The sequence below is a fragment of the Streptomyces sp. NPDC001787 genome, from assembly GCF_040297465.1.
In the GTDB taxonomy this organism is placed as follows: Bacteria; Actinomycetota; Actinomycetes; order Streptomycetales; family Streptomycetaceae; genus Streptomyces.
Window position 1 is genome coordinate 1 of sequence record NZ_JBEOZE010000015.1, and the last position, 56927, is coordinate 56927.

The following is a 56927-nucleotide window of genomic DNA, read 5'->3' on the forward strand; positions in this document are numbered from 1 at the left end:
TCCGCGCCGTCCTCAGCAAGGTCGAGCTGGGCGAGGCCGACGCGGGGCTCGTCTACAGGACGGACGCCGCCACGGCCACCGGCAAGGTCGACGCGTGTTCTCTGTCGGCCGGCGGTGGGTCTCGGTTTCGGGGTCCGGGGTGCCGGCCGGTTTGGCCTGTGTACCTCTGGAGTACGTTTTCGCTGGTCAGTGGCTTGTGTTGTTGTTCTCGGTGGGCCCCGCGTCGCCCTCCGGGCTCCTTGGTCCCGCTCTGTTGTGGTTACAGTATGGCAGCAACAAGAGGGGGTCCGCAACTTGCCGGGCGCCGATGCTTTCTGACGGTCCATCATAAACACACAAAGCAGCGGATCGCAAGTGGTCTACACCAAATTACTTATCGATGGGTTCGGATGGCACCTGAAAATACATTTCCAGGCCCACGGCGAAGGAATCTGACGGGCATTCACGAAAAGCCAGCAATAAGGCGCCGTACGGCATCACTTATTCACCGTCATAACCCGTAACAGAAAGCGTAACGGATCGGGCCCGAAATGTGTTACGTAACGTCCCTCGAATTCGACACGTAACACCGGGCCAAAGCTGCGGAATTCACCTCCGCGCGCACCGCGGCCGAATTCCGGCCCGACGAACCACACCCGGCCCAGGACACGCACCGGACACCGAACGGACCCGAACACCCCACCACCCCCGCACGGCGCAACCGCCCCGGGCTCCGGCGGCAGCTCCAGCACGAGCGGACCACGCGGCGCGCACGACGGCCAGGACCGACAGCCGAGCGCAGGCCGCGCAGCAGCACACCAGCCCGGACAGCGCGCAGCAGCACGAGCGGGCACGGGCCAGGCGGCCGCCGGCCCGGCAGAGCGCGGCCGGGCCGACGGGAAGCGACCTCGGGCGCGCAGCACCGCACGACCAGCAGCCACCAACGGCCCAGCACCGAACCGGCCAACCGGCCGACGGCGTCCCGGCCCTCACGCTCCAGGAGACCCGGCCGCCACCGGCACCACAGCCCGCAGGCAGCCCCCAACGCGACCCCAGCACCACCAGCACCACACCCTCGACAAGCCCCAGACCCCAGCGGACGCCGGGCGTCCGGAACCGGCGGCCGTCGGCGGCGGTCGTCGGCGGCGGTCGTCGTCGAGCCCACCAATGTTCGGCGATGTTCAGTGAACGCGCGGTGGAGGGGCGCGGCGCGGTGGAGGGGCGCGGCAGAGCGGGCGCCGGCAGGCACCGGGAGCGAAACGGGCATGGCGGAGCGGGCGGCGGAGGGGCGGAGCGGCGGGCACCGGGAGCAGGCGGAGCAGCCAGCGGCACGCACCAGGGGCGAGCCCCCGGGGGGGGCGAGACGGGCGCACGGCGGAGGGGCGGAAGCGGAGCAGCGGGGCGGGCAGGGAGTGGGGGGAGCAGCGCGCACGGGCGGGGGCCGATGGGACGGCGGCGGAGCCGCGCGGAGGGGCGGAGGCGGAGCACGCGAGGGGGCCGTGTCCTGGGGACGCCCCCGGCGTTGTACAAGCGTGGACGTGAGGTCGGCGCCCATTATGTCCGCGCCGCCCTGCGCCTTGAGGAGATGGAGTTGCCGATGGTCCTCATGAAGGTGGGCAAACCGCGCAGGCCGCGCCCGGAGTCACGCACGGAGCCGCCGTACATCGCGCTCAGCCTCGACGGGCCGGCTCTGGCACTGGCGTGGGACGAAAACGCTGACCAGGCCCTTGCTAAGCACGGTGACAATCTGGTCATCGTGGCACCCGTCCAGGAGCAGGCGGCAACCCGGACGAGGACATCGTCCGCTACCGGGCCTTCATCCGCTCCATGGGACTGGAGCCGGTCATCTGAGTGGGGCCTTCCTACATCGTCCGGAAGTAAGTAGTCGCAACAGCAGGCAAGTTGATGGTCCGCGGCCTACGATCGCGTCATGACGATCGCTCTGGAGGCCGCCCCCACCACGCTGCGGTTCCTGTCCCTGGAGATCACCGGCCGCTGCCAGCTCACCTGTCCGACCCTCTGCTACGCCAAGTCCGGGCCGACGCAGAACCACGGCAGCATGACCGAGGACGACTGGAACCGGACCATCGACGAAGCCGCCAGCCTCGGCACCGAGGAGATCCAACTGATCGGCGGGGAGCCCACCCTGCACCCGGCCTTTGCCCGGATGCTGCAGCGGGCGGTCAACGCCGGTCTCCGCGTGCGGGTCTACAGCAACCTGCTGCGGATCCGCGACGAGCACTGGCAACTGCTCGAGCACCCCAACGTGCGGCTGGCGACGACGTACCACAGCACTGTCCCGGCCGAGCACGACGCAGTCACCGGCCGGGACGGCTCGCACAAGGCGACGCGCGGCAACATCGTCGAGGCCGTACGGCGCGGCATCCGGCTGAAGGTCGCCGTCCTCGACGGAGGCGATCACGAGCGCGCCGAGCGGGCCCGCGCCGAGATGCAGACCCTCGGCGTCCACGAAGTGCACGTCAGCGAGGTGCGGGCCGTCGGCAACGCCGCAGGCGCCGCGCTGCCCTCGACCTCGTCGCTGTGCGGGCGGTGCGGGGACCAGAAGGCGGCCGTCCTCCCGAACGGGAGCGTGTCGGTGTGCGAGATGGGGAGGTTCCTGACCGCGGGCAGCGTCAAGGACACGAGTCTGGCGTCGGTGCTGGCGAGTGACCGGTGGGCCGAGGTGACCGCGAGCATTCCGCGCCGTGCCGGCGCGGCGCTCTGCCCTCCCGATTGCGCGCCGAACGACGACAGCTCGTGCGGACCGGACAACTCCGGTCCCTGCGGGCCGGCCGACGACGACGGCTGACACGGACAGGCGAGCGGACGCCGAAGGGACTGTAGGGACGTGGATCTGGAATGGGAGCCTCACGCGCACCGTCTTGCCGACGGGCATCTGCGGCCGGAGTCGCCGTGGTGGGGGCCGATCGCCTCCACCCCCCGGCACCTGTTCGTGCCGAACTGGTGGGAGCGGGACACCCACGGGCGGGCGGCCCGCAACGGCCCCGACGACCCCGAAGCCTGGCTCAAGGCCGCCTACCGCAATCAGACCCTCGTGACCCGGATCGGCACCGACCATGCCGATCACGTCGAGCCAGGCACCGTGGTGCCGTACGGCAGGTGGCCGACCTCGTCCTCGACTCTGCCCACCCTGATCGCCACCATGTACCGGCACGCGATGCTCGGTGACCGCTCCCGCACCCTGGTGACCACCGGCACCGGGTACGGCACAGCTCTGGCCTGCCGGCGCCTGGGCGACGACTTCGTGATGAGCGTGGACATCGACCCCTACCTGGTGGAAGCCGCGGCCGACCGGCTGGCCGGCATCGGCCTGCACCCGCGCACCGCCGTCTGCGACATCACCCAAACGCTGCCCGGCGACGTCGACCGCATCGTGTCCACCGTCTCCGTCCGACCCGTCCCCCCATCGTGGCTGACCGCGCTGCGCCCCGGCGGCCGGCTGGTCACCACCATCACCAATACTGCGATGATCCTCGTCGCGGACAAGACGCAGGATGGCGGCGCTCGCGGCTTCATCGCCTCCGACCAGGCCACGTTCATGCGCACCCGCCACGGCAACGACTACGACGACGCCTCACCGGCCGCCGAGGTGTGGCAGGCCGCGGACGAGGTCGGGGGGACGTCCGTCAGCCGCTACCCGCTCACCTACGTCCCGGACTCCTGGGCCGTGCACGCCACCCTGGAGCTGGAGGCGCCCGGCATCGAGCACCGCACTGAGCAGCACGAGAGCGGCGGGCGCACCGTGTGGATGGCCCACCCGGACGGCTCTTGGGCCCGCGCCAGCACTCAGAAGTTCCGTGATCTGCCGACCATCCACCAAGGCGGCCCCCGCCGTCTGTGGGATCTGCTGACCGATGTCCTCGACCGCCTCATCATCGGCGGGGAGCTGCCTGTGAACGGAGCTCGCGTCACCATCACACCGGACGGAGAGACCACGCTCTCCCGCGGCCGGTGGGCAGTCACGCTGTAGGTACTTGGCTGGCCAGGCATCCTCACGCCCGCGGCCTTGCTGTCCCCTTCTTGACCGACAGGAGTCCCCCGGCGATGACCCAGCAGGCACCCACGTCCCGGACCGGGCTGGCCGCCACCGCGTTCGGGGTTCCCCCCAACCAGGAGAAGCTGGTCGGCGCGGTGTGCGTGTTCCGCGGCCGCCCAGCACCCGGTCCCGGCCTCGCGGCGCAGCTAGTGGCCCGGGCGTTCACCGCACTGGACCAGGTCCCGCTCGATGTCCGCCTCTACGTCCATGACCTCCAGGACACGGCCGAGAAGTGGCCGGCCCTGCCGATCACGCTGCCGCCGACACCGTGGCAGGCCGCCACCCTCGTCGACGACCTGGCCGCATTGGTCACGGCCCTGTCGGCGGCCGAACTGCGCGAGGCCGCCGAAGGCTTGGCCCTCACCCGCGGCGAAGTCGCCCTGGCCTACGACAAACCCGTCCTCGCCCGGGACTGGGCGGACGACGATGAGCCACTACCCGATGCCGCGACACCGCCACGAGGCCGCCGCGCCCGGGAAGCCGAACTGCTCCAGGTGTTCGACCACGTGGACCCGCACGACTGGACCCCCGAGCAGACCGGCGCCGTCCGCAAGGCCCTCCTGATCCGCCTGGCCGGCCTCGGAGACGCCCTGCTGCGCGTCTCCGCGCTCCCGCCCGCCCCCCTGGACTGGCAGACCGACGGCGAACGGCTCACCGCACGGGTGCCCGTACCCGGCGCACCCCTGCCCCTGGAAGCCCAGGTAGCCGCTGAATCCGTCGAGCCACACCCCTTCACCTCGTGGGACGACCCGATGTGGGGCTCCACCGGTGCGGCCGCGTCCCGCGAGTGCTGGCGGTGGAGCGTGGGCTGGCGTTCCGCCGGCGGCGCGTTCCACACCGACGCCCGAAGCAGCGAGGCGAGCCCGGCCGCGGCGCGGTTCGGCGCGGAGCAGACCCTCGCCGCCTACGCGGCGCAGGCACCGACCGTGCGCCAACAACTGCGCTACCGCCTGCTGGTGCCGCGGCAACCCGACACGCTCACCATGAGCGACCCCGCCGTCCTGGTGCTGGGACTGCGCTCGCTGCTGGAGGCGGTATGCGACGAGTACCGGTCCGAGGCGAACCATCCGGAACCCGGAGCCGGGTGGCGGGTCCTGCCGCACCAGGACGAGAACCAGGAACACGGCCTCGTCGCAATCCTCCTCGACGACTGCTCCCTTCCCTGCCCCGAGCTCGGCGATCCGGCCAACGACGCTGACCCGGCCAGCACCGCGTTCGAGGACTTCCTGCGCTCCCACGCCGTCCTCCTCACCCCGCCCGCCCGCGCCTACCTGGCCGGGCTCTCCTCGGCCGGGCCCGGCGAGCTTTCGCTACGTCGGCGACACGAGGCGGCGATACGCGCGGTGTTCGCCGTGGGCCGTGAAGCGGCCGACCTGCTGGCCGCCGACACCGGTCCCCTGCCCGACGGCATGGCCTGGATCGACCTCCTGGACGCCGCGGCGCTGGAGGAGTTCCTCGCCGCCACGGAGCCCGATCAGCCCCGGTGACTGCCCGGGCCGGGCGAGACCGGCGCGGCCGCCATAGCGATGACCGTGGCGTCGTCGCGGTAGCCCTCTTCGTCGGCTTGTGCGGCGGCGGCCAGTGCGTCGGCCAGAGCCTGTGGATACGCCACGTGCGCGCGGCACAGCGCCTCCATCCGTTCATGGCCCACCTGGTCCGAGACGCCGTCGGTCACGAGCAGGACCAGGCGGACGGACTGCGGGATCTGCGCCTCGCGGCATATGGCCGCTCCCGCCTGGGCGAGACCGGTCCGCGACCAGTTGTCGTGGGTAGCCGCGAGCTCCACGGCCACGCCGTTGCGGCGCAAGTACTGGCCCATGGTCTGGTCGGTGCTCCACTGGGTGAGCACCTTGCCGTCCCAGCCGTAGGCGCGGCAGTCGCCGATCCAGTGGATCGTGGTGGGCTGGCCCGGCTCCATGCGGGCGTAGACGGCAGAGGCGTGCGGCGGGACGTCGTAGGCGTGGGCCATCTGTCCGGCGGTGGTCAGCGCGGCCAGACCGCCCATGGTCATGCCGATGTGGGTGATCACCGGCGGCGTGACCTGGGCGTAGCGGACGACGGTTTCGTCGTGGCCCGCGCCGTCGACGACGGCGGCGCACACCCGGCGTCCGCGCCGCTGGACGTCGTACCCGTCAGCACACGGGGGCTCGGTGCCCGGCCGCCGTGCTATCCCCACCGTGATCGTCTGCGCGTCCGTCGCGCGGTTGGATCGTCACCTGGTTCGACACGGGCAGTGCGGACACGACGGGGGCCGGTCACTCGCTCTGGGACCGCGCACCAGGTCCGCGAATTCAGCCGCTGGTCGATGGTCACCGGGCCCGATGGCCTGAAGGAGGAGCGGCCGGCCGACCCGGCCGCCACGCCGGTTCTCCCGCTGCCGCCCGAGATCGAGGCCAAGCGCAAGGCTGCCGCAGAGGCCCGCCGCTGACGGGCGCCCCCCGGGGGTGTAGGCCGTCACCGCACGCGGTGCGATCATTGCCCTGTATCGTCGTGGCGGCGTACTTCGCGGGTGCGCGCCGCGGCCGGGCCCACCTCTGGTCGAGGGTGAATCGAGCGGCCGCTCGGATGCGAATGTGACTGGTCGTACCGGTTTGTCCTTGACGCCTCGTACGCTCCCTGGCGGCTGCTGTGGTGGGACGGCATCGCAAGGGATGTGCAGGAGTTCGTCATGGCACCGAAGAAGAAGACCAACCTCAGCCACCAGCAGCAGATCGCCCGGGCCTTGAACCGGGCCTGCGGGTGCGGCTACCAGGAGGCGTTGCGCCGGGTCGCCGAGGCCGCCCGCAAGGGCTTGCTTCCCGCAGGCTTGGACAAGGCCGGCCGGGAGCAGGCCGTGGAGATCCTCCTCGCTGCCAGCGCATCCCAGTTGGAGACACCCGCCGCGCCCGTGCCCTTGTCGGAACTCGCCCCCTGGGCCGAGCGTGCCCGGGCCGTGCTCAGCCAGTTCACCGCCCTGTTCGTCGCCGACCTGGTCGCCCAGAACGAGGACGCCGACGAGCGCGCCGAGTTCGCGGCGTACTGCGAAGCGGCGGAGAGCGAGGACCTCGCGGCGGCATGGCTCTACCTGGGCGCCGGATGCATCGCGTCCTTCAACCAGGGCCGTGGTCTTCAGACACACGGGGAGTGGCGGACCTCGCTGGACCAGCTTGAGCAGCAGATCCAGGAGAACTGGCGGGGCTTGGCGGGAGCGGTCGACTTCACCGACGGGTTCACCACCGCCGAGGAGGTCTTCCAGCGGGATGTATGGGACCTGCCCACCATGACGATTCTGGCCGGGTTGCCGGAGTCGTCGTTGCCCGCGACACTGCGAGCGTGGGCCAGGGCCTGTGGCAGCGTGGCCGTGGGGGACGCGGGACGTGCGCTGGTCGCCTTCGACCGGGCCCGTGAGCACCGGTTCGCGTCCGACCTCGCGCAGATCCAGGTCTCCATGATGCTGCGGGCCCTCACGTCGAGCTACACGCTGCCGGAGCTGGTCGAGTTCTCCGCCCAGTTCGCTGACGCCCTGGCCTGCCACCACATCGCCGCCGCCGGCGGTGGTGGCCCGGATGCTGACGCTTCGGGCACGGCTTCCTCCCCCTCCGCTGCCGGACAGGAGGGCTGAGACGTGGCACAGTCCCTTCCTGCCATCTCCGCTAAGGGCCTTGAGGTCCTGGGCGTGGAGTTGCCCGCGCTCGCCGCTATCCGAGTCGCCCTGACCGGCGGTGGCGGCGGGAAGTATCACGTCCCCCACTCCGACCTGCGGCGCTACTCCTACGGCGGCTGCCGCTACGCCCGGCCCGCGGCGGACGCGGCCACCTACCCGCTGTTCGAGGTGTTCGGCGAGATCTGCAAGAAGTGCGCTGTCTCCCTTCCGGACGCGCCGGAGGCCTTGTGGCGGGCCGCCGCGTTCACCTCCGAGCAGGCGGTGGCTCTCCAGCGCGCCCGCGCGGACCGGACGGTGCGCACCTGGCTCGGCTACGCCCGCTACGCGGCCCAGCCCCAGCCCGGGCAGGAGGAGCAGTTCGAAGCCTGGCTCAAGCGGGCCCGCAGGGACCGCAAGCTGTCCAAGGACGCCCGGACGGTGGCGCAGGCCCGCCAGGAGTTGGAGGCCGGCTTCGTCGAGTTCCTGGCCGGGTACGCCGCGGACTGTCCGGAGGTCGACGCCTACAACGGTGCCCGTGATGCGGTGCGCCGCACGGCCGGCAGCCCGGAGCGGCGCGTCCTGGCCGAGGTGACCGCTGCGGTCGCCGGGAGGTCCGTCCGGCGTCCGCAGCGGTACGAGTCGCAGCCGGAAGTCGATGTGTGGCCGCTGGTGTCCGGGGTGTGGCTGGCGGCCCGCTCGCGCGGGATCGGCGCCGCCCGCACGGCCGGGCTGGTCCATGACGCGGTGTCCAAGGAGTTGGCCGGGGCTCGCGTCGTGGACGTCACCCGCCTCCCTCAGCCGCAGACCCGGGGCGAGGGCTACGCCAGCCCGTCGGCCTGGGCGGATCACGAGCTCGCGGTGTGGTGGCCGCGCGCGATCGTCGAGGCCTGCGCGCGGCTGGAGGCCGAGTTCGAGGCGGAGTCGGCGCACATGGCGGCGCGGCTGCTGCTCGTCCACGACTGGCCGCTCACGAACGGCGGGGACGCCCCCATCGCCTACCTCGCTGCTTCCCCGGTGCTCGGCCTGGTCCCCTTCGGGTTCCGGCGCCGCGACTACTTCAGCGACATCGGAGACACCACCGGGCCCTCCTACTCGGCGGTCATCGCCGCGCCCGGGCACATCGTCGCCAAGCTGGAGAAGGAGCAGGCCGCCCAGGGCAGGCACCACCCGCCCCGGTTCGTGGCCGGCGGGCCCGTCACCGGCCACCGCCGCACCGACCAGAGCGCCGCGCTGAAGCTGCTGCGCACCGCCTTCCCCCTGTTGCCCACGGACGCCGACAGTGGCCCGGCAGAGGTGCCGGCTGCAGTCGAGGAGCAGCGCCGCGCCCGGGCTGCGGCGGGCCACCGGCTCGAGCGCGGCGACGCCGACGAGCGGGCCTACCGGACCGCGTCCGCGCTGAGCGAGGGCTACGGCTGCTGGATCCCGGGCGGGAGCGAGGAGACCACGTTCCTCAAAGAGCTGAAGTCCTGGCTGGGCTGGCATGTGCTGCGCGTCGACACGTGGTGCGGGCCCGAGGGTGGCGAAGGCGTCTGGGCGAGTCTGTACGGAACCCTCGACGACATCGGCGAGGGTGAGCTGACATTGAAACCCGGCGGCCAGCACCGCCCGGTCCGGGTGCCTCTCAACAGGGTGGTGGCGCTGGTCGGCGCACCCCGCTGGGACCGGGACCAACACCGGGAAGCTCCACTGTGGAAGCCGTACGAGCCGGTGCGCGCTGTTGGCCCCGCTTCCGCAGGCGCGGCGGAGCGCCGTATGCGCGTCCTGCCCGGCGTCGACGAAGAGGGGTGACAGGACGCGCTGGTATCAGGTGAAGCCGTGAGCCTGCCCCACGTCGTCCGGGTGGGCAGTGCCTCATCACCGAGACACCGGCGGACTTTCGGGCCAGGCCGCCCCGGCATGCGCGGAGCGGCCACCTCCTGAGGACGACCGGGCCGGGGAGGACCGGCCGCTACGGAAGGAGAACTCGCTGGACGGGGATACCGGCAGCACTCGCCTGGTTCTCCAGCGGCAGCACTTCGCTGGTGTGGCGGAAGATCGCCACGCACAGATCAGGGTGGCGTGCTGTGTCCGCAGCCATCGGAGCGGAGATCAGGCCTGCATCGTCCGGCAGTCCCAGGTGTGCAACCCATTCACTCACGAAGCGGTCGACCGCCGTTTCACAGCCGTGCTCCAGGATCAGGGTGTGCTCGGTCCCCACAACCTGAACCGTGTCATGCCAGATCTGCAGCAGCACGTCCTCGACGGCCTGCCGGTCGGTGACCTCGGGGGAGCCGGTGACGAGCACCACGACCGGCAGCAGCGAGCTCGGCGACCAGCGGGTGATGGTGCAGCCCTCCCCGATCAGTTCACGAATCCGGGCCAGGATCTCGGGGGCGCGCCGACCGGCCTCGTCGCGGGCCTCCGCCGATACCGCCAGTGTGCACAGTTCCTGCCCCTGGGCGCCGAGCATGGTCGGCTCGACCTGGTCGGCGAGGTCCTCGCCCACGATGTCCGGCCATCGATCCCGGATGATCTGAGGCAGGGCACTGGAGGCTGCCTGTACTACGATGCCCGTGATCTTCGCCTTCGGGGCGAGCAGCTCGTTGACGCGGCCGGTCAGCGAGGTGCCGAGCAGTCGGGTCTGGGTGCGCCAGGCCGGGCTTGAACATCGCACGTGCAGGCGGATGTGGTCGTCGATGCCGACCGGCTCTACATGCCGGGCCACATCCTCGCCGACCGCAGGAGACCACCAGGCATCAAGATCACTGAACCACTCCGGTTGCGTCACAGGCATGCGTCGCACTCTCCTCTCACCATTGCCCCCATGATGCCGGGCCGGATGTGCGCGCCCTCCACCCCCTATGCCGCGCCGTAGGGCAGCCCTGCCCAGCGGCCCCGACAGGTGAGGAAAGGACGGTGGCGCAGTGAAAGCAGGAGCCAGTAGGGCCGGTGCAGCGGCGGTGCCGCGCCGCAGATCATGGCCCGGCTGTCGCACTCTGGGCAGATCTCGTCCGGCGGGCACAGCACAGCACCCACACGCCGGGACAGCCCGCGATCCCGCTCCACGGCAGCCCGGCGCGCGCAAACGCTGCCCTTCGGATACGGATGGACGGCCCGCGGAGGCCCAGCGGCAACCGCACGGAGGACTACATAGATAAGTTGCTTAATTGGAAATATTTAGGTAGACTCCTCTACGTGCCCCGCCGGGGTAACGAGAGTCCACCCCAGCCGCTCAGCGGCTCGCACTTGGAGCCAATCTATGCGCTATGTCGCTCGCGACACCGTCCGCATCTTGCACCACCCGCAACATCACGGGGATGTCCGCACCGTGTCGCACGTGCAGGGCGGCCTCCTGTTCTTCGCCGGAGTCGGCGAAGGCCTCCGGCCCGACCAGGTGGAACGTTTCCGGTACAGGGCTGGTGACACTGTCCGCATCTTGCACCCGGCACATCAGGGGGAAGTCCGCGGCGTGTCATGCAAGTTGGACGGTCTCCTGTTCTTCCCCGGTGTCGACGGAGGCATCTGGCCCGACCAGGTGGAACTCGTCCGCGAACGCACCGGCAACCCATGCGGCAAGCAGTGCAACCACCTCCCCAACGAGGGCTGCACCCACTGCCGAGGCCTCTGCCAACAGCCCTACGGTATGTGCCCCCCGCGCACGGGCGAGGCCCCCAGTGTCGTCTTCACAGGCCCCCGCTGAACCAGTACGGAGAGAACCACGCATGGCATCCAGACCCTACTTCAAGAAGTTCCGTGAGGCCCTTACAAGAAGAGAAACCGTCAAGGTCACCGTCTCCGATACGAGTCACGGCCTCACGGTCGAAAACGGGAAACTATACGTCAACGGCTGCGACTGCTCCGAGGAAGCAAGTTTGGAGGAAGCCCGCGAAATGAGGGACCTCTTGGATGCTTACATCGCTTCCAGAAGGAAGTGAGCTTTTCGGAGCGGACACAATCGGCAAGGCCGCCAGCCTCGCCCGCCCACGAGCCACCGTCCACGCAGGCCGACAAGACCGACGAGGAACACCATACGGTGACACCCACAACGAATTGTCCGAGGGCCCCATCCCACCCAACACGTACCTCGGGAATAGGAATGAACGAAATATCTCTGACCGGAAAAGGCCCCCAGGTGATCTTCGAAGAGTCCTGGGTAATGGCGCGTACATACGCAGCAAACGCCGCCCGGCGATACATCCTGGAGAACCCGGAGGCGAACTCGGCGGACCTCCTCGCACACTTCGAGGTCGAGCAGCGCGAGGCCGAGAAAGCTTTCGGCAGATACGTCAACGCCAACGGCGTCGTGGTGCCCCTGGAACAGCGCAGCGCCGGAGCCAGCGTCTGAAGGCTTCTTCAAGCAACTGACCCCATCATCGGGGTTCAGCCGCTCGGCTGAGCCCTCGCTCGCCTTGCACTCAGCCCGTTACAACTTGAACCCCCGACCCCGTAAAAAGAATCGATCATGCGCATCCTGACCCTTCCGGACAGCTCTGGCGGACTCTCCCTCACCGACCGGCCGACCGACGATGACTTCCCGCCCCTCCCTCATGGGCTCACTCTGGACGACGCCGTGGCCATCCGGGCCAGCGGTGTGCGCGCCGGTGATCTCGTGGTCGCCGAGTTCTCGGACGGGCCCGGCGTCCGACCGACCGAGCACATCCCCGCCCCATACTTGGCCAATCCGCACGCAGTCGGCGTCGACTGCCCATGTGGGGGATGTGCGGAGTGCCAAGACCTTGAGACCTGGACGCTCGCCGAGCCCGACCGCGTCGCCGGCGTCGCAATGCGCTTCATCTGCCTGGCCCCCGCTGAGAACAGCGAGCCGTGCACGATCGTCTTGCGCAACCGGCCCTTGGCCGTTATCTCTTCTGACGTCGTGAAACGCGCCCAGTCAGCCGTCGAGAAGCCTCGGGAGCCCGTCTACTCCGTCACCTGGCACTGCGACTTCGATGCGTCCACCCCGCAGGAGGCGGTACGGCTCGCGTACGAACAGCTACTGAGCTACGCCACGGACGCATGGCCGCCCGTGCTGGATGTCGAGGACGAACAGGGCGAGCGCCTCACGATCGACATGAACACCGGGAGCGAAGTGGGCAGGTGACCCTCGAAACTCCTTCACTCCCTCTCGAACCGTCCGGGAAGGACTCCATGCCCAGCACTACCGCAGCGCCCGCCTCAGCCCCGGCTGACACCGTCCTGAGCAGATGGGCACGCCCTCACCCGTGCGCAGGCGGCGAGCACGTCGGGCTTCGGTCCTGACGGGTCAGCGGGGGCGCGCAGCCGAAGAGCGCTGCCAGCCGTCGCGGAACACAGGGGTAGGGACGACCAACCGGACGCAAATAATTGCTTAATTGTCTTTACTGTCGTAGGATTATGGTCGTTGGGAGGAGCCGCCCAACACAGCCGTCCAACACCCCACCACACCCCTTGGAGGGCCCACCGTGACCGCCCGCCCGTCGTACATCGACTATTCGCCTCTCCCGCTCGTCACCAGGCGTCATTGGCCCGCGCAGGGAGATCATCAGCGATTCGATCTGTACCGCGCTGGTTGGCGTACAGGCACCTACAAGACCCGCGCAGGCATCGATCGCGCCGTCGAGCGCATCCGCTCCGAGCGACTGCGCGGTCTCGACGAAACTGCCGCCGCGCACCCAGATCCCACCGAGGTCATTCGCCACGAAGACGGCCGCCTCTTCGACGTCTTCGCCCGGCGCGTCCGGAATCAGACCGAGTCCCTCATCCTGATACGCCTACAGGGGGAGACCGACACCGATCCGTGGTGGACAGTCGCCGACGACTTCACCAAGGCCACCCCGTAACCGGGCCTTGCAGCCGCCGAGGGGAACCAATCATGCTCGCCAAGTACATCAAGCTCACGCGCAAGAACCCGATCACCGGCCGCAGCCGCCGAGGGCAGCGCGACATCCAATACGCAGTCGTAGACGAAGTTGTCTTCCGCGTCACCCACTTCCACAGCGGCCCTCAGCCGATCCGCATCGAGTTCGCCGACGAGCATCTGACGGCTGCGGGACTGCAGGCCTGGAGTCACAGTTGGTACCGGCACTCCCACAGCACCGACAGCTTCGACGCGGCGCGTACGTGGATGGCAGAGATCTTCCGCTCTCAGGAGTCGGCCGAGCTGCTGGCTCACTACGAACAAGCAGTCGAGACCTGGCAGATGCTCGACGTGGACTCTGCCAGGCTGTCCGCGCCATACCGCATTGTGGAACTGCATCACGACCACTACCTCGCCGTCGCCAACGATCCGCGCCCTCTGCTCTGGCTGCACTCCAATCTGGCCTGGGAGGATGCCACTCCGAGGGTGGGTGGAAGTCCGATTCTTGCGGAGGCTAACCGTCACTCGCCCAGCCTCGACGGGGCTGTGTACACCGGGTGGATCGTTTCCAGTGACGGCGGTCGAAGCTATTCCGACGCCATTCCGCGCAAGGCCGATGCTCTTGCGTACCTCCGCGTCATCGCCGACCAGAACGTCCCGTCCGCCTCAGACAACCGGTAGCCGCGACGGCTGGGGTGTTGACCGACGAATACCTGATTCGCGCGCAGATTCGATCGCCTCCATTGCGGACGTCTTTCCTGCTCGACGCCCAAACCCGCTGCCGGATGCGGCATCCTGACCCCATGGACGACGAGCCGCTTAGGAAATGGGGGCTCGGGCGCGCCGAACGGCGCGCCCGAGCCACGGACCGACTGCGGGCTGTGCCGCTGACCGAGAGGCCGCACAGCGGGTCCCATGCCGATCCGGCCGCGCCGCGCGCCATCCCGGAATTCGACGGCACGCAGTGGGTGACCTTGAGCATCGCCGTCGACTTGGACGCCAAGGCAGTGCTGTATCCGCCGCAGCCCAAGGCGGAACGTCCGGCCGAATGGGACCGCCTGGCAATGGGAAAGAGGCAAGGACGGGCCGGCATCCGCCCCGGTGGTGGGCCGTGGCTAAGACGCAGGAGGCGAACAGAGGGCTGGTCGCGGCCATGTGTCGCAGGCGCTCACAGCACCGTCCGTTCCGCCAGAGTCCCGCCAGTGAGCGCCGACCGATGAATGACTCCGGGTTCGAGCAGCCCTTCATCGATCCGGAGTGCGACCACCGCTGCTGCGGGATCTGCCCGGCGCTGCGGCTGCCGCGCCACCGGTTCGCGGTGGCTGACCGTCCCAGTAGCGCGGCGTGGCCGTTCGACAGGCGGGACGGACATCGCTACACCCGTGACGAGGTACCGGTCTGCGTTCACCCGGACCGGGTGGGCCTGCCTCCGGACCTGGTGGCCCCGCCCCGCGCACCAGGGCCTCCAGCGTTGCCCCCGCCGTCCCGACGCCGGTGGTGGCGACTGAACTCGTGAGGTGAGAGGGCAAGCCTCTGGACACTCAGCCGAAGGCAGAGAAGGTGCGCTCTTCCCGTTCCGTGCTCTGCCGGTGGGTTGGCCGCAGGCCACTCCAGTCCAGTGCCTTCCGCGCTTGCTGCTCTGTCTGCTCGGCGACGTCTCGCGTCTCGGCCAGTACGTCGCCGCGTTCTTTGACCATACGGTCGTAGATCGGCGGATGCTCAGATATCTCTCCAGCGTTCATAGCGCCCGATCTTGCCTGTTCACCGATGATCTGTCAGGCCCATTCCGTGGTGGGCCCTCGCGGCCAAGAGGTGATCGAGGCTCTTCTCGGGGCTGCAACGCCCTCCTGTAGCGACGGCCGGGCTCCCGCATCCGCGCCGCTACGTCCTCGCCTGATCCGCCAGTATCAGCCTGTGCCGGCCGAGGCTGATGCTGGCGGATCAGGCGGTGCGAGAGCGGAGCTGGATGACTGTCCGCTGACCGGTAGCGCGCTCGCCGAGGCGGTAAATGGGGGAGTTGGAGAGCTTGTCGACGAACTCCAGCCAGCCGTCTTCGACGAGCTGGCCGCGGACGCGGGAGAACAGGCTCGGTGTCCAGCCCAGCCATTCCTCCGCCAGCTCGCGGGCCGTCTTGCGTACCGCGCCGCCCGGCTCTTTCGGCATGATGGCGTACAGCTGGAGCAGGAGGCGCTGGTTGGGGGTGAGGTCCTCGGAGCGGCGCAGCACTTCTCGCGCCAGGACCTGCGGGTCATCGGCGGTCATCACGACTTGTCCCCCTTACAGGCCCGTTCTTCTCAAGGCCTGGGATTTCGGGCGGGTTGTACGCCCGGATGGCGTCTCGCTGCTCGGCGGAGGACCCCTGGCTGGCGAGGTAGGGGGTCACTTTGTAGAACTTTTGGCGGCCGAACTCCTCTACGAAGAAGAGGAGTCGGCGCTTGACGAGGGTACGGATGATCCTGCCCAGCGCGTCGCCCGTCATCCCGTTGCGGTCGGCGATGTACGCCGTCGTTTTCATGACGGGCTCGTCGTATCCCGGTGTGGCCCCCACGAACCACTGCAAGATCCGAAACTCCCTGTCCGTCAGGCCGCCGTCCTTCTTGGGTACCGCAGCCAGGGCTTCGAGCCGCTCGTTGTCGATGGTGCTGTAGGCGCCGATGTAGCCGAAGCGGGTCTGCGGCTCGCCGCGAGCGTCGTGCCGTTGGTGCGCGGAGCGCGGCATCGGGAATCTCCGGTCCCTCGACATGTCCCATGAGTACAGGCGTTACGTTACCTGGCGCAGGATCCGTGAACTAGCAGGACATGTACTTCTAGGACATCTATGCCGGTCCCCAGGTCTGGATATACGGACTCTCGGAGCGGAATGAGGCGGTCCGTGAGCCGGTATAAGACGGTCCACCAACCGGCATATCCGATCTTGGAACCGGTATCCTGACTACCAAAACCCCAGGTCAGAGAGGGTTTCCGCGTGGCCCCCTCTGTATATACACAGGACTGGTCCCACCAGCGGGCCGTACAACCACAACATTCCCGCGCCATCCGGCGCGTCGCGGAGCATCCGACCAACGATCCGCCCCGACGAACCCGGTGGCGACCCTGACCACAACCCGTGCAGGACCGCGGCGCAGCACGTACGCCGCCACCTGCGGAAGGCCACGTAGCTGTGCGGCCGGCCACGGCCTCACGGCGGCACGGTCGCCGGCCTCAGCCACGCTTCCCGGTTTTATCCGTCACGGTCCGAGCCACCCGGGACTCAGCAACGCTGATGCCGTCCACGAGCCGCGCCTGCGTACGGTGCCGCACGCGAAGCCAGGTCAGCCCCCCACCCCTTACCGAACCGGCCCCAGCCCACCCAGACGCGCGGGATGATGGGCCCAGAACGAGCCGAGGCGGACGCGGCCGACGGGCGAGACGCGCACGGCGGCCGAACCACGGCAGAGGGCGGCGGGCGGGGGATCCGCTTCACCATGCCGGATGACGTCCCTCTTCCGGCCGCCGAACAACACCGAATAGCCCCCGCACCAGCCGGGAACACAACAGCGAACGCGACAGGCACGGGGCGGCGGCGAACAAGGAGGAGCTACTGGGCGACGCGCGGGCGGCGCGTGACGGACGAGGTCGCCGGGGTCAAGACCGACTCGGCCGCGAGGCCGGACACGGCAACGCGGGGCCGCACGGCGGAAGCAACGTAGCTCACGCCGGGCGCTCCTTATCCGTCACCAGCGCCCGAAGCGCTGCATCAGGGCTGTGGCACGTGGCCATCCATGCGCGCTGCTCGTCGTGCACGAACGCTGCCCAGAACAACGCGTCGTCGTCATACGGCTTCCGCTCAAGTCGACCCGCCCTTGGCCCGCGCGACGGCTCTCCGTGAGAGCTTGAGTCGGCGGACTGACTGCCGCCGTAGCTCCGGACATGGGGCCCGAGCCTGATGAAGCCGAGAGATGCGCGTGTAGCTGCGCTGGAAACGTGGAACATCAGCGGCCCGGTCGGAGCCCCAGGTCCACGAGTCACCAGAACTTCATCACTCTCAACCGGCATCCGCCGAGCGACTCCTCGGATGCGCGGAAAGGCAGGCGCAGCCACCAACTCCCTACTGATTCGGCGCCTGGCCTGCCCGTGCATCCACGTCCGGTCGCCCATCCAGCAAAGGACAAAGAACTCCGCAGTCAGCACCCACCTTGGCCAACCTCTTCGACGCCGGATCCACGCTTCGGCCGCCACATCAGGGTGCAGCCCGTTCTCGTTCATGACTCCCGCTCCTCACCGAGGAGCGAGTCCGTCCCGCCCCTCACATTCCTAGAGCCTTGGGGAGCGGATTCTCTTGACACGACCCATCAAGATCTTTTGAAGAGTGCTTGAGAGACACTCCCGTGGGACAGCGGCACGCACGGGCTGGGCGCGCCGACGACCGCGACCGCGGACGGGGCGGCGGGCGGGGCCGGCGGGCCGACGTCGAGGCGGGCGCTGCCGGAAGCCAGGAACAGTGCGGCAACCGCTGGTGCGAACAACACCGAACAACCCCCTCACCCCTGCCGCTCTCCCGTCGTTCGGCTCTCACGGTGTCGTGGTCAGGAACTGACGGGCGCCACGCAAGATGGTCCGGAGCTTGAGCTGGGTGGCGCGGCTGTCGAGGCGGACGTCGAGTGCCCCGGGAAGGGTGCTCTGGGCCCGCAGGCCCGCAGGCAGGCGGGAGGCGTCGAGCCCGTCACGCTGGGCGATAAGGACGCCGAGTTCGTGCCGGCTGACGGCATGGGCACCCGCGAGATGATGCATGCCGTGCGCGTCGGAGAACGCGAGTTCCAGCAGCGCTGCGGCCAGATCCTCGACGTGCACCGGGCAGCGAAAGTCGTCGATGAACAGGACGCCGTCGCGCGTGCCGGCCGCGAGGTCGTGCACAGCACGTACGTGCTCGGATCGGGTGTCGCCGATGATCAGCGAGGTGCGGACGATGACGGCATCCGGGGCCAGGAGGCGAATGCCGGTCTCTGCTGCGGCTTTTGCCGCACCGTAGGGGGTCACGGGGTCGGGGAGAGAGGTCTCGTCGTAGTGGACGCGGCTGAGGCCGGAGAAGACAGCGTCACTGGACACATGGACCAGACGGCAGCCGTACCTCGCCGCGACCATCGCCAGACGGATGGGGCCCTCGGCCGTGACGGACCAATCGGCGAAGCCGCTGGTCGCGTTGACGATGAGACTCGGAGCAGCGGCCGCGACGACCGCTTCGACGCGGTCGGCGTCCCGCAGATCCAGGGCGTGCCACGTGATCTCTGGGCTACTGCGGGGCCTGGAGGCGAAGGTCGCGGCCGTCGAGTGACCCGCCGCTACCGCCTGGCGCACCAGCTCCGTGCCGAGGAACCCGCTGCCGCCGATGATGAGGACCGTCATGGCATAACACGGTAGACGAGGTCACGCGCACTGACACCGGCCTGCGCCGTCCGTCAGACACCCCTGGGTGTCGGCGAGTTCGCCTTCAGCGCAGTGAAGAGCGCGAACCACGCCCACGACGCCCTGCACTGCTACTCGCCTCGCAGAGCCGGAGGTCCACGAACAGCACTCTTGATAGTTGCTTAAATGATTTTACTGTCGTACAGTTGAAGCATGCGTAGCGCCAACGACTTCGTCACCCCGCTCACCGCTTCCGACTGGCTGGGAAGCACGGCCACAGACCCGTACGGCCGCACCGGAACGGTGCGGCGCGTGTTCCAAGTCGGCCCCGTCCAGGTCGCCGTCCTCACCGACTCCACCCCGGAGGCATGCCCGATCTGGGACACACCCGTCGATCTGCTGGCGCGCGATGGCAGCGCCGCAGCGTTCCCCGAATATCGGGAGCAGTCCCGGACCATGGACGGACTACGGCTCCACATGCTGTCCAACGGGACCTCCGGAGCCGTCAAGGACCGCTATCACGTCCTGCTGGAACGCCTCGCCCCGTACTCAAAAGCCCAACACAGCCTCCATCGCTTCCTGACAGGGCGACTCGTGGTGGGCGACAGAGTGATCGACACATACAAGGGCAGGCAGGGCACGCTCCTCGACCCCAACCCGGAGCCGCTTCCGCACATCACGGACCCGATGATCGTCCACTTCGAAAAACCGCCCAGCTGCGATGACCAGCGGTGGCCGGACGGAATCGCCTTCCTCTCCATCCAAGGGCTCTATCCATCCCTCGGGCTCCTCTGAGCCACTCCGGCCGCCCAGACGACTTCACCCCTCCCAACCCTGGAGTTCTCATGAGCGCTTCTTGGCGCACCGTCCCCATGCCACCCCGCGTCGCCGAATTGCCCCGCAACAGCGCGGGGCGGCCCGTACCTGGCAACATCGCATGGCACGGGGTGGACGACGACGGCTCGATCCTCCTCACCCGGAGCCCCGAACTGGGCGGCCACATCACCTGCCGGTGCACGCCAGGACTCGGAACGCCGGCCTTTGGGGAGCAATGCCCGGTCCGACAGCGTGAGTTCATGACCCGACGACGGTGCGGCCTCTGCACCAAGTACATCGCGACCACGGAGCAGCTCGCCTTCATCGGCGAGACCAACGCCGCGTACTACCTGGAGCCCCCGCTCCACCTGTCGTGCGCGGCCTACGCTCTGCAGGTATGCCCGCGGCTGCACGCGGCCGGCGACCGCATCGAAGTCTGCCTCACGCATACGTACACGCTGGCGGAGGACCGGATCACGGGGCTGACACCCGAAGGTGATCCCGCACGCGCCACGTTCCGCTTCGGCGACCCGCTAGCTCGGGATCTGGCAGTCCTGGAGTTCTACCTCGCATTCCCCGACGCTCCCGAGCGGCGGTCCGGACCCGCTTGGCTGCTGGCGCAGCAGCCGCGCCGTGACGGCGAACACCCCACCTCTGAGCAATAACACCCGTTGCTTATGTTGCCTAATTGTATTTAAGAATGTAGACTTAGGGCAGATCGGGGCGGTCGGCGCCCTTTCTCGCCGATCCCGCCTACGCTCCGCTCCTCTCGCGCCCGAGCCTCTGCCGCAGCTCTTCACGGTGGATCAGCGCTTCCCGAACGGAACCCATGCAGCACATCCATGCCGCCGAGCGCGGCCCCGCTCCCTCCGTGCGCATCGCACGCGCCCGATACCGGGATCTGGAGGCCGTCACCAGCCTCCTGTCCCTGGTCAACCCAGGGCAGCCAGTTCCCGACCTGGTTGGCGTAGCCCTGTTGTTTCCGCCGGGCCGACTGACGCACGGAGACTGCCTGTGCCTGATCGCCCGCGTCGACGGACAGATCGTCGGGGCACTCATGGCCAGCCCGCCGAACTGGACCGAGACACACCCGCTGCGCGGAGAACTGGTGCGCAGCGTCCTGTACATCGGCGGCGTCGCCGTCGCACCCGACCACCGCGGGAAGGGAATCGCCAGCGCACTGCTGCGCGCGGCGGAGCAGCACAGCCGCAGCGCAGGGCTGCGGCTACTGACCTTGGAGCACCCGTCCACGCTGACCCGCTTCTACACCCGTCACGGCTACACCGCGGGCCAGGACTGCCTGCTCGTCGCGCTGCCCAACGGGGTGCAGGTACGGAGGATGCCCGGCCACCAGACTGCCGTGAAACCGCTCACCCTCGCGGTCCGGATCGCCCAGGTCCCGGGAGCCCCGGCGGGCATCGTCAGCGGCCTCATCGAGGGGTGTGATGTGCCACCCTCGGCCCGCTTCGGCAGGAACGGCCTGATCACCTGACCCCGGACACTCAGCGCACGCCTGACGCAGCCCTGCCGACGACCGCGTCGCCCCTCTCACCACGTCGCCCCGCATTCCGTAAGGACAATCCGTGAACAGCGCACCCGCACAACACGCAGCCGAGATCGCCGGCGCTCTTGCCGCCGTCATCGAAAAGCGTTCTGTGCCCCATCCCGCCCGTGGTCACCTCTGGTACATCGCGGAACTGCTCAACTCAGTGGTCACCGCGCTGGTCGAAGCCGAGCCGCCCGCCGTGGCCGGGACGGGCTCCGTACCGCAGGAAGCCGCTCTCGCCCTCCGCGACGCGGAGATCCTTGCCAGCCGGTACCCCGAGACTGGTCTGCCCATCGGATTCACCACGATCGTCCTCACGCCTGTCACGGGCAGAGCCCCTGAGCCACCCGCTCCCGTCAACCTGGTCTCTCCTGATCTCGCCAGAGAGGAAGCGAAGTTGCGCGCTCGTCTGGCCTTGGTGGAGGACTGGTTGCTCGACGCCCAGCACCCCGACATGGTGCCCGGTTACGTCACTCTGTCCCTCACGCTCCGCGTCAAGCTCGCCCACATCGCCGACACCATCCCCGACAACGACCCCCTCCCCGACAGCCAACGCTGACCCGATGCGCTCCACCACTCCGGTCTCCCGCGGTCCGCCGTCTGGGAGCCCCCTCCGACCGCGGTACACACCCAGCACCGCCACTCTCTTGCCAGACACACACGAACGGATTCACTCCATGACCACGCTCACCCCTGAGCAGGCACTGTCCACCCGCGACGAGTACCAGCAGGCCGTACGACGGGCCGTCGCAGCCGCCAAGGACTACTACGGCGACGGCGAAGGCAAGAGCCTCCTCGACAACGTGACCTACGACCGGCTTGTCCGCGCCATCGCGGACTGGGAGAAGGACCACCCGCAGGACGTCGCCGCGGACTCGCCGACCGACAAGGTCGGCGCAGGCGCGGCCCCGGCCGGCGACGTTGCCCACACGACGCAGCTGCTCTCGCTCGACAACGTCTTCAGCCCGGCGGAACTCCTCTCCTGGGGTGCCTCAGTCGATCGGCGACTGGGCCGCCCGGCAGTGGGCGGCTGGGCCGTTGAGGTCAAGCTCGATGGCAACGCCATCGCCGCCCGCTACCGCGAAGGCCGCCTGACCCAGATCATCCAGCGTGGCAACGGCAGGTACGGCGAAGACATCAGCCACCTCATCAGCTCCGACGACATCATCGCCGGACTGCCCGTCCAGCTGCCGGAGCCGGTGACCCTCGAAGTGCGCGGTGAGATGGTGTTCACCCGCGAGCAGTTTCAGCACGCCAATGTGGTCCGCCTCGCACACGGCGCGAAGGCCTTCGCCAATGCACGCAACGGACTCTCCGGCACACTGCGAGCCAAGGGCCGCGCGTACTCACTGCCCCTGACCTTCGTCGCATTCGGTGCGGTCGACCTTCCGGGCGCGCCGTTCCTGCCCCACGGTGCCAGCCACACCGAGATCCTGAAGGCAGTCGCCGAGGCGGGAGTGCAGACGGTCGCGGACACACCGACCGGAGTCCACGTGGTGACGACGCTGGCCGAGGCGCAGCAGCGGGTCAACGAGATCGCCGAGCAGCGTGCGTTGCTGCCGTTCGAGATCGACGGTGTGGTCATCAAGGTCGACGACGCGGCCGAGCAGGCCGCTGCCGGTGTGGGAAGCCGGTTTCCCCATTGGGCTACCGCCTACAAGCTCGCGGCCGTGGAACGCATGACGGTCCTCAAGAGCGTCACATGGGAGGTCGGGCGGACCGGCGTCCTCGCGCCGACCGCCGAGCTGGAGCCCGTCGAAGTGGATGGGAGCACCGTGTCCCGGGCCACCTTGCACAACCCCGCCGACATCCGTCGGCGTGACCTCCGCCTGGGCGACACCGTCACCGTTCACAAGGCCGGCGACGTGATCCCGAGGATCGAGGCTCCCGTAGTGGCCCTAAGGCCGGTTGACGCCGAGCCGATCCCCCTGCCGGAAAAGTGCCCGAACTGCGGCGATGAGATCGACAAGAGCAAGCAGCGGTGGCGCTGCGTCAAGGGCAGCGCGTGCCGCCTCCCGGCCCTGATCGAGTACGCCGCCGGACGCGACCAGCTCGATATCGATGGCCTGGGCAGGAAGTACGTCGAGGCGCTCGTCGCCTCCGGCGCAGTTGCCGACATCGGGGACCTGTTCGGCCTCACGGTCGAGCAGCTCAGCCAGGCCTCCGGCAGCACCAAGCGGGGCGTCAAGCTGGTCCAGCAGATCGAGGAGGCCAAGCAGCTGCCGCTCAACCGGATCTTCTGCGCGCTCGGCGTCACGGAAACCGGACGCACCATGTCCCGTCGGATCGCGGCACATTTCCGCACCATGCAGAAAATCCGTGAGGCCGATGCGTCGGCGCTGCGCGAAGTGGAAGGCATCGGCGCGGAGAAGGCACCTTTGATCGCGGAACAGATCGCCGAGCAGGCTCCACTCATCGACAAGCTCATCGCCGCGGGCGTCAACATGACGGAGCCGGAGGAAAGCTCCGGCACCTCCGGTCCGCTGCCGCTCGCCGGGAAGACCGTGGTCGTCACCGGCAAGATGACCGGTCCACTCGATGGCCTGGGCCGCAGTGACATGACTACGCTGATCGGAAAGGCGGGTGGCCGCGCCGGAAGCAGTGTGAGCGCCAAAACCGACTACCTCGTCGCTGCGGCCGCGGGGGACGGCAAGCTGAGTTCGAAGGCCGTCAAGGCACTGGAGCTCGGCGTGGAGGTCCTCACTCCGAACGCGTTCGCCGAGCTGCTGGGTGATCACCTCAGCTGACCACTGCGGGCGGGGCCGCGCGTATGAGCGACGCAGCCCCGCCTGGATGTTGCTTAATTGTATTTATGTGTGTAGATTCTCAGTCATTGGCCGCCTGACGGCCCCGCAGACAAGGACGCGTGGGGGGAACTTGAGTCCCGCTCCGTCCGATGATTCGTGAAGGACGCATCATGAACCCCAGGACGACGAATGCCGTCGTGGCCGTTGACGGCCGCATCGCAGGGCCGCGCGCCCTCGCCACCCGGCAGCGCCTGGTCGACGCTCTCGACACCCTCCTCGACTCGCGGTCGTTCCGCGAGATCAAGGTCGTCGACATCGCCCGCGCCGCCGGCACTTCGCCGGCCGCCTTCTACCAGTACTTCACCTCTCTCGAGGACACCCTTGAGGTGCTGGCCATTCACGTCGTCCAGCAGGGCCGCGCACTCGACGACGTCTTCACTGCCGCCGTAGAGGACGGCACGCTGGCCGGTGCGCGTGAGGCGGTGGACCATCTATTCGACTTCTGGAGGACGCACAAGGCGGCTCTTGGCGCGATCGATGCGATGGCAGCGGAGGGCGACGAGCGGTTCGTCCACGCCCGCAACCTCCTACTGAGTGCCGTCGCGCAGCCCATGGTCGATGCCGTACCACGTCGGACCGACGCGGCCCCGGCCACGCACCCGAGGGCTCTGGCGGGCTCCCTGGCGGGCTCCCTGGCGACCCTTCTGGCATCAGCAGCAACCCACGAGAGGGGACTCTCGGCCTGGGGATCGCGGGATGAGCTGCGCGAAAGTCTCGCCTATCTCATGATCAGCGCGTTCAGGGCGTCACGATGACCGGGCCGGAACGGTTCCCCGCGCCGTCCGACCGCCTCCCCGCCCGCGCCCCGGGCGGAGCGGGCCCGAACGCCCCCACGGACGCAGAGCGCCTCTACCTCGCTCTGCTCGACCCAGCTCCCGCGTTCGTCGCCCCGCGCCGCCCCCGCGGTGCCCGCAGATGTCCCGTCTCAATGAATCAAGTCGACGGCCAGCGCCTGACCTGGGTCGACTGACTTCGTTGAGACGGCCTGGCCGGGCGCACCCACCGAGGCCCCGGTGCCGGCCTGCGTCGACTGGCTTCGGTGAGACGAAACGGCGCGGACTGGGTTAGTTGAGACGGGACAGCAGACAGCGCCGACAACCCCAGGCTCAAGACAGAACCCCGAACATAATTGCTTAATTCATATAATTCATGTAGAGTATGAGTATTGATGCTGGGGAGGAACCCTCCCCGCACTCGGCTCAACAAGCGGAAACGAGAAGTCACTTGAACAAGCAGCAGCTGATCGACGAGATCGCCGCCAACGGCAGCATTCCCAAGGCCCAGGCAGCGGAGGCCCTCGACCTGGTGCTGGACACGATGGTCCGGCGAGTCCTCAACGGAGACGACATCTCCGTGACGGGGTTCGGCCGGCTCCACGCGGTCCACACTCCGGCCCGCCGCGCACGCAACCCGCAGACCGGTGCATCTGTCCTGATCCCCAGGCGTAAGCACATCAAGTTCAGCCCGGGTGCCGCGTTCACCGCGATGGTCCGCGGCGAGCGCCCCGTCCCGCCGACCGGGCACAGCGCTGCGAGCAAGCGCCCCAAGGGCAGCGGGCTGCGCGTGAAGACCGGCACCCCCCGCTGAGAGGAGCCCCGCGCGGGCTCCCCCCGCAGTGTCTCCTACGGCGGTCAGCAAGCTTCCCCGCCACGGTTCGGGGCCAGGTTCCCCCTGGCCCCACCGGGCCCTCCTCCAGACCAGTGACCCGTGATTCGCCCCGGTCTCCAGGTACAGGGCGAGCGTCCCGCTACGGCCGGAGACGACATTCGAAGGTGGCCGGGCCCGACCGTCCGGAGCCACCCCGTTCTTCCCGCATCACCGATCAACGTCGGTGACCGGAACACTCAGAGAAGAAGCAATGCTCCCCCCTGCCACGGCACCGGCCATCGGCCTGGACCTCGTTGCTCCCGTGACAGCAGCCCGCCTCGCCCCGCCCCCCGAACCCGCCTCCGCACGGGCGCCCGACAGCAGTTCCGACCGCGGAGCCCCCGACACCCTGGACAGCGAAAGCGCCAGCCCAGCACTTACGCCGTGTCCGCTCGTTGCGGCAGAACGACAGCTCGCACTTGCCTCCGCCCGGCGCACGTCCGCGTTGACGGCGGCCGAGGCGCATGCGGAGCAGATCCGTGACGCGTACGAGGCCATCGGCCTTGCACACCGGTGGCATCTGCCCCGGCCGGTCGAGGACGAGGGCTGGGTGCGCCGGTGGGAACTGGAGGAGGCGAGCCATGCGATCTGGGCGCAGGCACACATGGCGTACTGGACCGTGGAAGAGGCCCGGGTCACCGTGGCGAAGGTGAGGGCGGCTCTCGGACTGCACGTGGCCGACATCGATCTGCTGGACGACGCCGAGCGCGACGCCTACATCGCCGGCCTGACCGATGAAGAGCGCGCCGACCTGGCCGGACCGTGGCCCGTCGAGTGGCTCTACAGCCCCGAGCCGGACGCCCCCATCCGGATCGTGAATTTGTTTGCTGGTTCTGGCGGTTGGTGCGAGGGCATCGAGCACGTGCTGGGCGAGCCGGTCGACATGGTGGGCGTGGACAACTCGCCCGCCGCGTGCGCCACGGCGCGGGCGGCCGGGTTCCGGCGGATCTGTGCCTCGGTCACGGACCTGGCTCCCGAGCATCCCGCGCTGCGGTACGTGGTCGCGGTGATCCTCTCACCGCCGTGTCAGACGCTCTCTCCCGGCGGCAAACTCGCGGGCCTGGCCAAGGAGGCCATGCAGATCGTCGAGGACGTCATCGGCTACGCCGCCGTCGCGGCCGGGTTCATCACGGTCGACGATGCCGGGGACGGCATGGAGGGGTATGCGCCGCCCACCGGCGAGACGTGGGAAGAGGTCCGTGCGCCGCTCGCGGCGCTGGAGGACGAGCGCACCGGGCTCATGGCGGAAGCGGTCATCTGGCCGCTGGCACTTCAGGCGCGGCACGGCCGAATCTGCTGGGTAGCCATGGAGCAGTCCTCCAACCTGCTCAAGGCCCCGGCCGCCGAGTACGTGGTCGAGGCCATCCGGTCCGAGTTCTACGCGGCCGGGTGGGAGTACGCGGATTTCTCCCTCGTCGAGGCCGCCGACTACGGTGCCGCCTCGAAGAAAAACCGCACGTTCATGGTGGCCATGCGCTACTCGCGCCCCTTCATCGACTACCGGCCCAGCGAACCGTTCCCGGTCACCACGTGGGCCGCGTGCATGGGCTGGGACAAGGGCCACAAGGTCGCCACCCGGGGCGTACGCGGCATCAACCCCCTGACCGGGAGGCCGAAGGGGGGCGGCACCTTCCGCGCCGACGAGCCGGGCACGACCGTAACCGGCACCGCCTACGGCTGGGCGCGGGAGGAAGACGGGCTCAAGGTCAACCACTCCGACCTGGGCCGTGCAGTGGGCTTCCGGGCCGGCTTTCCGTGGACCCACGTCGGCCGCGGCGAGGGCATCCGCAACAAGACACAGCTGATCGCCGACACCGTGAGCCCGGTCGTCTCAGCTGCCTGGATCGCCCACATCCTCGGCCGCGTCTGGGAGCCGCAGACCCGCGCCTACGTCCACAGCCTCTACCAGCTGCAGAGTCCCCGGCCCGCTGGACGGCACGGCCGCAGCCCCGCACGGCTGCGGAACGACGCCATCGCCCGGGAAGGCCGGGTCCTCACGCGGGCAACACACACCCCGGCCGCAGGGCCCGGCAAGTCCCTTCCCCGCCCTCGGCGCCGGCCTCGAAGTCCCGCCCAGTGAGCCCCTGCCGCCCGGCACCTGCGTCAGACCTCATCCACCAGGAGAACACCTTGAACGCAACCGACCCCACCAGTGGCTTTAATCACGAGTCGTGGCTCTGGCTCATGTTCTGTGGTCCGTGGCTGTGGGTCACCGATTAGATCTCGAACAGGGCTTCCTCTTGTGGCGGGATCGGAGGGGCAAGGACGTCGCGGAGGCGGGTGATGCCCTGGCGCCACTTCGACCAGTTCGCGGCTTCGGCCCACAGCTCGGCAAGTTCAGACCGGTTGGAGACCACTTGATCCAGGGCGTCGACGGCGAGCATCCGAAGGTCTGCAGGCAACTCCGGTAGCGACGCTGATGGGCCATAGTTCGAACACGCCCGATCGCTGTCAGAATGCTGGGCGGCGACCAGAGCCGCCGCGCCCACGGCTCGCTCGCCGTCGTAGATACCCAGGAAGTCCGCGGGCCCGGCGGCACGCTTGAGCACGCCCCGGATCATGGCTTCGCGCTCTTCCAGTGCTGCCTCGTCCAGGTCACCGGCGAAGTCGGCTGCGGTGTCGTTGTCGAAGGGGCCGATGTCCCAGGTGCCCATGTCTCTCCTCGCGCGGTCGTCTGGGGATCGTCGCACTGGCCACTGACAGTGCGCTCAGGAGGCAAGCAGCACCCGCTTGCGCAGGAGGTTGAAGCCAGCGCGTCCATACATTTGCCGCTTGAGCATCTTGATCCGGTTGACATGACCTTCGACCGCGCCGGAGCTCCAGGGCAGGGTGAGTCCGGCGATGACGGCATCGCGGTCGCGGTCGATGCCGGCGGCAAGAGTGTGGAGACTGGGCAGATCGTCCTGCCGGACGGCGGCGAGCCAGTCCGGGAGGCGCTCGCCCTGGCGCTCGGTCAGCATGACCGCGAAGGCGCGGACGTGCCGGGTGAGCGCGTCGATCTCGGGGCAGTGGGTGCGCACCGTCTTGAGCAGCAGTTGTTCGGTCTCGGGAAGGGTTTCCGGTCGCCGGAGAATCCATCCGGCGACCGTTCGGGGCGAGGGCGGCCGGGCGACCACCGGTCGCGGTGAGGTGCGCTTCTTGTGCAGGTAGGCGCGGACGCGCTGGTAGCTGCCCTTGTAGCCGAGCGGCACGATCTCTTCCCACAGCTTCCAGGCGTTCGTGCAACCCTCGTTCCACCGGTCGTCCAGGTAGGGCTTGTAGTCATCGAGGACCGACGGCCGGTTCTGCCACTGCCCGGTGAAGAGCTCCTCCGGCCTCGCGGCGTCGGCGAACTGCTTGACGGTCCGCCAGGTCATACCGAGCTGCCGCTGGACCGAACGACGGCTGTGCCCGGCCTTCAGCAGTGCGTGGACGTCGGCATGCCGGGCCCTGGTGCGGTCGGCGAAACGATGGCCGGTCGGCCATGGCGAACCAGAGGAGTCTTCCTGCGCCGGACGCTCGGGCTCGGGATCTGGGGCAGCCGCGACAAGGGCGCGGAGGCAGCGGCGGTGCTGAGCAACGGACCGTTCGGCAGCCTCGCTCACGTTGTGCCAGAGATGCCACCGGTGCGCGACCTGGACCGCTTGTGGAGCGCCGGCGGTGGCACCCTCGGCGAAGAACGGTGCTCGGTCCCGGCAGATCACCTCGACGCCCGGCCGTGCGGCGAGCCAGGCCGCCAAGCTGGATGCCTCCCGGTCGGGCAGCAGGTCGATGGGGCGGCGGGTCTCGATGTCGATGAGGACGGTGCCGTAGTGGCGGCCCTTCCGGGTCGCGTACTCGTCGACACCGACCACCCGCGGGGCGACCACTTCGGGCTCGGGAAGCGCGTCCACCAGGCGAAGCACCGTGCTGCGGCTGACGGAAACGCCGAGAACGTCGGCGATGCGGGCCCCGGCGCGGCCCGCGAGAGCCAGGCAGACCGACGCCAGGGTCGAGCGCAACCGTTCGGTCCGCTGACTGTGCCGGCGCGTCAGGCCCGAAACCTGCTCGACGAAGGTACGGCGTGCGCAGCCCACGTTTCCGCAGGTGAACCGCCGGACCCGCAACTGAAGGACGACCCGTCTGCCTCCGCTGGGAACATCAGCGGGAAACCGCAGATAGGAACCGTGAACCCGGTTCGACCGGGTGCCACAGACCGGACACACGGCGCCGTCGGCTGTCCGTTGACATCGAACTCAGTCGTTTTGCCATCGAACCGAGTCGCGTCGTATCCCGGCGCGCCCGGAACCGGAGCTGCAACAGGGGTGTTAGGCCTGAGCCTGGGGGACAGCTGCCTCGGCTTCGATAACTAGCTCAGGGCAGCCACGAGCGGCGCCCACAGAGGATGCGATTGCTCCGGGACGACGAGGCGGGCATGCTTCCGGGCCCGTGTCATGACGACGTACAACAGTTTCGATCCGTTAGGGAAGGGCTCCCCCTCGTAGCCGTAGAACTCTTCCGAGCCGAGGAGCAGGATGGTGGTGTCGGCCTCGCGTCCCTTGGTCTGGTGAAGGTTCATGACTTGGATGGGGAAGCGGCGGGTGGTGTGTGACCCCACGAGGATCTCGTCGCGCGCACGTAGCAACCGGTCAGTGGCGGCTTCGATATCGAGCTCGTCTCCTAGCGAGCGCAGCGTGGTTCGGGTCAATTGCGCGGCTTGAATCCAGGTCTCCTGGCCGCGGTGGGTACCGATCCTGCGGTAAGCGTTCGTGACAACGTCGGCAAGTTGGTCGGGATGGCCGGCGGCGGCTCGCAGGTCTTTGGCCAACCGTTCAAATGCCCTGCCCAGAACGGGATTGTCGGAGGGGTTGAGCATCTGCCGGGCAAGCGGAGGCATCTTGTTTCCGCCTTGTGCGGCCGAAACGTACACGGCGAGACTGCGCAAAACGGGTGCGCTGTCCCCGAGGGCAAACTGCACCATGGCCAATTGGGCGGGGAGAGCTTCGCCATACGCCTCGGTGAAACCCACCTGCTCATGGGCCAGACCGTCGGCGGTCAGCGCGTCCGAGAGTTCAGTCGTGGCGGCGTTGGTATGGGTGAAGATGCTGACCGTATCGCCTTGCCTGCGCGCTTGGCGGGCGAGTTCCAGGACGTGGCGGTGACCGATCTCGTCCTCGATCCGGGTGATGGACAGCCGCCCAGCATCAGCTGCTGCTCGGATAGCCGGGTCGTCGAAGTCTCGTCTGCGGGCAGCTTCAGCTGCTGCCGGAAGCATGCCGCTCGGGTCGCGGAAGCTGGCCGGCGGCAGTCGGACCTCGACGGCGCTGGGCAGAGCCATCGCGGTACCGATGCGGGCGGTGGCGTCGACGCCCTTCTTGAACGTGTAGATGCACTGGTTGGCGTCACCCAGCAGAATCCTGCGCGCGGGCGGCGCGATGAGCTGGAGAAAGTCCCACTCGCTGGCGTCGGTGTCTTGGAATTCGTCGCAGATGACGATGCCGTACCGACCGCGGTAGTGGGCCTGCACTTTCGGGAGGGCAAGCAATCCGGTTGCGGCGGGAATCAGCTCGTCATAGGTGAGGCCGGGCGGGGCCCCCGCAACCAGGCTGTTGGCCTTGCTCAGCACCGTCTGCGGCGGCGGATACCCGTGATGCGGGCCGAAGCTCCTGATGACGCGCCAGGCGAATCCGTGGAAGGTCGAGACTTCCAAGCGCGGCCGGAAGGGCCCGATGACCGCGGCTGCACGGTCGATGATCTGTGCGACTGCGGTGCGGGAGAACGATAGGAACAAGGCGCGCTCTGGGGCGGGCAACCTCGTCCTCACTCCGTCACGCGCTGCGGCCCGCCGGGCCATCGCGAGTTCCTCGTCTGCCCGTTCGAGGTGCCGCCGAGCTGCGGCGACGGCAGTTGTCGTCTTGCCCGTGCCCGCACCTCCCAGGACAACCACGACCGGAGCAGTACTGGTGATGACGTCAATTTGCTTGTCTTTCGGGGCGTACGTCATCACTGCTCCGTCTGCGGCCGAGCTACCTCGGGGAGGTCGACGAGCTTAGGGCCGGAGTATGCGGCGTTCGCGGCCCGGGCGATTGCGTCGAGGGCCGCCGCCAGCACGGGCGGGTGGACCACCACTTCGCTCAGCGGGTGCTCATGCGCTTGTGTGTGGCCAGGCGCTGGCTGCAATTCGCTGTACAGGGCTTCCAAGAGGGGTTCGTGAAGGCCCTTCTTGTGTAGCACCTTGCATAGTTGAGTCACTGCGGACTCACTGGAGTCAGCGGCCAGAGGGTCGGGCACGCCGTAGTCCGTGAGCAGGGCGCTGGCCACGGCGACCGTGGCGAGGTCGAGGCCGGCGACCATGGCCCGCTCGATCGCCCCAGGTGGCAGGCGGACCACGACGTCACAGGCAGCTTGGACTGCGGCCGTTTGCTCAACGCTCTGCGGTGTTTCCTTGTCCCGGTCGATCACGCCGATCACGCGGAATCCGAGCTGCTGGGCGAGTTCTGCGATGCGGGGGATCTGGTCGATGCCGCCGTCGCCGCCGGTGCCTGCGGCGACGAGGCGGACGCCATGAGCAGAGAGCGGGAGCTTGCTCGGCGGGTACCGGCGGTCGGCCATGCTCAGAACGGCCACGTCGTGCGGCCCCTCGGTGATCGCGACTACCGGTGCGGTAAATGCCGAAAGGAGCTGGGTGTGCAGCTGCCTCAGCGCGGCGAGTTTCTTGCGGTCGGTTGTCTTCGCGATCTGATGGTGCCCGCGAAGGCCCCCGTGACGGACGAGACGTACCACCTCGCCGGGTTCGAACGCGCGGGCAACTTCTGGCCGCCGCGTTGACAGCCATACTTGGCCCGCCTGATTACGGGTCAGCGAGGCGAGGTGCTCTGCAGTTGCTGCATCGAGCTGATCACCAAAGTCGTCTGCCAGGACCACCGCACCGGGAACGTTAGCCAAGAGCATCGCCTCGGCCATCGACAGGATGGCGGTGACCGTACTTCCGTGACTGGGCAGCGCCAGCAACCCCGAGCCGTCCAGGCGCAGCGCGGCCCTCAACGTACGCAGGAGGGCGGCGACCGTGCCATCCTCGGCTAGGAAACCGACGTCTCTGGCCGAGATTGTGCCTTCGCCCAGGCGGCTCGCAGTACCGCCGACGGCTAGGACCGCATCGACGGCTTCGGTGATCGCGGGATCGGCTGACAGGGATCCGACGGCTTCGGCGACCGCCGAACGTAGCGTTTCGAAGGCTGCCGCCGCAGTCTTCGGGTCCCGCTCGTCGATGAAGCGACGCAAGTTCCCGCCGGCCCGAAGCTGAAGAGGAACCCCAGCGTTGAGGGTGATTACAGGCAGGGCCCGCCGGGTCGCGGCCGGAACCCGGAGGTAGTCGCCAACTGCTGGGGTGCTCCGGGCCGGATAGAAGACGACGGTTTCCAAGACCTCGGCATCGCTGTCATAGCTGAGCCGGTACGTCATTCGCATGCACAGGGGAGCGTCCGGGTTGGCGTCAGCTTCCTCACTCGCCGTGCCGGAGGGGTCCAGTGGTTCAAGGGCCCCGTCGGCCACTAGCTGCTGCACATCCGGATCGAGGTCCGCCAGGGTCACCTCGATCTCGGCCGCGTCCACGCGAGCGACCCGCGAGAGGTCGGACTGGACCGCGCCTTCGTCGGCCTCCTCGGGTACTGCAGGAGCTGCGGCTTCTTCGGTTGCCGCAACGCCCTCCTGGTACAGGTCGGTCAGGGCAGCGCCCCGGGCCGCATCCGGATCCAGCACCCGCGCGAGGGCCTCGATGATGTCGGTACGACCCGCGCGAGGAATGCCCGCCAGCACTACGTGACGGTCAGGACGAAGGTCCAGATGCTTCCATCCGCGGAAACCTGAGATTCGCAGGCGAGTTACACGCACAGCAGCAATCATCCAGCACGCATGGCCTCACAGGTACTGCATTACAGGAAACCCAGGTTGAGCCCTCCTCGCAGGACCTGGCGGAGCAGCGCGGTGCCCTTCGTGGGCAACTCGCGGAACCAGCGCTTCCTGGCGGACCGCGCCCTCTGACGGACACTACCGCCGCGACGAGAACCCTCGTGTCGGACGGGAAGCAGGCAGCTGACCAGTAGGCAGACGGCTTGCCGTCGCCCCTTCTTCGTTTCGTGATTCCGGGCTCGCCGGGACACGACTCGGTTCGATGGCAAAACGACTGAGTTCGATGTCAACGGACATCGGCAGTGCACTGCGCGTCAACGCGCACTATCGCGATGTTCACGTCTACCGACAGCACCGCGACGTCCGCGATCGACGGGAACAACAACTCCTTCAGCCGAAGCAGGACCTCTTCCACAGCCCTGAACGCTCAGCCCAACGGCGTTGCCCAGGGGTCATTTTCAGGCGACTTCACCCACAGCTCGACTAGGGGCAGCAGTCACGGAGAGTGGCCGCGTCACAGAAGTTGAGCCAGAGCCCAGAGATCAGCAGCGCCCGCGCGAAATCAGTCGTATGACCGGGCAGAAGAGTCCAAGGGCTACACGCCCCGACACCCCGCCCGCTGTACTTCTACAACGCAGACCGCCACGTGCGCGCCGCGGCGGGCGGCACGGCCGTCGTTGAGGAGTTGGGGGCCCGCGCGCGCCACGCCTGCGCCTCCTCGGGGCGGCCGGCCCCACGGTGCACCGCGGCGAGGCGCAGCATGGCGGCGCGGGTCCGGGCAGCTAAGGCGTCGGCCACGGGCGCCAGGGGCCCTCCACCTGGATCGCGCCCAAGGCACCTCGCGGGCACCCGTCCGGCTCTTCCTCGGCGAGGTCGCGCACGTAGACCCGGGCACGGATCAGGCCCACGGTGATCTTCGCGAGGCCTTCCAACTCCAGCCAGGCGCAGGGCAGCATCACGTCCTGCGGCACGGCCAGCGAGGCCAGGCGCCAGGAAGCCGTCCGCAGGCGCCCGGTCCTCGTGGCGTACCCGCACACCGATCACCAGCCAGGGCTCGGCGGACAGTGCCGGGTGCCGGATCTCGTCCCTCGCCACCAGTTCCTCCGCGCCGCTTGGATCGCCTCACCGCAGTGTCGCCGCCGGGCACCGGCCCGCGCCGAGGTTGGCCAACACCCGCCGGCCCAGGCCCTCGATCCGACGTGTCTGTTCCTCGGCCGCTACCCCCTACCCGCTCAACGCCCGGAAGAGCGCCGCCTCTTGCACGACTGACGGGGTACCCCTACAGTCCAAGTGACGGGGTACCCCGTCACTTGGACTTACCTGGGGGACGCACCATGGCTCTGACCATCACTGCCGCACTGCTGGAGGAGCTGTTCGAGCGTGGGAACAGGCACGGTGAGACCGCGATCGTCCTGGGAGAGGACGGCTGGGACTGCGACGTGCACCACGGGCGGAGGCCGTCGGAGAAGCTGACCGCGCTCACCTGGGACGAAGCGACCGACTTCATTGGCGGCCAGGAGCCGGACGACCAGGCGACGCGCGCTCTGCTAGCCAGGGCGGACTACTCGATCCGGGACGAGGAGGGGCAACCGACCCTGCCCCGTGACGACGTCAACTGGGCCGTGATCACCGGTGTCATGGACGACGACAGCTCCACGCCGGAGGACCTCCCCTGGCGGAAGGCCAGGTGGTTCGACCTCGGTACCGCCCGGAGTGTCCTGGGCCTGGACGACGAGACGCTGCGCGAGGAGAGGCGCGGGTTCAGCCTATGGATGACCGGGCGCGGCCAGTGGCTGCTGGCCACCACCTCGCAGTACGACGGTGAGCAGGACCAGTGGGTGGAGTGCACCTCCGAGTATGCCGCTCTCCTCATCTACCGGGCTGACTGGTCGCTGCTGGCGGACGAGGGCGAGCTGCCACTGCTGGCCCGCGCCGCCCGTGCCGCCCGCGACCTCACCGACCTGCTCGACTTCCAGATGCCCGACCCGGACTCGGACCCCGCGCGCCAAGTGGCGGCCTGCTGGGCAGAACGCGACGTCGCGACCGAGTACGAGCACGCCACCCGCGTCATCGGCACCCTCGTACGCACGACGGTCCAGCAGGAGATCGGTACCAGCCGACGTAACGCCGCAAGGACGGTCTACGTGGCACACGACGAGAACACCACGAGGGCCGCAAACACCCTGAACCTCTCACGCCGGACCCTGAACGACCTTCTCTAGCCCCCGACGTCGCCGCCCGTCCCCGGAACAACTCCGGGGTGACCATAAGCCGCCTCCCGCGCCGCGTGCACCGGGTACGGGTCCACGTCCACGCTCGTGACCCGGTCGTCGCCCAAGCGCTGACAAGCCAGTGCGGACCCGTAGCCGCGGGGCCTGCGCAGTCTCTGAGCTGAAACTGGCTGTGGAGAATACCGGCCCGTGGCACGCCGGTCACCAGGCGCTGTGCAGCGGTCGTCTGGGTTCTCCAACGAGCCCGGTCGTCCTGCCGTTCAGGCGGCCGGGTCGATAACGGACATTGAAGGCCGGAGGGCTATGGGCGTCGGCTGGCCGAGGTCCGCTGGCGCCCCGCGCTTCCGACCCAGTTCGGCGAGGGCCTGATCTTGGTGCTCCTGGCGTGCGGTGTCCAAGAGCCGCCGCCAGGAGGTCACGGTGGAACGCCGGCGCAGCAGTGCGCGGCGCTCGCGTTCGGTCATGCCACCCAAGACGCCATGTTCGATGCGCTGGTCGAGGGCGTGTGCCAGACATTCGGTACGCACGGGGCAGCCGAAGCAGACCCCTTTGGCCTTGGTCTGTGCCACGCCTTCGGCGAACAGCTCCTCCGGGTCGGTCGCCCGGCACGCCGCATGTTCGCCCCAGTTCTCTTCCAGCTCCACCTGGTGCCGCCTCTCCCCATTTCGGCCTGCGACTGCAGTTCCAACCCTATGCACCAGCAGGTCATCAGCGGTACGGCTATATTTCCCGCGGCAGGAAGCGAGATCGCCTCGCAATACTTCTGGCCTCCCGAGAGGCCAGAAAACCTCTACCGTTCCGCCGGGGCACACCGCTTGGGGGCCCACCCGAGCAGGCGCGGGCGTCAGTTCGCGTGGAGAACGACGGTGAGGGCGCCCCTGATCGGCCCGCGCGACAAGGAGAGCGGCTACGTCGCCCTCGTCGGTGAAGGTGGGTCCTTCCCACCCCGGCGGAGCAGCGACGGGTTCGAGATGGATCTCAGTGCTGAAGCGGCGGGCTGCGTCGTACAGCTGCTGGAGGACGTCCAGCGCTCGGATGTCCAGCTGGCCGATGTACGCCGTCCAGATGCGGGTGTTGGGGTCGAACCCGGCTACGGACCGCAGAAGTTGCCGCTGTTGTTCGAAGTTCTCGGGGTCTGCGGGGGCCGAAGTGGCGGAGACGCGCAGCAGCCAGCCGGTGGGGGTGGCCGAAGGTATCGAGGTCATGCCGCTGACCGTAGCTGTGGCCGCTGACATCCCGGCGTCGGACAGGATTCTACCAGCTTTGTTGGTCGATCAGCTCGATGTATCGGGCGTGCTGGGTGTCGGTGATTTGCCGGTTGCGTACGAGGCTTCCTTCCTCCATGCGGTAGGTGCGGTCACGGTCTCCCTGGAAGCTGAGCCAGTTGAAGCTGGTGGTGACCCAGACGTCGTCGTAGACGAGGACCTTGGCGTGGGTGCTCTTGAGCCGGCTGAACGTGAACTTGGCGGGGTACCGGGCGGCGAGGTTGGTCAGTTTCCGGACCGCGCCTTGGTCCGTCTTGGCATCGCTGTCGTCGTAGCCGTAGGCGATGTGGACGCGAACCCCGCGGGTGAGGCGGCTTTCCAGTTTGCTGAGGAACTCCGTGGTGACGATCGCATTCTTGATCCACGGTGAGATGATCAGGAGCCTGCGACGGGCTTGGGTGAGAGCGTCGTCGAGCAATTCGGGATGTTCGAAGACGCCGATGGCCCGGATCTCGTCGTACTGCGGGCCGGGCTCTGCGGGGGCTGTCGGCGCGGGTGGTGCGGAGCCGAGTTGCAGTGCCGCCTGCTCGGCTCGCTGCTGGATGACTTCCGGCAGGGCGACTCGGGCCTTTTCCAGTTCGGGTTCCAGGGCCGGGCGCTCGGCGGCCGGCTCAACGGTGATGCCGAGGGAGGCGGCCCCGCCGAGGCTGATCAGGGTGATCTCGTGATGGTGGCTGAGTTCCCCGTCGACAACGACGCCGAGTTGGATGTCGGTGCGGTCCGGGTCGGCGTACACGAGGAGCTTGGCCGGCATGACGCGCCGGGCCTTGGCCTGGGTGACGCCTCGGACCTGGAGGACTTCGCGGTCGGTGTTGCCGCGTTCGCGCAGCAAGGCGTTGATGTCGCCGGCGCTGATGTCGCCGATCTCCACCAGCGCTCCGTGGACGGCGGGCAGTATCAGCATCCCGGCTTCCTCGGCCTGCCCGTGGGGAATGATGGTGTGCCGGTCGTAGGGGCGCACCTTGCCCAGGAGCTGGTCGTAGACGACGGGCTGGTCGACTCGTACGGGGGTGATGGCGGCCATCTCGCGGGCCGTCTGTTCGCCGCGGGCGGTCAGTCGCAGTGTGCGGATGCCGGGCTGGCTGGGGGCTGGGAGGGCGTAGGTGAGGTTGTCCGCGCTGAAGTGGTCGGCGACGGTCTGGCTGACCATGCGTTCGGAGAGGCCGAGCATCCCCGCGATGGCGGTTTCGCTGGGGACCTTGTTGTTGACGAAGCGCAGGACGAACTCGTCGAGCAGCGCCAGGCGCTTGCGGTCCTGGGCCAGGACGTCTGCGGTGATCAGTGCGACCGGAAGTGCAGCGTCGATGATCGCGGCGAGTTCGAGGCCGGGGCGGGCGTTGTGGAAGCGGACCGCGAGGAGGCTGTCGGGGCTAAAGGTAGGCATTGCGGATCTCGCAGTCCTCAGGGTGGGAGCTCATGTAGTCGAGGACGTCGCGCAGGGCGCCGGGTTTGCTGCGGCAGAAGGCGGCGTCTCCGACGACGATGAGGCCATAGCGGGCGCGGGACAGGGCGACGTTGATGCGGCGCCAGTACGGCTGGCCGAGGAATCCGAACTGGGAGCGGGCATTGCTCCGGGTGACCGAGAAGACTGCCAGGTCGCATTCGCGGCCTTGGACGGCGTCGACGGACAGGACCTCGGGGGTGATGTGCTTGAGCCGGAGGGAGGCCAGACGGCGGCTGAGTTCCTCAACCTGTCGTCCGTACGGGGCGATGACGAGGACTTCGAACGGGCGGCCGTCGGGGATCTTGATGATCTGCTTGTCGATGGCCTGGTCGATGACTTCCAGGCGTCTGGCGGCCAGCTTGGACTCCAGCAGGTTGGAAATGCTGGTCTCGGCCGCGGTGCGCTCCGACTCACGCCGTCCGGGCAGCTCGCTGGTGTCGAGCCACAGGACGGGTCTGTTGATCTGGTCGTAGCCCGGCAGGCTGTGGTGGTTGGGGGAAAGCAGCTTCTCGTCGTAGAAGCATGTGGAGATCAGGTTTCCGATGGCCGGTGTCATGCGGTACTGCTCGCGCAGCAGGTGCTTGACGGGGAAGTCGGTGTTGTTGGCGAGGTACTGGAACAGGGTCGTCGTCACCAGGTCGGGGATGAGCTGGTGGTCGCACATGATCTGCTCGTCACGGAGGAGATCTTCGTCGATCGGCGGAAGCTGGTTGGTGTCGCCCACGAGTACCCACCGCTTGGCCTTGGCCAGGGGTACGAGGCCTTCGGTGGCGGTCGCCTTGGACGCCTCGTCGAAGATGCACACATCGAACTCGAGGTCGCGGGCGGCGGGGTGGCCGAGGAATCCCAGGGCTGTACCACCGATGACCTGGCGGGTCCGCAGGAACGCCGTGATCAGGTTCTGGTCGGTGCCGATGCGCTGGAGCCACTCGCCCTGCAGGCGCAACAGCCGCATGAGCTCGCGGCCCTGGCCGGCGGGTCCCAGGAGAGCTTCGACTGCATCGCGGGCGTCGGCCGTGCTGAGGTCCTCACGCAGGGTGAGTTCCCCGGCAATCATGCGTTGCGCATCGGCGAACAGCTCGGCACGCTGGTCGTGGAGTTGGTCTCGGCGGGCGCGGATGGTCACGACTTCCTCGCCCAGTTCCCGGGCCGAGGTGGTGCGGTCCGGGGCTGGTTGGCTGGCGAGGGCGTCGAGCTTGCGGCTCACGTGCTCGAGGTCGCCGGCGACAGCGGCGATCTCCTCGAGGAGGAGGGCTGCTTTCAGGTGCCGGGCTTCGATCCCGTTGTCCGCGGCGACGGCGTCGAGGTACTTCTCTGCGCGGGTGCGTACGCCCTGGGTCCAGCGTTTGACCTGCCGGTCGAGGAGGAGGGGCTGGGCGCTCTCGGCAACGCGTGGGTCATCCGGGCGGCCCAAGCGGACGAGGCCGGTGATGCCTGCGTCCTCGATCTTCTTCAGGGCGTTGTCGATCGCGATGTGGGTCTGGCTGACGATGAGGATGCGGGCGTGGGGGTCGCGTTTGAGGGTCTGCTCGACGATCTCGGCGATGACGGTGGTCTTGCCGGTGCCCGGCGGTCCTTCGACCAGCAGCAGGTCCTGGGTCCCCAGGGCATGGGCGACGACGTCGCGCTTGCTCTTGTCGAGGTCGGCACGGAACCAGGTGGTGACGTCGGTGGGCGGCCGGTGGGTGATGCTGGCCGGGTTATCGATGATCTGCCGCAGAGCCGGGTTGACGCTCTGGCCGGCCGCGACGTTGGTCAGGGCGTCGCGCTGGCGATTGATGGCGCTCTGGCTGGGCCCGAGGAAGGGGAGCAGTACGCCGCGGCCGGGCAGGGCGGCATCTGGGCGGGCGAAGCGGACGACCAGGGTGTCTTCGGTCTGGGCGGTCACTTCCCCACGGTCGACGGGCCGACTGTAGGGGTAGGCGGCCACCGACCATTCTTCGCCGATCAGTGAAGTGGCAGTCGGGGTGGCCAGGTGGAAGACGCGGGTGCGGCCGTGACCGTCGACGCGGTCGTATTCCTGGGGCTGGCGTCCGCCGGCGGCGAGTTCCTCGCGTGCTTCGAGCAGGCGCCGCCAACCGTTGAAGAGGTCTCCGAGGTTGTGGGTCTGGCGGTCCTGAGCTGCTTTCTCCCGCTGGTCGAGATGCGTGTCGAGGCGCTGCAACAGGAGGGTGAGCCCGTCGTAGGCGGGGTCCTCACCGGGGTCATCGAAGGTCCAGGTCAGGACCGGCCCGACGGGCACGGAGCGCTCACGCCGTTTGGCCATCCACTCCTCCGGGCGGTCCTCGGCTGAGATGATCACGCAGCGGTCAGGGTTGTGTTCGTCGGAGACCAGACGCAGGAAGCGGGAGCGCCCGAAGATGCGAAGGGTTGCGCTGTCGACCTCGCCGGTCTGCTGGTTGTAGCCGTAGTCGGCATGGACCGGGCCGGATAGGTCCGCCAGGACGGCCGACCGAGCCTGGTCCCAGTCGATGTCGCTGCTGTCCTGTGAGACGTCGCCGAGGGATTCGGCGGCCCGCCGGGTCATCTTCAGCCACACGAAGTTCCGGCGCCGGGCCTGCCGGCTGCTGCAGACTTGCTCGGCCTCCAGGAGCTGGTACTCGAGTACGGCCGCGTTCGCGGGGCGCAGCTTCGGGTCGTAGTCGATGCAGGACCGGAGGATGTTGCGGACCTCGGTCTCAAGCTCCAACTCGTCCAGGATCGGGGCGAGGTCGGGGTAGTCGGCCGCCTTACCGCCCGACAGTGCCTGGATCGCCAGGACTGCGAAGCTGTATACGTCCCGTACGTAGGGGATCGCATCGCCCTGTTCCGGTGGCGCGTAGAGGTTGGAGCGGTACCCGGCCACGGTGTGGTCGCTGACAACGGCCTTGGAGAGAATCTTGGCGATGCCGAAGTCGGCGAGTTTCACCGTGCCGTCGTCGGCGATCAGGACGTTGCCCGGCTTCAGGTCCCGGTGCTCGATCTGGTGCTCGTGCGCGTAGGCGAGAGCCGAAGCGAGCGGTTTGCCGATGCGGGAGAAAAAGGATGCCCAGGCGACCGGCCGGCCCTCGGCCATTTCGCCCTTGAGGCTCCCGTCGATCCATTCGAGGGCGATGAAGTACCGGTCCTGCTCCGCATCCCAGCCGGAATCGAGCATCCGCACAATGTGGGGGTGGTCGAGGGCCCTGAGTGCCGCGGTCTCCCGTTCAAGGAAGATCTGGGTGACTTCATCGTCGCGCTGTCTGAGGAGCTTGATGGCTGCGTAGTCGCCCTCTTCGCTGGTCGTGTCCACGGCCTTGCGGACTTCGGACAAGCCGCCAGTCCGAGGAGTGTTCGGGAGCAGTAAAAATCTGCCATTGATCGTTTCCGCCCCCACGCACTGCTCCTCACTCAGCACCGTTGCCGATGCAGTCCTCCCCAGCTACTCATTTTGCCAGGCAGTGGCTTCGCGGGCAGGGCTTTCGCCAGGCTCGCCAACGGGTGGTCACCCGGTCTTCACCGGGTCCAAGGAGCGTCGGGCGGGTGTGCGAGGCGGAGGGCCGGGGGCGGAACGGGGTTCACCCGCTTCGCCCCCGGGCTCAGGCGGAGGCCTCTCCTCTGAGGTACGCCATGTCGAACCACGCGTCGAGCTCGTGCGGGTCAAGCGGCAGGAAGGGGAGAAAGCGGCCGTTGTTGCGAGTGGCTGCCGCGGGTCGCCTTCCTGAGCGCCCCGGCACGGCGTGGGTCAGGCGTCGTCTCCGAAGACGTCGTCGACCCAGGACTCGACCTCGTGCACCTCCAGTGGGATGGTCGCCACGATGTTCAGGAACTCGTCGCTGTCGCCAGGCTGCCGCCGCGGATCGAGATCGCGCAGCGCAACGAGATCTGCTGTTCGAAGGGCTTGGGCTCCGGCGCGGTGGCGTTCGGCCACATCGTGCTCGCCCGGCAGCTGGTCGGCTGCGGCCAGGTAGCACTCGACGAAGGGGTCGAAGACCGCGCGGTGGGCCGCCAAATGCCGGCGGTAGGCGGCACTGCCCACTGCGGCGTGGTTGGCCTCTTCGCCGACGAGAGTGCAGGGCTGGCCGTACCAGGTGCTGATGTGTCCGGTGTAGCTGTTGGGGAAGTCCCCGTCTCCTTCGAGGCTGCGGTGTCCGTCGGCGAGGCCAGCTGTGGAGTTGACCCTGTGGCTGAAGTAGGTCAGTGCTTCGACGAGCCCGCGGAAGTCCAACGCGTCATGCGCGTGGGCGGCCAGGATCAGGTCCGCGATCGTCGGAACGCTCTTGGTGGGGATGGCATCAGGCTTCGAGAGGCGCCACGTGTCGTCTTCGCGCTGGAGCTCAGCCGCACCGATGTCTTCGATGGCTGCGTGCGCAGCGAGCATGTGTGATGCGGCTGCCTCTGCCGCCCTCTGGGGCGTGCGGTGGGGGGTGGGGTGTTCTTTGGCATCTGCGGGGAGCGGGCTGGTCGCCGCAGCCAGTGCCCAGTTCAGCAGTTCGATCAGCGTGTCCACTCCCCACCACAGCGGGAGTTGATACTTTTCCAAGCCCCGGAGGTCGTCCACCTCCCTCTGGGACAACTGGGCACACAGCGCCAGGGTCCCGAGTTCGAGGAGGTCGACGCCGGAAGCATCGAGCAGCCACTCTGTTCCGGGTGGCACCAAGCGGTCCTCATGGGTGGAATATTCGCCGCGCGCCGTTGAGCGACGGCAGGTGCCGATCCAGCCCCCGGCGTCCCAGATCGAAGTGTGGGCCGGAGTATCGAGGACGGCCTGAGCGATCTGGAGCGCGTGTGTCGCCGCTCGTCGGGTGACCGCGGTGGCCTCCAGATCCACCAGATGACACAAGGACTCTGCCGGGTCGGTGGCGGTCGGCTCGGGCCGGAAGACGTTCACGGCGTCGATTACGGCTGCTCCCGCGTCCGCACTGCGCGGGGCGCGGCCGGCCGGCCACAACTGCAAGGGCATCGAGAGCGCCTGCCACAGGGGGATGACGCTCAGCATCTGCCGTCCTGCTGAGGCGTCGAGAAGGTAGGTCTTGCCCGCGTGCTCGGTGAGCATCAGGTGCACGCTGGAGTGCCTGTGGGCCACGTCCCAGAGCAGGCCGATGCGCCGGAGCGTGGCAGATAGCACCGTCGCCAGCTCGTCCTCGGGGGTGGGGTGATCGGGGCTGTCGAGCAGGGCCGCACGCTGCACTGCGCTGGCGGAGGCGTCATACCACGCTGAGGGCGTGGCGGGAGCGAGGATGATGCGCGCACCGTCGATGGCGAGCGCAACTCCGGTAGGCGTCGCGCCGGCGTCTTGGACGGCTGCCTCCGCGCGGATGTCGATCCCCGCGGCTGCGAGGGCACGGGCCCAGCGTTCAAGTTCGCTGTCGGCGACGTGGATGGTCAGCTCTTCGGTGCGGGGCGTGATGCTGGTGATCCCATACGGGCCGTCGGTCAACTCGGGGCGGTGCATGCCGTACTCGCAGATGAGCGCGGTCAGGACGCGGGCCTCGGCATGAGCCTGGGGCCCGGAAGGTTCGGGGATGAGCAGGCCGGTGTCGGAGATTTCTTGCCGGGCCGTGTCGTACGGCTCGCGGGTGGCCCACTGTCGCCATGCCGCCAGGGTGGAGGGCCCCGGCGGCCAGTCCGGGAAGCCGAACGGGTCGTCGCGTCGGGGCGGAGCCGTGAAGTTGTCAGGCATTGAGTCTCCTTCGTCCGGGGAGAGAGCGGGTATCGCCTATAGAGGTGTGAAGGGCCGTGCCCGTGTGACACTCGGTGCTCTGATTTTTTGAAGTGAGGGCCGGTGTGATCCCGGCGAAAGGCCCTCTCCAGCAAAATATAGTTGCTTAATTACTTTGATTCATGTAAGTTGAGATCAGAAGTCGGGATCGGCACGGGCCACGCCTTCGCCGATCCCGTGGGACCGATGGCCGCCGCCCCAGAGACCGCAGGGTGCGAGACCGCACGAACCGAAAGATCATTCGTTGGCAATCCTCAATTACAGGCGCCTCAGCCATGAGCGCGACGAATTTCCCCACGTCCAGGGCGCTAGCAGGCGGGGCCAGAAGCGCCGCAACAGCCGCCGCAAGACCCGCCGGGTGATCAAGCGGTGGGAAGAGCGCGCCTGGCGGCGCACGGCCAAAGAGGACGACGAGTGAGTTCCGCGTACCTCTTGGACGGCACCGGCCCGGTGGTCGGCGAGGCACAGGCGGCCCCCGGCGGCAAGCTCCACCGGGCCGTCGTCTACCGCAGCGGCCCCGACCCCTGGGCCGGATGCGGCCTCGCTCGACGACTGGCGAAGTCGTCGTTGAGCTGGGCCTCGAAAGCGGACGCGAGCCGCTTCTGCCGACACGCAGGGTGCATGGGGAGCACCCGACGCCGCATCACCAAGGCCTGATCCCCCACGCCGTTCCCCTCACCACACCTCACACCCTCCGGAGGCACCCTTGCTCTTGCAGCAGTACGTATTCCTCGACAGCACAGCCGTCGACCAACTGACGCCCTCCCAGGTGGAGAGCTATCTGGAGAACCGCAGCTGGACCAAGGAGGAGATGGAATCGCCCAGCAGCCAGATTTGGGTACGCCCCGACGGCGAGGCACTTCCCGACCATCTCCAAGTCCTCCCGGATCGCAGGCCTTACCGCATCTGGCCGGGCTACGTGAGGGCCCTCACCAGCACGCACTTCCGCGACTACGCAGCCAGCACCACACAACTGCTGCTCGTCGTAGCGCTGTTCGAACATCGGCTCGCCGCGCACGTCCTCGCCGACATGGCCGCCCCACCCCGCATGAACGGACCACAGCAGTGACCCACCCTGACCGAGCGGGAACACCGCCGCGCCCCTTCCTCCCCTCCGATTTCGACGACAGCTGCGAAGGGTGCGGTGCGCCGGCCGGGGCGTACTGCTACTCGCACTGCGACTCCGGCTACACAGCCCAGCACGCGCGTGCCGATTCCGCGCGCCTGGAGCAGCTGCCGGCTCCCCGCCCTTGACCCTCAACGTCCACGCCCCTCTCGGCTTTTCCCCCGCCACCGCACGAACGGATCTCCACCACCATGACGACGAGCCCTCCGAGCCACCTCGCCGACGACATCAGGGCCGCCCTGGCGCTCCTTGACGAGAACGCCGATCTCGACGCCCACCGTGATGCCGCGCCCGTCGTCTACGCCCTTCTCCAAGGGCGGGCGGTCCGCGCCGTGCGCGGGCTGCGGGACGCCCTGGACGGTGCGCCCGTTCACTACGCAGACCCCATCACCTGGCGCCGGACCCAGGAGGACCAGCAGCATGACGCGCAGGGCCTCGCGCTCCTGATCGCCGACACGCTGCGGGCCCAGATCCCCGACGCCGCCTACCTGGTCTTCCACATCAACGACAGCTACGACGCCGAGACCGGCCGAGACCTGGAACTACACAGCATCCGCGCCGCCGACGGCAGCATCCTTCACCACTTCCACGACCCTCTTCCGGAGCTCGACGCGGACCGCCACCGCGAGCTCATCCACGTCTGGCAGGCCGCAGGACTTCCGCGGACCCGCGACGACCTGACGAACCTCCTGCAGCCGATGCGCGCCGCAGGTCTGGTCCTCGACAACTATCCCGAGCAGTTCCACCTATACGGGCACCCGTTCTTCGGCAACGATGCCGAACAGCCCGTGTGCATGCTCCTCTCTGACTCTGCACACCCGGAGCAGTGGGACCTCCTGGACGTCTTCGGCCCGAGGCTGCTGCGCCCGTATGGCACCGCGCTGCCCGCCTGACCCGAACACCACCCACCGTCGGTGCACCGCGGCGGCCGTCACCTCGACGGCCGCCGCCTGCGCCTTCCCGGCTTCTGCGACGAACCCGCGGCACCGCACGCCCTTCGCGGCCGACTCACCCTGGAGGAACCATGTCCAACTCCCTGCTCCTTCCCCCGATGCCACGCAGTCTTGAGACCGGCGACCGGTTCACCCTGCGTTCCGCGACGTACACCCGCGATGGCGACGGTGCCTGGGCCGACGAGCGCGGCCGGCTCTTCGGTTCGGACGAGGAGGTACGCACCGCTTACCGCTCGCGGCAATCGCTCGCCGAAGCCGGAGCGCCCTTCTTCGCGCCCGGCCCGGTTCCGTACAGCAGTGCGCTGCCCGGCACGATCCTGCGCCCGGGTGACTGGGTTCTCGCTGGAGGCGTGACCTACCTGTGGTGCGAGGGCGAGGATGACGGGCTGCTGCTCGGCGCTCCCGGCCCGCTGGGGCCGTGGGGGCTGGCACAGCGCCACCAGGCGTGTGCCGAGATGCCAGTTGCCGATGAGGCCCACCGGTGGTCGGTGACCGCGACCGGGAGGTGGTTCGTTCGACGAGGCCGGATCCTGCGCGCGTATCTCCCTGCCGACTTGCCCGACTGCCGGCCGGGGGAGGCAGGGGTGATCGTGCCGGGTCAGTCAAACCACCGGCATTGATATTGCTTAATTGCAATTACTTCTGTAGGTTAGTGCGTAGCGGCGAAATACCGCTCCCCTCCCGCCCGTTGAGCCGACGCGCCTTTAACGGAGCTCGGCCGGACGGAGACAGACCCGCGGCGGACCGCCGCTCCCGCCGCCCCGCCACACTCTCCCGGAGAATCTTCATGCATGTCCGCGTTCCGTCCGCCCTCTACACGCCCTCCCGCCCCCTCCGACCCTCCGTGCCGCTGACCGTGACACCGGCCGGCGACCTCGAAGGACTGCCGCCCAACCTCTTTGAGGCATACGAGGCGCAGCCGTTCAGCAAGGAGCACGGCGCCTTCCGGGGCGGCCGTCCCATGGCGGCGGAGACAGTCCTCGACACCCTCCGCCTCCATCTGCACGGCGCGGGACGCGGCGGGTGCTCGGGAACGGCGAGCGGCCACATCCTCACGGTGCAGTGCGGGCCCGACGGGATCGGGTGGCGCTTCCTCCCTCGCGCGATGACCGAGACGGTCGACCGCATGACTCACGCTCTTCTCCAGGCCGACATCCAGGTACTGAAGGGCCCCCAGCCCGCGACGGGCGTGCGGCTCTACGCCGTTCCCGACGATCCCGACATTGTTGAGGTCCGCCCTGTCGTCGAAGGACTTGAGCGGCTTCCCACGGGCGGAGAGTGGTTCAACACCCGGCGGCAGCACTGGGGACAGCTGATGACGTCGGCCCGTGCCGCGCTGAGCGGCAACGGCTGGTACAGCTGCGGGGGGACGCTCGACGGAACCCGGTTCGCGGCCCGGCCGCAGCCGGTCACGCTCACCAGCAGCGGGCTCATGCCCCCGATTCCCCAGATGGCTGCCACATACGAGGTGGAAACGCGCTGGCCGGAGTCGGACTGGGCATTCCAGCCCCGCGAATCGGCTACGTCGCTCCTCAAGGGCATCTACTCCTGTCTGCGCAAGGGTGTCGCCACGGTGGAGGCCGTCGGCTCCACGATCTACGAGACCAGCGTCACCGCCAGCGACTTCGCCCCGTACGCCCGCTTCACCCCGGTGCTGCGGCCCGAACCGGCGCGCGCCGCCTGATCAGGGGCACCGAACTGCGGTGCCCCACTCTCAAGAAAGCCACACATGACCCACCACACCGTTACCGTCCAGGTGAAGGCCGTGCGGGTGACTCTGCACGACGTTCGGCTCACCCTCCAGGTGCCCGGGAGCCGCGTGCCGAGCCGCACCCAGATCGAGCGGCACATCCGGGACCTCGATCCGGCCATTCTCGACAACGCATGCACCTCGGACACCGTCGATTACTCCCGGTTCGCCGAGCTGCTTGAGGTCCTGGACACCCAGGTCACCGAGGAAAGCGAAGGCGAGGCAGAACATGCCGCGTGACGCGATCGGCGTGTTCGGCCGGGTGGTCCGGGTGCGTGACTCGACGGATTCGGACGAAGCGGTACGCCCGCTTCTGCCCGGACCACTGTTTCGCTCCCGCCTTGCCGACTTCCTGTGCTTCCTCTGGCCATCGAGGAGCAGAGCCGACAATCCCGTGAGCAGATCGACGCCATGCGCGAAGAGCTTCTCGACACGATCGCGGCGCACGGAGACGATCTGCAGTTCGGCGGCACCCACCAGAGATCGGCCAGGGTAGCCCTGGCAAAGGCCATGGCGCTCCTGGCCACGGCAGAGGGCGGCGTCACGATCCTGGGCGTGCATGCCTGCACTGAAGACCACGAAGGCTGCCCCGGCTCCAAGACCAGCGGTGCCCCTGACGACGCCCCCTGAGCGCCACGTCCGCACCACGATTCATTGCTGGCAGGGGCGGCCCGCCCCTGCCGGCCAACCTCTGACAGCACGAGGAGACAGCCCATGCCACAAGGAGTCGAGACCGGTGAGCCCGGCACGGACCGGTCACCCGGGGGCGGCGGTGCATACGGCGACGACCGGACGGCCTCCCGCAGGCCGCCGGTCCAACCGGCGACGGCGGCAGTGCGTCCCACCCGGAGTCACACCGTCGCTCAGGCGCTGACCGGCCTCGGTGCCGAACGGCTGTCGCAGTACGAGGTGGAGGGTCTGCCCGCAGCGCAACAGCCGGACGGCTTCACCCTGCGCGACACCCGCCATCCGTCCGGAGTCGTCGTCGCCGTCCTTGCCGCGTACGGCCCGGACCGAGTGGCGTTGCTGGCCCGGTTTCAAGCGCATCTGGAGAAGCCCACCGTCGGATACTCGGTGGGGGCCCTCGACGGGCTCGCTGAGCACGAGGTCATGGTTCGCCGGGCGAACGCGGATGAGTTGCGCAGTCGCCGGGCGCTCGAACCACCCGCGCCCGCAGGCACCTCGCCGGCGTCCCGGACCCGGAGCGAGGAGCTGGCGGAGGCGGGCCAGGTGGGCCTGTTCTGAGGAAGCGCAGGAGTGCGGGGCCCCTCAGGTGGTCGCGCACTCCGGGTGCCCCCAACCGCGGGCCGTCTTGGCGATCTGACTCCCCGCCGCATAGGCGCGGCCGCACTGGCACTTGCCGTTGAACTTCGCGGCGATGGTCCGGGATCCTCGCCCGGCCTTTCTGCTGCTGGCCGCCCGTGAGCTCGTGGCTTTCCCAGCACGGCCTGCTGCTGGCGCGGCTGGGGGCGCTGCGGGAACCGTCTTCGCCCCGTGGACCGTTCCGGCTGCCTCCTGGGTAACCGCGGCCCGGCTCGCCGCATGGTCCGCGATGGCGTTCAGCGGATCTCCGCCGACCTGATGCGCGGGGACGTAGACGAATTCGACCTGCCGGCCTTGGAGTTCGCGGTCGATGCTTTCGACAAGGTCCCTGTTGGCCACCGGCTTCCCGCTGGCGGTCTTCCAGCCGTTTCGCTTCCATCCGGGCAGCCAGACAGTGACGGCTTTCATCGCGTACTGAGAGTCCATGCGCACCTGGAGCGCCGCCTTGGCCGGTGTCGACTCCAGCAGCTTCTGCAGGGCGGTCAGTTCGGCCACGTTGTTGGTGCCGATGCCCAGTGGCCCCGCTTCCCAGCGCACCGGGGACCCATCAGCGTCCGCCACGACCCACGCCCAGGCGGCCGGACCGGGGTTGCCCTTGGACGCACCGTCACATGCCGCGATCACGAGACCATCCATGGTGTCGATCATGCCAGGCTGCGAAGGCCGGGGACACCGAGAAGTGAATTGCTTAATCGGATTGCATAGAGTAGGTTGTGATTACAGCTGCTGGTTGGCGAGGCCGTCGATCCGACCGCCGCGTCGCCAGATTGGCTTCTTCCAACCCATGGCACTACGCCGCGCACGAGATTCCAGGCCCTTGACTGTCTATTTCGCCTTCATCCCATCGCGCCGGCTGCGGCCGGCCGAAAGCGGCCCGCTGGAGTTCGCCCCGAACCAGGCCATTCCCGAATGGGCCCTCAAACGGCGCGCGGCTCACCGGCACGGCCCGACCTACTACGACGGCGTGAACCACACCGTGCCGCCGTCGGCGAAGCCGACGGCTGACTTCCCGGACGCCGACTCCACTGCCTGTCTGCTCGTCTGGAAGCGCACGGCATCGCAGGCCGTCCCGAAGCACGGCGAGGAGCCCGACGAGATGTGGTCACTCACACCGCGCGGCCGGGTGACCCGGGACACCTGGTCACCCACGAACACCGATACCCAGCACCGCCCTTCGCCCAAGGAGATCCACCCGTAACACCCACTCGCTCCGGAGTCCGCATCGACACCGACTCCGTCACCACCAAAACACACGTGCCCGGCCCCTGGCCGCTGAAGGAAGCCGTACTGCGCGACGAACTGGGCGGCGACCCGCGCTTCGTCCGGTTCGCGGCAGCCGACGGTGAGACGGCCCTGTGCGTGATCTCCCGGCAGGACGCCGCCGATCCCGGCGCCACTCTGCCGGTCAACGAACTGGCCACCACCTTGGTCCACCGGGCGACCCGTCAGGTACTGCCGCAGCCCCTCCGCGGGCCAGTCGTCGTGCTCGGCGCAGGCCGCATGGCCGGACTGTGGCGAACCGGCGATCTCACCGACTTCCACCGCGCACTGCTGCACTCCCTCGCCCGCGAACAGGGCGGCCCCGAGATCCCCGGTTCTTCGGCGCCCGTGGAGCTCTACCGTGACTGAACCGCTGCCGCGCTACCCCCATACCCCGCACCTGCCGGGCTCTCCGGGGGCCACCGCCGACGACGTCTGGTGCGTCTGGCCCCGGTTCGTTCCCGAGCCGGGCCGCGAACTCGTCACCACGATGAAGATGGACGGGGCCAACACGACTCTCCACGCGGGCGGAATGTACGGACGGTCCCCCTCAGGGCGCAGCAGGCCGTGGCAGAGCCGCATGCGGGCCTTCGCCGGCGCCGTGTGCCCATCGATCCCGCCGGGCGTCCGTGTGTGCGGTGAGGACCTGACCGTCTCGCACTCCATCGCCTACGAGCGGGATCTGCCGCCGTTCATGGTGTTCTCCGTCTGGGAGGGTGAGGACTGCCTGTCGTGGGACGAGACGGCGGCCTGGGCAGAAATGCTCGGGCTGCCGACCGCGCCCGTGCTCGCCCGGGGCCCCCGCCCCGCAGATGCCCGCCTTCTGCCTGGAGCTTTCGAGAGCCGGACAGACACCGAATTGGACGAGGGTTTCGTCGTCCGCGACGGGCGAGGGTTCGCGCGAGCGGAGTTCACCGACCGCGTAGCTAAGTGGGTGCGCGCCGGCCACGTCCGGACCGGTGACCGGTGGACGACCGACAACTCTTAGGCATATTGCTTAATTGCTTTTACTTAGGTATAGTTAGAGCAACGGATGCGGCGCTCGCCGAGTTTCCGCTTCAGGGCGCTCGGCGCCCGTTCTCCTTCCTCATCTCAGGACCACCCGTATGTCTTCTCGACGCCCCCGCCCCCCGTTCCGCGTCCGCGACGCCGGACACCGCGACCGTGAGGCCTTCATGAGCCTGATCCGACACGCGGACCCTGATCATCCCTCGCCCTTCCACTCGGCCCGGCTCATGCTCGGATTGGCTCCCGAACCGCCGCTCTCCCACAACCTCAACCTCTGCCTCATCGCCGAGGACCAGCGCGGAAAGCCGGTCGGCGCACTGCTGGCCGGGCCCCCGGACTGGCTCGTGGAGCACCCGGGACTCCGAGGATCCCCGCTGACCCTGGCCCTCGTGCATCGCGTGACCATGATCCAGGGGGTGGCCGTCGACGCGAAGTACCGCGGGCGAGGCATCGGAAAGGCCCTGATCCGCCGCGCCGAACGGCGCTACCGGGAAGCTGGCTGGGGACTATCGATGCTCATCCACGGCCCGTCGCTGGAGCCCTTCTACCAGCGGCTCGGCTACGCCTCGCACCCCGGTCTCCTGATGAACCTCCCCAGTCCGAACCCGCTGATCGGCCAGGACTTCCTGAACATGCTCACGGCACTGAAGCCGCTCGCCTCCGAAGTCCGCCTGGCCGAGGTCCCCTTCGCCCCCTGCCCCGTCATCTCGGGTGTCCTCCCCGGCGCGCGGGTGCCAGACCATGCCTGGTTCGACGGCGCCGCGCTCTGCTACTGACCGGACCGCACCAGAAAGTCACCCATGCCCAACCGCGAAGCGGTCGTGCGCGTTCTGACCCAGGACGTCCTCGGCAACCAGCGCTGGAACGGCCGGACCCGTCAGTACGAGTCCATGCCCACCAGCGCCTACTACGACATGCGCGACGGAGCGGCGGCGATCCTCGAACGCTCATCCGGGGCCGTCGACTGGCCCCGGATGCTGTTCGAAGCGGCGTCCCGCCACGCGCTGCTGCACCCCGACCGCCCCGCCGAGGACGACCAGCAGTACCCCTCCCCGGTCGCCGGCCTGTGCGGCGAGTGCCTACGTGAGGCGTTTCTCGCCGACGACACCGGCGCGCAGGACTGGACGGCCCGCCCGGCATCACCCCGTGAGCACCGCGGTACGGACTGGCCCGCGATCGTGGCCGCCGTCTTCCCGCACCGAGCGGCGGCCCACTGGCACCCGTTCCAAAACTGACCCGTGCCCGCACCCCACCACCTCTCTTCTCTTCTTCAGGAGCCCTCCATGCCCGTTGCTCGCTACGCACTCCAGTACGCCGTCCAGCTCGCCCATTTGCTGGGGTCCGGCTGGAGCGCGTCAGGCTGCGACTCCTCGACGTTCGCCGTCCTCGACGGCCCCGGCATCGAACTCGCTGTCTCCACCACCTCGCCGATACGTTCGCGCACCAAGGTCCGCGTGCAGATCCGATCCCGGGGCGACCTGGTGTGGCGCAGGCGCACGGACTTCGACGGGCAGGTGTCGGGAACCATAGGTGACCCGGCAGCGGTCGCCGACGCCATCCGCACGGAGATCCTTCCGGCTTGGAAGAAGCTGGTGACGGAACTGGAAGCACGCACAGTGCAGACCCGCTCAACGGTCCGGGAATTCGCGGCCCTCGCTGCCGAGGTGGTCGGCGGTGCCTCGGTCACCTATGGCTCCCGCCCCGGAGTGGCCGACATCCGCTGGAACGGCGGCCACGCGGTGCTGTGGGCGGGCGACGACGGCCACATCTCCTCGCCGTCTATCGAGATCACGAGTGCGCACGGTGCCGCTGCGGTGCTCGCCTTGCTGCGCACGGCAGCGGGCCTCGTGCAGGATCCCGCGCGGTTCAGCGTCAGCGATATCGGGAGCGCCGCCGCCCGGCTGCTCGGCGATGGCTGGTCGGCGGAGCCCTGGGAGTGGCACGACGGCGCGTGCATCGAGCACCGGGACGACGTCGGCGGCGGGTACAACCTTGCAGTCCAGGACGGACACCTGTACGTCTCGGCGAACCTCCGCGACGAGAGCCGCACCTTCCTGACCGGCGTGTCCGCCTCCGACAGTCTGGAGACCCTCGGCGCCTCCGCCGCCGCCATCGTGCGCAGCATCCGCGACGACCACTGATCGCCTCCCGCGGCAGGGGCGCGCCGTCCGCGTCCCTGTCCGAACCGGCCTCGCTTCCGGCGGGACGGGCCACCGCAGCCGGTTCGACCGGCTTCCTACACGAAGGCTTGCGTATGCGTCCTCCTGTACTCCTGGGCCTCTCCCCCACGCGCACCGTCCCGTTCGCGGGAGGGAGCATGGGGCAGTGGCTCCGCGGCATCCTCGACGAGATCCGTGAGCTGTACCGCGCTGACTCCGTACCTTGGGTCGTCGGCTACAGCGGCGGCAAGGATTCAACGCTGTGCCTGATGCTCGTGTGGATGGCGCTCGCCGGCCTGCCCGCCGAGCGCACCAAGGTCGTCCACGTCATCAGCACGGACACCGGCGTGGAGAACCCCGTCGTCGCAGCCTGGGTGGATGCCTCACTGGCCGCGATGCGCAGGGCAGCCGAAGACCAGGGCCTGCCCATCGAGGCGCACCGGCTGACGCCGGCGGTCGAGGACTCGTTCTGGGTGTGCCTGATCGGCCGGGGCTACGCGGCCCCGAGGCCAAAATTCCGGTGGTGCACGGAACGATTGAAAATTAAACCTTCGAATGCGTTCATCCGTGCGGTGGTCGCCGAGCACGGTGAGACCATCCTGGTCCTGGGCACTCGCAAGGCCGAGTCGGGGGCCCGGGCCCGGGCCATGGCACGGCACGAGCGGCGCCGGGTGCGGGACCGCCTCAGCCCCAACGCCTCACTGCCCAACTCCCTGGTGTACTCGCCGGTCGAAGACCTGACCAGCGACGAGGTGTGGCAGCTGCTCATGCAGTACTCGAACCCCTGGGGCCACAGCAACAAGGACCTGCTGACGATGTACCAGGGGGCGTCACCGGACGCGGAATGCCCGCTGGTCGTCGACTCGACGACGCCGTCGTGCGGCGACAGCAGGTTCGGCTGCTGGACCTGCACCTTGGTCTCGCAGGACAAGTCGATGCAGGCCATGATCAGCAACGACGTGGAGAAGGAGTGGATGTTGCCGCTCCTGGAGCTGCGCAACGCCCTGGACGTCGATGACGACCGGGATGTACGCGACTTCCGGCGGATGAGCGGCCGGCTTCACCTGTTCAAGGGGCGCCTCGTACACGGTGCCTACCTTCAGCAGGCACGGGAGGAGTGGCTGCGCCGCCTTCTGGAGGCTCAGACCTGGATCCGGGCCAACGGACCCGAGTACGTACGCCAGCTGACCTTGATCACCATGGAGGAACTGCGGGCCATCCGGCACGAGTGGGTCTATGCGAAGCACGAGATCGAGGACTCGCTTCCCGGCATCTATCAGGCCGCCACCGGCGAGCCGTACCCGGATCCACCGCGGGAGAGCGCGTTCGTCAACAGTGCGGAGATGATCGACGTTCTGCGTGAGGTCTGCGGCGACGACGAGCAGCAGTTCCTCATGGCTCGCGAACTGCTCGGTGTGGAACGTCGTTTCGCGACGATGGCCCGACGCGCTGGGCTCTTCGCCGAGTTGGAGAAGGTTGTCAGCAAGTACGCGTTCGAGGACGAGGAGGACGCCCTCGGATTCGCACTCGCGCGTGAACGGCTCGCGACGGAGACACTGGCCTTGTCTGACACCGGAGTTCCCGGACAGTCGCTGCCATTGCCCCCAGGGCAGGACGAGAATGGCGCCACCGAAGCGGAGCGGCTGGTTGCAGACCTGCAGTCGGCTGGCCTGGCCCCGACCGACCGCGACGCAGACGAGCAGTGATGCATCGTCGGCAGCGGCCGGGCGCCCCGTCCAGTCGGCGCCCGGCCCGCGGCCAGGGGGCTCAGGCGCCCTTGGCGGCTTCCTTCAGCTTGGAACCCGCCGAGACCTTGACGCTGTAACCGGCCGGGATGTCGAGCGGCTCGCCCGTCTGCGGGTTGCGGGCGGTGCGGGCGGCACGGTGGGTGCGCTCGAAGGTGAGGAAGCCAGGGACGGTGACCTTCTCGTCGCCCTTGGCGACGATTTCGCCCGTAACCTCGGCGAAGGCGGCCAGCACGGCGTCGGCATCCTTGCGAGTCACCTCGGCGCGGTCGGCGAGCGCGGTTACCAGGTCGCTGCGGTTCATGAAAAACTCCGTATCTCGAATCGTCTCGTCGCCGTGAGGCGACGGGACTGGTCAGGTCCAACCCTGTCATTCACCACTGACAGTCCTTCCGTCGGCCACTCTGCGGGCCGTCGAGTGGTGCAGACGGCAGGGTTGTCGGCGGGCTTCCCGCCCGCGGGCCACCGGGGGTGCAGGCGCCGGCCGGAGGCGCGCGGCAACTGCTCTCGGCTCCCATCAGCCGATCCGCGATAGATGGAAGAGCTCCGGGAGGAGGGTCGCCTGTGGAGGAGTCATGGGGACGAGGTCCTGCGTCAGTTGATCGGCCAGCTCCTGGAGGCCGTCGTGCTCGGAGTAGGACTCGGTGACGGCTTCGAGCGCGGCCTGGTGGCGCTGGGGTCCGCCGGGCAGCGCCCTGAAACCGCGTTGGACGGACCACCGGGCGCCGGGGAGGTCACCGCCGTCCAGGTAGCGGCGTGTCAGTCGGCGTGTGACCCGTGCGATAGCTGCGGTCATCTCCACGGCGTACGGGGCTGCCCACTCGTACCGATCCGGACGGATGACATCGGCGAAGGGTGGCCCCTGGACGAGCTCCAGAGCGGCGCGCAGGCGCCGGGTTCCGGCCAGGGAGTCGTCGCCTTGAGCGGCAGCGGTCAGGGCGCGGAACTGTTCCCAGTCGCTGGTGACCGAAGGCGCCAGAGCGTAGTTGGTCGCGGGCGTCCATACGGGGAAGTGGGCTGGGCCGAGCCAGGCTCGAAGGCGACTCGTCGTGGTGTTTCGGGTGTCGGAGCGGATCATTCGGTCGGGCCACAGGGCGTCGTCCATGGTGTGGTGGTCGGCGCCAGGATGCAGATGGAGCCAGATCGCGACTCGGTCAGGCGCGAGACGCGGTTGGATCCTGTCTGTCCTTGCGCACCGTGGACCTGCGGGGCGCCCAGCATCACCAGGTTGATATCGCCCGGCAGCCGGAGGGCGGGGGGCTCCGTCCGGTCGGCGCTCTGACACCGGCGCCCGCCTGGACTCGCTGCTGTCGGCTGCGGGCCCGGATCCGCTTCCGTCAGGGTGGGGAGGAGTCCCTCCAGCACACCGCGCGTGATGGCCCACCCATCAGCGAATGCCTGCTCCCGCTCCGCTTCGGCTGTGGCCGCGGGGTGCCAGGGCGCTTC

The 56927-nt window shown here is 68.6% G+C and carries 57 protein-coding genes and 2 pseudogenes (1 of these 59 running past the window's edge); 39 read left to right on the plus strand and 20 right to left on the minus strand.

Going from position 1 to position 56927, the window contains the following annotated elements:
* The 4 genes and pseudogenes from ABT170_RS20885 to ABT170_RS20900 form a co-directional block, all read left to right on the plus strand.
* A pseudogene (locus tag ABT170_RS20885) lies at positions 1 to 104 on the plus strand (molybdate ABC transporter substrate-binding protein); the annotation flags it as partial.
* A gap of 1805 nt (positions 105 to 1909) precedes the next feature.
* Positions 1910 to 2788, plus strand: a complete 879-nt coding sequence (locus ABT170_RS20890; RefSeq protein WP_351869372.1) for a radical SAM protein — start codon at positions 1910 to 1912, stop codon at positions 2786 to 2788.
* 45 nt (positions 2789 to 2833) lie between these two features.
* A complete protein-coding gene (locus ABT170_RS20895; protein WP_502970552.1) occupies positions 2834 to 3970 on the plus strand; it encodes a methyltransferase domain-containing protein in 1137 nt (378 codons plus the stop codon).
* Positions 3971 to 4044: 74 nt separating this feature from the next.
* Positions 4045 to 5523 (plus strand): hypothetical protein, encoded by a 1479-nt coding sequence (locus ABT170_RS20900; protein ID WP_351869376.1) that lies wholly within the window; start codon positions 4045 to 4047, stop codon positions 5521 to 5523.
* Here the strand turns inward: ABT170_RS20900 and ABT170_RS20905 are convergent.
* Positions 5511 to 6137, minus strand: coding sequence for a hypothetical protein (locus ABT170_RS20905; protein WP_351869379.1), 627 nt, complete (start codon positions 6135 to 6137; stop codon positions 5511 to 5513). The genes ABT170_RS20900 and ABT170_RS20905 overlap by 13 nt on opposite strands.
* A 204-nt stretch (positions 6138 to 6341) precedes the next feature.
* On the opposite strand from ABT170_RS20905, the gene ABT170_RS20910 reads away from it, so the two are divergent.
* From ABT170_RS20910 to ABT170_RS20920, 3 genes are all read left to right on the plus strand, one after another.
* Entirely contained in the window at positions 6342 to 6464 is a 123-nt protein-coding gene (locus ABT170_RS20910; RefSeq protein WP_351869381.1) for a hypothetical protein, read from the plus strand.
* 240 nt (positions 6465 to 6704) lie between these two features.
* Positions 6705 to 7637, plus strand: coding sequence for a hypothetical protein (locus ABT170_RS20915; RefSeq protein ID WP_351869384.1), 933 nt, complete (start codon positions 6705 to 6707; stop codon positions 7635 to 7637).
* Between the two features lie 3 nt (positions 7638 to 7640).
* Entirely contained in the window at positions 7641 to 9446 is a 1806-nt protein-coding gene (locus tag ABT170_RS20920) for a hypothetical protein (protein WP_351869387.1), read from the plus strand.
* A gap of 160 nt (positions 9447 to 9606) precedes the next feature.
* Here the strand turns inward: ABT170_RS20920 and ABT170_RS20925 are convergent, their stop codons facing one another.
* Positions 9607 to 10431, minus strand: a complete 825-nt coding sequence (locus tag ABT170_RS20925; RefSeq protein WP_351869390.1) for a DciA family protein — start codon at positions 10429 to 10431, stop codon at positions 9607 to 9609.
* A 675-nt stretch (positions 10432 to 11106) separates the two neighbouring features.
* Here ABT170_RS20925 and ABT170_RS20930 point away from each other — a divergent pair.
* From ABT170_RS20930 to ABT170_RS20960, 7 genes are all read left to right on the plus strand, one after another.
* Complete coding sequence (locus ABT170_RS20930) at positions 11107 to 11337, plus strand: hypothetical protein (RefSeq protein WP_351869393.1); 231 nt, start codon at positions 11107 to 11109, stop codon at positions 11335 to 11337.
* Positions 11338 to 11359: 22 nt separating this feature from the next.
* Entirely contained in the window at positions 11360 to 11572 is a 213-nt protein-coding gene (locus ABT170_RS20935) for a hypothetical protein (RefSeq protein ID WP_351869396.1), read from the plus strand.
* A 161-nt stretch (positions 11573 to 11733) separates the two neighbouring features.
* Positions 11734 to 11982 (plus strand): hypothetical protein, encoded by a 249-nt coding sequence (locus tag ABT170_RS20940; protein WP_351869399.1) that lies wholly within the window; start codon positions 11734 to 11736, stop codon positions 11980 to 11982.
* Positions 11983 to 12099: 117 nt separating this feature from the next.
* Entirely contained in the window at positions 12100 to 12738 is a 639-nt protein-coding gene (locus ABT170_RS20945) for a hypothetical protein (RefSeq protein WP_351869400.1), read from the plus strand.
* A gap of 340 nt (positions 12739 to 13078) precedes the next feature.
* Positions 13079 to 13456 carry a hypothetical protein gene (locus tag ABT170_RS20950; protein WP_351869403.1) on the plus strand — a complete coding sequence of 126 codons (378 nt, stop codon included), beginning with the start codon at positions 13079 to 13081 and terminating at the stop codon, positions 13454 to 13456.
* A 32-nt stretch (positions 13457 to 13488) separates the two neighbouring features.
* Positions 13489 to 14154, plus strand: coding sequence for a hypothetical protein (locus ABT170_RS20955; protein ID WP_351869405.1), 666 nt, complete (start codon positions 13489 to 13491; stop codon positions 14152 to 14154).
* Positions 14155 to 14276: 122 nt separating this feature from the next.
* On the plus strand, positions 14277 to 14693 hold the full coding sequence (locus ABT170_RS20960) for a DUF6087 family protein (RefSeq protein ID WP_351869951.1): 417 nt from the start codon (positions 14277 to 14279) through the stop codon (positions 14691 to 14693).
* Positions 14694 to 15014: 321 nt separating this feature from the next.
* Here the strand turns inward: ABT170_RS20960 and ABT170_RS20965 are convergent, their stop codons facing one another.
* The 4 genes from ABT170_RS20965 to ABT170_RS20980 all read right to left on the minus strand — a co-directional run bounded on the left by ABT170_RS20965 (position 15015) and on the right by ABT170_RS20980 (position 18855).
* Positions 15015 to 15215 carry a hypothetical protein gene (locus ABT170_RS20965; RefSeq protein ID WP_351869407.1) on the minus strand — a complete coding sequence of 67 codons (201 nt, stop codon included), beginning with the start codon at positions 15213 to 15215 and terminating at the stop codon, positions 15015 to 15017.
* Between the two features lie 199 nt (positions 15216 to 15414).
* Positions 15415 to 15735 (minus strand): replication initiation protein, RepL2, encoded by a 321-nt coding sequence (locus ABT170_RS20970; protein ID WP_351869410.1) that lies wholly within the window; start codon positions 15733 to 15735, stop codon positions 15415 to 15417.
* Positions 15722 to 16216 (minus strand): hypothetical protein, encoded by a 495-nt coding sequence (locus ABT170_RS20975; protein ID WP_351869413.1) that lies wholly within the window; start codon positions 16214 to 16216, stop codon positions 15722 to 15724. Before ABT170_RS20975 ends, ABT170_RS20970 begins: the two co-directional genes overlap by 14 nt.
* Positions 16217 to 18024: 1808 nt before the next feature.
* Positions 18025 to 18855 (minus strand): SDR family oxidoreductase, encoded by an 831-nt coding sequence (locus ABT170_RS20980; protein ID WP_351869416.1) that lies wholly within the window; start codon positions 18853 to 18855, stop codon positions 18025 to 18027.
* A gap of 213 nt (positions 18856 to 19068) precedes the next feature.
* Between ABT170_RS20980 and ABT170_RS20985 the strand changes: the two genes are divergently transcribed.
* From ABT170_RS20985 to ABT170_RS21020, 8 genes are all read left to right on the plus strand, one after another.
* A complete protein-coding gene (locus tag ABT170_RS20985; RefSeq protein ID WP_351869419.1) occupies positions 19069 to 19650 on the plus strand; it encodes a hypothetical protein in 582 nt (193 codons plus the stop codon).
* A 281-nt stretch (positions 19651 to 19931) separates the two neighbouring features.
* On the plus strand, positions 19932 to 20336 hold the full coding sequence (locus tag ABT170_RS20990; protein ID WP_351869422.1) for a hypothetical protein: 405 nt from the start codon (positions 19932 to 19934) through the stop codon (positions 20334 to 20336).
* Between the two features lie 164 nt (positions 20337 to 20500).
* Positions 20501 to 21163, plus strand: coding sequence for a GNAT family N-acetyltransferase (locus tag ABT170_RS20995; protein ID WP_351869425.1), 663 nt, complete (start codon positions 20501 to 20503; stop codon positions 21161 to 21163).
* Positions 21164 to 21254: 91 nt separating this feature from the next.
* On the plus strand, positions 21255 to 21776 hold the full coding sequence (locus tag ABT170_RS21000; RefSeq protein ID WP_351869427.1) for a hypothetical protein: 522 nt from the start codon (positions 21255 to 21257) through the stop codon (positions 21774 to 21776).
* A 118-nt stretch (positions 21777 to 21894) separates the two neighbouring features.
* Positions 21895 to 23964 carry an NAD-dependent DNA ligase LigA gene (gene ligA, locus ABT170_RS21005; RefSeq protein WP_351869429.1) on the plus strand — a complete coding sequence of 690 codons (2070 nt, stop codon included), beginning with the start codon at positions 21895 to 21897 and terminating at the stop codon, positions 23962 to 23964.
* Between the two features lie 170 nt (positions 23965 to 24134).
* The gene (locus ABT170_RS21010; protein WP_351869432.1) at positions 24135 to 24779 is read left to right on the plus strand and encodes a TetR/AcrR family transcriptional regulator; all 645 of its coding nucleotides are present in this window, start codon (positions 24135 to 24137) and stop codon (positions 24777 to 24779) included.
* 469 nt (positions 24780 to 25248) lie between these two features.
* A complete protein-coding gene (locus tag ABT170_RS21015; protein WP_502970546.1) occupies positions 25249 to 25611 on the plus strand; it encodes an HU family DNA-binding protein in 363 nt (120 codons plus the stop codon).
* A 271-nt stretch (positions 25612 to 25882) separates the two neighbouring features.
* Positions 25883 to 27751 (plus strand): DNA cytosine methyltransferase, encoded by a 1869-nt coding sequence (locus ABT170_RS21020; protein WP_351869438.1) that lies wholly within the window; start codon positions 25883 to 25885, stop codon positions 27749 to 27751.
* A 136-nt stretch (positions 27752 to 27887) separates the two neighbouring features.
* Here ABT170_RS21020 and ABT170_RS21025 read toward each other — a convergent pair whose 3' ends face one another.
* The 6 genes and pseudogenes from ABT170_RS21025 to ABT170_RS21050 all read right to left on the minus strand — a co-directional run bounded on the left by ABT170_RS21025 (position 27888) and on the right by ABT170_RS21050 (position 34574).
* Positions 27888 to 28325 (minus strand): DUF4259 domain-containing protein, encoded by a 438-nt coding sequence (locus tag ABT170_RS21025; RefSeq protein WP_351869441.1) that lies wholly within the window; start codon positions 28323 to 28325, stop codon positions 27888 to 27890.
* Between the two features lie 54 nt (positions 28326 to 28379).
* Positions 28380 to 29885 (minus strand): annotated as a pseudogene (locus tag ABT170_RS21030) (ISL3 family transposase); the annotation flags it as partial.
* A 113-nt stretch (positions 29886 to 29998) separates the two neighbouring features.
* Positions 29999 to 31633 carry a UvrD-helicase domain-containing protein gene (locus ABT170_RS21035; protein ID WP_351869447.1) on the minus strand — a complete coding sequence of 545 codons (1635 nt, stop codon included), beginning with the start codon at positions 31631 to 31633 and terminating at the stop codon, positions 29999 to 30001.
* A complete protein-coding gene (locus tag ABT170_RS21040; RefSeq protein ID WP_351869450.1) occupies positions 31633 to 33444 on the minus strand; it encodes a hypothetical protein in 1812 nt (603 codons plus the stop codon). The genes ABT170_RS21035 and ABT170_RS21040 overlap by 1 nt, the downstream gene beginning before the upstream one ends.
* A 379-nt stretch (positions 33445 to 33823) precedes the next feature.
* Positions 33824 to 33952: a hypothetical protein gene (locus ABT170_RS21045; protein ID WP_351869452.1), complete on the minus strand. Its 129-nt coding sequence runs from the start codon at positions 33950 to 33952 to the stop codon at positions 33824 to 33826.
* 367 nt (positions 33953 to 34319) lie between these two features.
* Complete coding sequence (locus ABT170_RS21050) at positions 34320 to 34574, minus strand: hypothetical protein (protein ID WP_351869455.1); 255 nt, start codon at positions 34572 to 34574, stop codon at positions 34320 to 34322.
* 297 nt (positions 34575 to 34871) lie between these two features.
* Here ABT170_RS21050 and ABT170_RS21055 point away from each other — a divergent pair, with 297 nt between their 5' ends.
* A complete protein-coding gene (locus ABT170_RS21055) occupies positions 34872 to 35759 on the plus strand; it encodes a hypothetical protein (protein ID WP_351869458.1) in 888 nt (295 codons plus the stop codon).
* Positions 35760 to 36028: 269 nt separating this feature from the next.
* Here the strand turns inward: ABT170_RS21055 and ABT170_RS21060 are convergent, their stop codons facing one another.
* The 4 genes from ABT170_RS21060 to ABT170_RS21075 form a co-directional block, all read right to left on the minus strand.
* Positions 36029 to 36412, minus strand: coding sequence for a WhiB family transcriptional regulator (locus ABT170_RS21060; RefSeq protein WP_351869953.1), 384 nt, complete (start codon positions 36410 to 36412; stop codon positions 36029 to 36031).
* 610 nt (positions 36413 to 37022) lie between these two features.
* Positions 37023 to 38417 (minus strand): phospholipase D-like domain-containing protein, encoded by a 1395-nt coding sequence (locus ABT170_RS21065; RefSeq protein WP_351869461.1) that lies wholly within the window; start codon positions 38415 to 38417, stop codon positions 37023 to 37025.
* Positions 38404 to 41832: a serine/threonine-protein kinase gene (locus ABT170_RS21070; protein ID WP_351869464.1), complete on the minus strand. Its 3429-nt coding sequence runs from the start codon at positions 41830 to 41832 to the stop codon at positions 38404 to 38406. The genes ABT170_RS21065 and ABT170_RS21070 overlap by 14 nt, the downstream gene beginning before the upstream one ends.
* A gap of 348 nt (positions 41833 to 42180) precedes the next feature.
* Positions 42181 to 44118 (minus strand): hypothetical protein, encoded by a 1938-nt coding sequence (locus ABT170_RS21075; protein WP_351869467.1) that lies wholly within the window; start codon positions 44116 to 44118, stop codon positions 42181 to 42183.
* Between the two features lie 283 nt (positions 44119 to 44401).
* Here ABT170_RS21075 and ABT170_RS21080 point away from each other — a divergent pair, with 283 nt between their 5' ends.
* The 9 genes from ABT170_RS21080 to ABT170_RS21120 all read left to right on the plus strand — a co-directional run bounded on the left by ABT170_RS21080 (position 44402) and on the right by ABT170_RS21120 (position 49231).
* Positions 44402 to 44575, plus strand: a complete 174-nt coding sequence (locus tag ABT170_RS21080; protein WP_351869469.1) for a hypothetical protein — start codon at positions 44402 to 44404, stop codon at positions 44573 to 44575.
* Positions 44572 to 44814, plus strand: a complete 243-nt coding sequence (locus ABT170_RS21085) for a hypothetical protein (RefSeq protein ID WP_351869472.1) — start codon at positions 44572 to 44574, stop codon at positions 44812 to 44814. Before ABT170_RS21080 ends, ABT170_RS21085 begins: the two co-directional genes overlap by 4 nt.
* Positions 44815 to 44863: 49 nt before the next feature.
* Entirely contained in the window at positions 44864 to 45226 is a 363-nt protein-coding gene (locus ABT170_RS21090) for a hypothetical protein (RefSeq protein ID WP_351869475.1), read from the plus strand.
* Positions 45227 to 45474: 248 nt separating this feature from the next.
* Complete coding sequence (locus ABT170_RS21095; protein WP_351869478.1) at positions 45475 to 46176, plus strand: hypothetical protein; 702 nt, start codon at positions 45475 to 45477, stop codon at positions 46174 to 46176.
* Positions 46177 to 46307: 131 nt separating this feature from the next.
* Positions 46308 to 46856, plus strand: a complete 549-nt coding sequence (locus ABT170_RS21100) for a hypothetical protein (RefSeq protein ID WP_351869480.1) — start codon at positions 46308 to 46310, stop codon at positions 46854 to 46856.
* Between the two features lie 167 nt (positions 46857 to 47023).
* Complete coding sequence (locus ABT170_RS21105; protein WP_351869483.1) at positions 47024 to 47920, plus strand: hypothetical protein; 897 nt, start codon at positions 47024 to 47026, stop codon at positions 47918 to 47920.
* Between the two features lie 45 nt (positions 47921 to 47965).
* Positions 47966 to 48226 carry a hypothetical protein gene (locus ABT170_RS21110; RefSeq protein WP_351869486.1) on the plus strand — a complete coding sequence of 87 codons (261 nt, stop codon included), beginning with the start codon at positions 47966 to 47968 and terminating at the stop codon, positions 48224 to 48226.
* A gap of 114 nt (positions 48227 to 48340) precedes the next feature.
* Positions 48341 to 48616, plus strand: coding sequence for a hypothetical protein (locus ABT170_RS21115; protein WP_351869489.1), 276 nt, complete (start codon positions 48341 to 48343; stop codon positions 48614 to 48616).
* Positions 48617 to 48700: 84 nt separating this feature from the next.
* On the plus strand, positions 48701 to 49231 hold the full coding sequence (locus tag ABT170_RS21120; RefSeq protein WP_351869492.1) for a hypothetical protein: 531 nt from the start codon (positions 48701 to 48703) through the stop codon (positions 49229 to 49231).
* Between the two features lie 24 nt (positions 49232 to 49255).
* Here ABT170_RS21120 and ABT170_RS21125 read toward each other — a convergent pair whose 3' ends face one another.
* On the minus strand, positions 49256 to 49957 hold the full coding sequence (locus tag ABT170_RS21125) for a ribonuclease H family protein (protein ID WP_351869495.1): 702 nt from the start codon (positions 49955 to 49957) through the stop codon (positions 49256 to 49258).
* Between the two features lie 169 nt (positions 49958 to 50126).
* Here ABT170_RS21125 and ABT170_RS21130 point away from each other — a divergent pair, with 169 nt between their 5' ends.
* From ABT170_RS21130 to dndC, 7 genes are all read left to right on the plus strand, one after another.
* Positions 50127 to 50507 carry a hypothetical protein gene (locus ABT170_RS21130; protein WP_351869498.1) on the plus strand — a complete coding sequence of 127 codons (381 nt, stop codon included), beginning with the start codon at positions 50127 to 50129 and terminating at the stop codon, positions 50505 to 50507.
* Between the two features lie 56 nt (positions 50508 to 50563).
* Positions 50564 to 50938, plus strand: a complete 375-nt coding sequence (locus tag ABT170_RS21135; protein WP_351869501.1) for a hypothetical protein — start codon at positions 50564 to 50566, stop codon at positions 50936 to 50938.
* A complete protein-coding gene (locus ABT170_RS21140; RefSeq protein WP_351869504.1) occupies positions 50931 to 51557 on the plus strand; it encodes an RNA ligase family protein in 627 nt (208 codons plus the stop codon). Before ABT170_RS21135 ends, ABT170_RS21140 begins: the two co-directional genes overlap by 8 nt.
* A 187-nt stretch (positions 51558 to 51744) precedes the next feature.
* Entirely contained in the window at positions 51745 to 52353 is a 609-nt protein-coding gene (locus tag ABT170_RS21145) for a GNAT family N-acetyltransferase (protein ID WP_266815590.1), read from the plus strand.
* A gap of 24 nt (positions 52354 to 52377) precedes the next feature.
* Entirely contained in the window at positions 52378 to 52812 is a 435-nt protein-coding gene (locus tag ABT170_RS21150; RefSeq protein WP_351869507.1) for a hypothetical protein, read from the plus strand.
* Between the two features lie 48 nt (positions 52813 to 52860).
* The gene (locus tag ABT170_RS21155; protein WP_351869510.1) at positions 52861 to 53718 is read left to right on the plus strand and encodes a hypothetical protein; all 858 of its coding nucleotides are present in this window, start codon (positions 52861 to 52863) and stop codon (positions 53716 to 53718) included.
* A 176-nt stretch (positions 53719 to 53894) separates the two neighbouring features.
* Positions 53895 to 55442, plus strand: coding sequence for a DNA phosphorothioation system sulfurtransferase DndC (gene dndC / locus ABT170_RS21160; RefSeq protein WP_351869513.1), 1548 nt, complete (start codon positions 53895 to 53897; stop codon positions 55440 to 55442).
* 61 nt (positions 55443 to 55503) lie between these two features.
* Here the strand turns inward: dndC and ABT170_RS21165 are convergent, their stop codons facing one another.
* The 3 genes from ABT170_RS21165 to ABT170_RS21175 form a co-directional block, all read right to left on the minus strand.
* Positions 55504 to 55785 carry an HU family DNA-binding protein gene (locus ABT170_RS21165; RefSeq protein WP_351869516.1) on the minus strand — a complete coding sequence of 94 codons (282 nt, stop codon included), beginning with the start codon at positions 55783 to 55785 and terminating at the stop codon, positions 55504 to 55506.
* A 213-nt stretch (positions 55786 to 55998) separates the two neighbouring features.
* Positions 55999 to 56586, minus strand: a complete 588-nt coding sequence (locus ABT170_RS21170; RefSeq protein WP_351869519.1) for an AfsR/SARP family transcriptional regulator — start codon at positions 56584 to 56586, stop codon at positions 55999 to 56001.
* A protein-coding gene (locus ABT170_RS21175; RefSeq protein WP_351869522.1) for a hypothetical protein crosses the window boundary here: on the minus strand, positions 56556 to 56927 show its 3' portion. It continues 228 nt past the right edge of the window; 372 of the gene's 600 nt are visible here — the last part of the coding sequence; its start codon lies beyond the right edge, outside the window — the gene reads right to left on this strand; the stop codon is at positions 56556 to 56558. The genes ABT170_RS21170 and ABT170_RS21175 overlap by 31 nt, the downstream gene beginning before the upstream one ends.

Bases quoted from the DNA above. Each gene is read 5' to 3' on its own strand.
- ABT170_RS20890 (WP_351869372.1), top strand. From the start codon at position 1,910: ATGACGATCGCTCTGGAGGCCGCCCCCACCACGCTGCGGTTCCTGTCC.
- ABT170_RS20900 (WP_351869376.1), top strand. From the start codon at position 4,045: ATGACCCAGCAGGCACCCACGTCCCGGACCGGGCTGGCCGCCACCGCG.
- ABT170_RS20910 (WP_351869381.1), top strand. From the start codon at position 6,342: ATGGTCACCGGGCCCGATGGCCTGAAGGAGGAGCGGCCGGCCGACCCG.
- ABT170_RS20915 (WP_351869384.1), top strand. From the start codon at position 6,705: ATGGCACCGAAGAAGAAGACCAACCTCAGCCACCAGCAGCAGATCGCC.
- ABT170_RS20925 (WP_351869390.1), bottom strand. From the start codon at position 10,431: ATGCCTGTGACGCAACCGGAGTGGTTCAGTGATCTTGATGCCTGGTGG.
- ABT170_RS20935 (WP_351869396.1), top strand. From the start codon at position 11,360: ATGGCATCCAGACCCTACTTCAAGAAGTTCCGTGAGGCCCTTACAAGA.
- ABT170_RS20940 (WP_351869399.1), top strand. From the start codon at position 11,734: ATGAACGAAATATCTCTGACCGGAAAAGGCCCCCAGGTGATCTTCGAA.
- ABT170_RS20945 (WP_351869400.1), top strand. From the start codon at position 12,100: ATGCGCATCCTGACCCTTCCGGACAGCTCTGGCGGACTCTCCCTCACC.
- ABT170_RS20955 (WP_351869405.1), top strand. From the start codon at position 13,489: ATGCTCGCCAAGTACATCAAGCTCACGCGCAAGAACCCGATCACCGGC.
- ABT170_RS20960 (WP_351869951.1), top strand. From the start codon at position 14,277: ATGGACGACGAGCCGCTTAGGAAATGGGGGCTCGGGCGCGCCGAACGG.
- ABT170_RS20965 (WP_351869407.1), bottom strand. From the start codon at position 15,215: ATGAACGCTGGAGAGATATCTGAGCATCCGCCGATCTACGACCGTATG.
- ABT170_RS20970 (WP_351869410.1), bottom strand. From the start codon at position 15,735: ATGACCGCCGATGACCCGCAGGTCCTGGCGCGAGAAGTGCTGCGCCGC.
- ABT170_RS20975 (WP_351869413.1), bottom strand. From the start codon at position 16,216: ATGTCGAGGGACCGGAGATTCCCGATGCCGCGCTCCGCGCACCAACGG.
- ABT170_RS20980 (WP_351869416.1), bottom strand. From the start codon at position 18,855: ATGACGGTCCTCATCATCGGCGGCAGCGGGTTCCTCGGCACGGAGCTG.
- ABT170_RS20985 (WP_351869419.1), top strand. From the start codon at position 19,069: ATGCGTAGCGCCAACGACTTCGTCACCCCGCTCACCGCTTCCGACTGG.
- ABT170_RS20990 (WP_351869422.1), top strand. From the start codon at position 19,932: ATGACCCGACGACGGTGCGGCCTCTGCACCAAGTACATCGCGACCACG.
- ABT170_RS20995 (WP_351869425.1), top strand. From the start codon at position 20,501: ATGCAGCACATCCATGCCGCCGAGCGCGGCCCCGCTCCCTCCGTGCGC.
- ligA (WP_351869429.1), top strand. From the start codon at position 21,895: ATGACCACGCTCACCCCTGAGCAGGCACTGTCCACCCGCGACGAGTAC.
- ABT170_RS21010 (WP_351869432.1), top strand. From the start codon at position 24,135: ATGAACCCCAGGACGACGAATGCCGTCGTGGCCGTTGACGGCCGCATC.
- ABT170_RS21020 (WP_351869438.1), top strand. From the start codon at position 25,883: ATGCTCCCCCCTGCCACGGCACCGGCCATCGGCCTGGACCTCGTTGCT.
- ABT170_RS21025 (WP_351869441.1), bottom strand. From the start codon at position 28,325: ATGGGCACCTGGGACATCGGCCCCTTCGACAACGACACCGCAGCCGAC.
- ABT170_RS21035 (WP_351869447.1), bottom strand. From the start codon at position 31,633: ATGACGTACGCCCCGAAAGACAAGCAAATTGACGTCATCACCAGTACT.
- ABT170_RS21055 (WP_351869458.1), top strand. From the start codon at position 34,872: ATGGCTCTGACCATCACTGCCGCACTGCTGGAGGAGCTGTTCGAGCGT.
- ABT170_RS21065 (WP_351869461.1), bottom strand. From the start codon at position 38,417: ATGCCTACCTTTAGCCCCGACAGCCTCCTCGCGGTCCGCTTCCACAAC.
- ABT170_RS21075 (WP_351869467.1), bottom strand. From the start codon at position 44,118: ATGCCTGACAACTTCACGGCTCCGCCCCGACGCGACGACCCGTTCGGC.
- ABT170_RS21095 (WP_351869478.1), top strand. From the start codon at position 45,475: ATGACGACGAGCCCTCCGAGCCACCTCGCCGACGACATCAGGGCCGCC.
- ABT170_RS21100 (WP_351869480.1), top strand. From the start codon at position 46,308: ATGTCCAACTCCCTGCTCCTTCCCCCGATGCCACGCAGTCTTGAGACC.
- ABT170_RS21105 (WP_351869483.1), top strand. From the start codon at position 47,024: ATGCATGTCCGCGTTCCGTCCGCCCTCTACACGCCCTCCCGCCCCCTC.
- ABT170_RS21110 (WP_351869486.1), top strand. From the start codon at position 47,966: ATGACCCACCACACCGTTACCGTCCAGGTGAAGGCCGTGCGGGTGACT.
- ABT170_RS21120 (WP_351869492.1), top strand. From the start codon at position 48,701: ATGCCACAAGGAGTCGAGACCGGTGAGCCCGGCACGGACCGGTCACCC.
- ABT170_RS21125 (WP_351869495.1), bottom strand. From the start codon at position 49,957: ATGATCGACACCATGGATGGTCTCGTGATCGCGGCATGTGACGGTGCG.
- ABT170_RS21145 (WP_266815590.1), top strand. From the start codon at position 51,745: ATGAGCCTGATCCGACACGCGGACCCTGATCATCCCTCGCCCTTCCAC.
- ABT170_RS21150 (WP_351869507.1), top strand. From the start codon at position 52,378: ATGCCCAACCGCGAAGCGGTCGTGCGCGTTCTGACCCAGGACGTCCTC.
- ABT170_RS21155 (WP_351869510.1), top strand. From the start codon at position 52,861: ATGCCCGTTGCTCGCTACGCACTCCAGTACGCCGTCCAGCTCGCCCAT.
- dndC (WP_351869513.1), top strand. From the start codon at position 53,895: ATGGGGCAGTGGCTCCGCGGCATCCTCGACGAGATCCGTGAGCTGTAC.
- ABT170_RS21165 (WP_351869516.1), bottom strand. From the start codon at position 55,785: ATGAACCGCAGCGACCTGGTAACCGCGCTCGCCGACCGCGCCGAGGTG.
- ABT170_RS21170 (WP_351869519.1), bottom strand. From the start codon at position 56,586: ATGGACGACGCCCTGTGGCCCGACCGAATGATCCGCTCCGACACCCGA.